The organism is Mesorhizobium sp. M0621 (assembly GCF_040320745.1).
Classification (GTDB): Bacteria; Pseudomonadota; Alphaproteobacteria; order Rhizobiales; family Rhizobiaceae; genus Mesorhizobium.
In genome coordinates, this window is sequence record NZ_JAMYQF010000051.1 from 1 (window position 1) to 50,135 (window position 50,135).

Sequence of the window (50,135 nt, forward strand, 5' to 3'; positions counted from 1 at the left end):
ACTGATCTTCGCTGAGAGCGGGGGGGGGGGGTTGTGTGGTTTGTTGTTTTTTTTTTTTCCGGCCGGGCCGCCCCCCGCCCCGCCCACGGAGAGGGGGCAATCATAGGGCGTCGCCTCCGATCGGCTTGGCTGCGAAAACGAACCTCAGATCTGAAGTGATGACATCCTGGTTGAGCCGTCCTTCCAGCGCCGCAAGAATGGTCCCGCAAACACTCCTAGGGCTTTTCAGCACATCAACATTCCAGAAACGCAATACCGAGAACCCTTCACCGCGCATGAATTCATCGCGTCGTCTGTCGTAAGGGCTTTCGGCATGCTGACTTCCGTCCAACTCTACGACCAGCTTTTCGCTGCGACAGGCGAAATCGGCAAAGTAAGATCCAATCGGCATCTGCCTAACGAATTTGTAGCCGCCTAGCCGTTTGGCCTTCAATTCGTTCCAGAGGGTTGCTTCCGCCTGGTTGTCACCATGGCGAAGCGCACGAGCGCGGGCGATCTTTTCTGGCGAACGCCGGCTCGGAATGTCGGGCGTCCCCCTCTCCGTCTCGGGCTTTGCCCGAGCCACCTCTCCCCCGCTTTGCGGGGGCGAGGAACTCTCGTTTTGAGACGCCATTACATCAAAACCTCGGAATGTCCGGGAACGGCAGTTTGCCGCCGGAAATGTGCATGCGGCCGAGTTCGGCGCAGCGGCGGAGCTGCGGGAAGACCTTGCCGGGGTTGAGCAGATGGTTGGGATCGAAGGCGCATTTGACGCGCATCTGCTGGTCGAGGTCGACCTGGGTGAACATCTCCGGCATCAGGTCGCGTTTTTCAACGCCCACCCCGTGTTCGCCGGTCAAGACGCCGCCGACCTTGACGCAAAGCCGCAATATGTCGGCACCGAAGCTTTCCGCCTTGTCGAGTTCGCCCGGCACGTTGGCATCGTAGAGGATCAGCGGGTGCAGATTGCCGTCGCCGGCGTGAAAGACATTGGCGACGCCGAGGCCGTATTTCTCCGACAGTTCGCGCATGCCGGCGAGCACACGCGGCAGCTCCTTGCGCGGAATGGTGCCGTCCATGCAGTAATAGTCGGGCGAAATGCGGCCGACCGCCGGGAAAGCCGCCTTGCGGCCGGCCCAGAAGCTTAGCCGCTCCTGCTCGGACTGCGAGATGCGGCAGGTGGTCGAGCCGTTCTTGTAGGCGATGGCCTCGACAAGGCCGATCAGATGATCCACCTCGACGCCCGGCCCGTCGAGTTCGACGATCAGCAGCGCCTCGACATCGAGGGGATAGCCGGCATGGACGAAATCTTCCGCCGCGTGGATCGCCGGCCGGTCCATCATCTCCATGCCGCCCGGAATGATGCCGGCGCCGATGATGTCGGCGACGCACTGGCCGCCCTGCTCACTGGTCGGAAAGCCAATCAGCAAAGCGCGCGCCGTCTCCGGCTTCTTCAGAATGCGCACGGTGACCTCGGTGACGACCCCGAGCAGCCCTTCCGAGCCGGTCATGACGCCAAGCAGGTCGTAGCCTTCCGCATCGAGGTGACTGCCGCCCAGCCGCACCACCTCGCCGTTCATCAGCACCATCTCGATGCCGAGCACATTGTTGGCGGTGAGGCCGTATTTCAGGCAGTGCACGCCGCCGGAATTTTCAGCGACGTTGCCGCCGATCGAGCAGGCGATCTGGGAGGATGGATCGGGGGCGTAGTAGAAGCCCTCCTGCTCGACGGCGGTGGTGATGCCGAGATTGGTGACGCCCGGCTGGGCGACAACGACACGATTGGGAAAATCGATCGCAAGGATGCGGTTGAAGCGGCTCATGACCAGCAGCACCGCGTCTTCCAGCGGCAACGCGCCGCCCGACAGCGAGGTGCCGGAGCCGCGCGGTACGACGCGGATGTTGCGGTCGTTGCAGTATTTCAGCACGCGGGAAACCTGCGCCACAGTTTGCGGCAAAACGACAACCAGCGGCAGCTGCCGATAGGCGGTCAGGCCGTCGCTCTCGAAGGCACGCATGGAATTGGCGGCGTCGACAACGCCCTCGCCCGGCACGATGATGCGCATGTCGGCGACGATCTCGTCGCGCCGGCGCATCGTCGCGTCGTCTGGTTTCGGCATGGCCAGGCCGGACATCAACAGCCTCGTTTCGCTTGACTGGTCAAAATCTTTTACCAGTGAAGCGCGCTGGTTGCAAATGCTGCCTAGGTGAGGAATCCAGCCTCAAGGTCGAGACAGGCTTCCGCAGCGGCAATCTGCCGCTGTCTTACCCTCCTCCTTGTGGGGAGGGTCGCGAACGAAGTGAGCGGGGTGGGGGTGCGGCGCAAAGCCAGCACCCTGTGAGCACCCCCACCCCGTTTCGCAGGTTTCGCTTCGCTCAACCTGCTCACCGACCCTCCCCACAAGGGGGAGGGTGAAGGTGCTACTCCCCCGCCAGCTTGCCGGGTTCGGAGTGCATCCGGCGCACACGGCGCACGCCCCACCAGACCAGCAGGATGGCGACCGGCACCGAAGCAGCAGTGATGACCTCCGGAGCGAAGGCATGGCCGAAGATCGAGGCGCCCTTGGCGACATAACCGATGAGGCCGACCACATAATAGGAAACGGCAGCGACCGAGAGGCCTTCGACGGTCTGCTGCAGGCGCAGCTGCAAGCGGGCACGGTTGTTCATCGAGGCGAGCAGGTCGCGGTTCTGCTTCTCGACCTCGACATCGACCCAGGTGCGCAGCAGCGTCGTGGCGCGGGTCAGTTTTCGCGACAGATTGGCCTGCCGCTCCTCGACCGAACGGCAGGTACGCATTGCCGGTGCGACGCGGCGCTGCAGGAACCCGCCCCAGGTGTCGTACCCAGGCACGGCTTCTTCCTCGAGCGCTTCCAGCCGCTCGACGACAATGCCATCATAGGCGCGGCTGGCGCCGAAACGGTAGAGGCTCGACGCCGCGTCGGCTTCCAGTTCCGCGGCGAGCTCGGTGAGATCGGCCAGCAAGGTCTGGCTGTCACGAGTCTGAGCGACCTTCATCTCCAGCGTGGTCTGCGCCAGCCGGTCCTCAATGCGGCGGGCGCGGCCGGACAGGTTCAGCGCCAACGGCAGGCCGAGCATGGCCAACGTGCGATAGGTTTCGATGTCGATCAGCCGTTGCGAAAGCGCGCCGGTGCGTGCCGGGGTCAGGCCGCGGTCGAGCACCAGCATGCGCGTCATGCCGTCACCGTCCTGACGAAAGTCGGTGACGATGGCAGCATTGCCGCGCTCGACCAGCGAGTAGCACAGGCTGGTCGGATCGAAGCCGGCGATCAGTCTTTCACTGACCTGCGTCCATTTGCGGATTTCGAGCCGGATGCCCGAAATGACGGTTCCCGGCGGCGAAAACCCGTTGCCGAACGGCGAATCTTCCTGCGCCCTGCCGCTTTCCGAGAGCGGCCCTTCCCACAGATAGGTCGAGAATTCGGTGTGTCGTTCCCAGCGCAGCGAACCCTTGCCCCACTTCATGGCGTGGTGGCGGGCCTGTCGATCGGGCGCGGCGATGCCGAGGCGTCGCGACAGTTCGGAAAGCACCGCGTGATCGACGCCGGAACCGCCTTCGGTCATGAAGGCGAGTTGTACCAGCACGCGCGGCTTTTCGATCAGCGGATGCGGCCGGGCATGGACCTCGCCGAGCGCGCCGGGCCGGCCCTCATGCGCGGGAAACCCCATGACGCTGCCTTTGGCGCGCGGCTGGAACTCGAGATTGGACGGGTCGTCTGACACGGCTTGTTCCCTGGGCTTCTTTGAACCCTCTTGCACTCGCGTCCCTCTAGACCAATAGCCTGATGACGCAAACAGCAAAGTTTAGCCGAAGACGATATGGCGCCGGGCGGCAAAATCGACACGCTTCGACCAATTGGATAAATAATTTGACCAGTTGACGACGCAGGCTTTATCCTGCGCGACACCGGTTCACCTTCCAGGCATTGAGTTGAGCGACATTTTTTCCAGGATCGAGCATTCGCGCACCGCCGACGAGGTGGTGCAGCAGATCGAAAGCCTCATCCTCGAAGGTGTCCTGCGCACCGGCGACCGGCTGCCGGGCGAGCGCGAGCTTGCACGCCAGTTCGACGTGTCGCGGCCGATCCTGCGTGATGCACTGAAGGCGCTGGAAGGGCGCGGCCTTTTGACGACAAGGCCCGGCGGCGGCACGCATGTCGCCGATGTCATCGGCCAGTTGTTCACCAAGCCGGTGACGGACCTGATCTCGATGCACCGCAAGGCTGTGACCGACTATCTGGAATACCGCCGTGAGATCGAAGGGGTAGCGGCCGAATACGCGGCGCGGCGGGCCACACCAGACGACATGGCGCTGCTCGACAAGATCATGGCACGCATGGACGATGCGCACCGGACCGGCGACTTCGACGACGAGGCTGAAATCGACGTCGAGTTCCACCACGCGATCTGTGAGTGCGCGCACAACATCATCCTTTTGCACACCCTGCGCTCCTGCTACCGGCTGTTGTCGGAAGGCGTTTTCCAGAACCGGCTCCTGGTGTTCACGGTGCCCGGCGCGCGCGAGGCGCTGCTTGCGCAGCATCGGGCGATCCATGCGGCGGTGAAGGCCGGCGACCCGGCTGCTGCCCGGCAAGCAGCGATGGACCACATCACCTATGTCGAACGGTCGATGGCGGAGGCTGAGCGCAGCGGCGACTGGCAGCGCGTGTCGCGGCTGAGGCTGAAGCAGCGTGTCGACGCTACCGACACCGAACCTGCACGCAAACGCTCCTAGCAATCGAAAACGGGAACCCATGAGCCAGATCCTGACCATCGCCGATCTCAAGGACCTCGCGCGCCGGCGCGTGCCGAAGATGTTCTTCGACTATGCAGATTCCGGTTCGTGGACCGAAAGCACGTATCGGGCCAACGAAGAGGATTTCCATAAGATCAAGTTCCGCCAGCGCGTCCTCGTCGACATGGACAACCGTTCGCTGGCATCGACGATGGTGGGCGAGAAGGTATCGATGCCGGTGGCATTGGCGCCAACCGGCATGACCGGCATGCAGCATGCGAATGGTGAGATGCTGGCGGCGCAGGCGGCGGAAGAGTTCGGCGTGCCGTTCACCTTGTCGACGATGAGCATCTGCTCGATCGAAGATGTTGCCTCCGTCACCACCAAGCCGTTCTGGTTCCAGCTCTATGTGCTGCGCGACAAGGATTTCGTGCTCAACCTCATCGACAGGGCGAAGGCAGCGAAATGCTCGGCGCTGGTGCTGACGCTTGACCTGCAGATTCTCGGCCAGCGTCACAAGGACATCCGCAACGGGCTCTCGGCGCCGCCCAAGCTGACGCTGACCAACATCGTCGACATGGCCATCCGCCCGCGCTGGTGCGCCGCCATGGCCGGCACCAAGCGGCGAACCTTCCGCAACATCGTCGGCCACGCCAAGGGCGTCGGCAACATGTCCTCACTGGCATCGTGGACGACGGAGCAGTTCGATCCGCATCTGTCGTGGAAGGACGTCGCCTGGATCAAGGAACGCTGGGGCGGCAAGCTGATCCTCAAAGGCATTCTCGACAAGGAAGATGCGCTGATGGCGGCCAAGACCGGTGCCGACGCGATCATCGTTTCCAACCATGGCGGGCGCCAGCTCGATGGTGCATCGTCGTCGATCGGCGTGCTGGAAGAGATCGCCGATGCGGTCGGCGACACGATCGAAGTGCATATGGACGGCGGCATCCGTTCCGGCCAGGACGTGCTGAAGGCGCTCTGCCTCGGCGCCAAGGGAACCTATATCGGCCGGCCATTTCTTTACGGCCTGGGCGCTCTCGGCAAGGAAGGAGTTACCAAGGCGTTGGAAATCATCCGCAAGGAGATGGACATCACGCTGGCGCTGTGCGGAAAGCGTCTGGTCACCGACATGGGCAAGGACCAGCTCCGGCGCTAGAGTTCCGTGACAGCCTGACCACGGAGACGACGAGACCTTGGCGGAACCCGGTATCCATTTTCTCGACGCGCAGGGGCCGGACGGTGTGCGTCTCTACGCGATTGGCGACGTGCACGGCCGGCTCGACCTGCTGGCCGCCATGCATCAGCGCATCAAGACCGAGATCGAGCAGCAGGCGCCAGCCGACTGGCGTGTCATCCATCTTGGCGACTATGTCGACCGCGGACCGGATTCAAAGGGCGTCATCGACTTCCTGATCGAAGCGCGCGAGCGCGACCCGCGCCATCTGATGCTGGCCGGCAACCACGACATCGGTTTTCTCGATTTTCTCAAGGCCCCCGACCCGGACGGACTTTTCATCCGCTTTGGCGGTATCCAGACGGCGCAGTCCTACGGCGTGACGATCAATGACGGCACAAGCGTGTGGTTCGGCAAGGCCGAGTCCGCCGTGCGCAAAGGACATCAGGCCCTGGTCGAGGCCGTGCCGCAGGACCACATCGATTTCCTGCGGTCGCTGCCGTTTTCGGTGACATTGGGCGATTTCTTCTTCTGCCATGCCGGCATCAGGCCGGGCATCCCCTTGGACAGGCAAAACCCGCAGGATCTGATCTGGATCCGCGACCTCTTCCACAATCACACCGGCCTCTATCCGAAGATCGTGGTGCACGGCCACACGCCGGTACCGGAGGCGGAAGTGATGGCCAACCGCGTCAATGTCGACACGCTTGCCTGGCAATCAGGCATGCTGACGGCGCTCGTCGTCGACGGTCCGGACAAACGCATCCTGACAATGACGATCAAGGAACCTTGGACAATTAAGCAAGCTTGAGCGCTGCGCGTCCGAGGACGCTCCGGCTCGTGGCGCAGCCCCGGCTTTAGTGCAGCGAGGCGGTGACACCGTAACCGTCGACGGCGTTGTGGTTGTTGGCTGCGTCGGCGGCATAGATGCCGAGTCCGCACAGCACGATGGCGGATACCATGGCAAAGGACAGAAGCGCTGCTTTCACGGACGTCATCTCTTGTTGAGCTTTCTGCATCTGTGCACGAGGCGGTTACCAATGCGTTGAAACGGAGAATTCGCTTCAAAGTTTCGACGATTTAGCGCTTCTAGGCATGTTCTGTATCAACGGTGTGTCGCGCGGGTCACACAAAAGGTTCATCGCGGTTGCACGGAAGATGCAGAGCGCGCGCCTTCTAGGATGGCGGGCGGACACAAGCCAAGGATGAAAGGTGTTTTCCCCAGGCGGATTCCCCGCCGCGTGCCAATTATGTCACGCGGCAGCGCATCGAGGGCACGCTTAGATTGTCGCTACCCACGCGCGGGCAATGGCCAGGCCCGCGGCATCCGCATCAGGCCCGTTGCGGGCCATTTCGCCATCGAGCTTGCCGGCCCAATCGGGATGCCGCGCGGCGATGGTCGGGGCGAAGGACGTGCTCCAGTCCTGCACCATCGGCCGGTCGGCCTCGAAATGGAACTGGAAGCCGTAGACGGCGCGGCCGACGCGAAACGCCTGGTTTTCGGCGACATCGTTGCCTGCGAGCCGCACGGCGCTCTCAGGCAGCACGAAGGTGTCATCGTGCCACTGGAAGATCGGAAACTTCTCCGGCAGCGCGCCCAGCACAGGATCGGCCTTGGCATCCGGCGTCAGCGACACGCCGCGCCAGCCGAACTCGTCGGCGCCGCCGATGCGGTTCTCACCACCGAAGGCACGGGCGACGAGCTGGCTGCCGAGGCAGATGCCGAGCACGGCGCGGTCCTTGCCGGCGAAATCGCGGGTCAGTTCGAGCAGTGCCGGGAAATAGGGGTACTCATCGTCGGCCAGTGCATTCTGGCCACCGCCGAGCACCACCATGGCATCATGCCCGGCCGCGTCATCCGGCAGCAGATCGCCCTTGTAAGGAAGGCGTATATCGAGATCGGCGCCCGCCTCCGCAAGAGCGGCGCCAACCTGGCCAAGGCCGGTATTGTCGTAGTTCTGGACCACCAGCACCCGCATGAAAAACCCTGCTGACATGAAAAAGATGCGACGAGCGATACCATGCCGTTTGTATTGCAGCCAATATGCGTATTCCGGGAGAAAACTATGCCACTGCAGAACCGGGTCGATCCGTTCGGCGCCATCCACGCCGTGTCCGAGCGTGGACTGTTCACCGGCAATCGCGGCATCATCCACGATCCCGAGACGAAGACGCTGTTGAAAAAGCGCTGGGCGCTTCAGGTCTGGATCATCTGCGTCTGCCAATTCCGCAATGTGCGGCGCGAGCCGATGGGCCGCAACCGGAAGGGGGGTAAAGCGGGCTGGACCGAGCTGTTCTTCCTCGACGAGGTGACCGCGTTGGCGGCCGGGCATCGCCCCTGCTTCTTTTGCCAGCGCGAACGGGCCAAGGATTTCGTCGGCCGCTTCGGCGAAGCCTTCGGCATTGCCGAGCCGCGCGCGCCGCAAGTCGACAAGCGGCTGCACAAGGAGCGGCTGGCGTCGGGCGGCAAGCCGCCAGCAGTTGCTGTTGAAGAGCTTGCCGGCCTGCCGGACGGTGCCATGGTTGGGGATGGCGGCAACGCTTATGCTTTGCGCGGCGGCAGAGCATTGCGCTGGTCCTTTGCTGGATATGGCCCACCAGCTGATTTCGACCTGCTCGAAGGCAAGACACTCTCGCTGCTGACGCCGGCCACGACGCTCGCCGTGCTGTACCACGGCTTTCGCCCCGTATGGCATCCGTCCGCCCAGACTTGACGCCGGCGGTCGGCTCGCTCATTCCTCGGCAATGCGCGCCAATTACAAGATGCAACGTCTGTTCGTGCCCGACGATCTGCGGCCAGACATCGAGTTCGACGCAGGCCAACAGCAGAGCCACTATCTCCTGCATGTGCTGCGGCTCGGCGAAGGCGCCGAAATCCTGGTGTTCAATGGCCGCGACGGCGAATGGTCGGCGGCCATCACGGCGAAGACAAAAAGGGCGGTGCGGCTGAAGGTGTCGGTGCTGCAACGGCCACAGCCGCCGCTGCCCGACCTTATCTACTGCTTTGCGCCGCTGAAGCAGGGCCGGCTCGACTATCTCGTGCAGAAGGCGGTCGAGATGGGCGCCGGCATCCTGCAGCCGGTCATCACCCAGCACACGCAAGTGGCCAAGCCTAGCATCGATCGCCTGCGCGCCAATGTCGTCGAAGCCGCCGAACAATGCGGCATCCTGGCGGTGCCGGAGGTGCGCGAAGCCGAAAAATTCGACCGCCTGCTGACCGGCTGGGACAAGGAACGACGGCTGATCTTCTGTGACGAGGACGCCTCGACCAACAATCCGCTGCCCGCGCTGCAGGCGGTCAAGGAAAACAGGCTTGGGCTGCTGGTCGGGCCGGAGGGCGGCTTTTCCGACGACGAGCGCAAGATGCTGCGCGCCCTACCCTTCGTCACCGCCATTCCGCTCGGACCGCGCATCCTGCGCGCCGATACGGCAGCAGTGGCCGCGCTCGCGGTGATGCAGGCAACAGTCGGAGACTGGTAAGACGTCATCCCTTGCAAGCGATGACAGGGCGGTAACGTTCAATTCCTGTTGACCTGTGGCTCAGGATTTTTCGCTTGCTCGTCTGCTGACATTTCGTCCATTTAGCGCCGGCGATCATCCGATCGTCCTAGAGCGCCACGCGTCCTTTCGGACACACAAAGGACGCTGTAGCATTTCATTGGGTTCATGGTCCTTTCCGAAAATCGAAAGCAGATTTTCGGGGTCATGTGCTGAGGGCTTACAAATGGCGCGCGATACTACTGATTTCCGCCCGATCGAAGGTGTCGACGAACTCGTCGAGCATCTGGCCGAAGGCAACAAGCCGCGCGACAAGTGGCGCATCGGCACCGAGCACGAGAAGTTCCCCTTCTATGTCGACGGCAACGCGCCTGTGCCCTATGGCGGCGAGCGCGGCATCCGCGCCATCCTCGAAGGCATGCAGTCGAAACTCGGCTGGGATCCGATCATCGATGACGGCCGCATCATTGGCCTGGTCGAACCGACCGGCCAGGGTGCGATTTCTCTGGAACCAGGCGGCCAGTTCGAGCTTTCCGGCGCGCCGCTGGAGACGATCCATCAGACCTGCCGCGAGGGCAATGCCCATCTGGCGCAGGTGCGCGAGATCGCCGAGCCGATGGGCATCCGCTTCCTTGGCCTCGGCGGCAGCCCGAAATGGTCGCTGGCCGAGACGCCGAAAATGCCGAAATCGCGCTACGAGATCATGACGCGCTACATGCCCAAGGTCGGCACCAAGGGCCTCGACATGATGTACCGCACCTGCACGATCCAGGTGAATCTCGACTTCGAGAGCGAGGCCGACATGCGCCGCAAGATGCAGGTGTCACTGAAGCTGCAGCCGCTGTCGACGGCATTGTTCGCCAATTCGCCTTTCACCGAAAGCCACCCGAACGGCTTGCAAAGCTGGCGCGGCGACATCTGGCGCGACACCGACAACCAGCGCTCGGGCCTGCTCGAATTCTGTTTCTCGCCCGATTTCGGTTTCGCCGACTATGTCGAATGGGCGCTCGACGTGCCGATGTATTTCGTCATTCGCGACCGCCACTATCACGACATGACGCACATCACCTTCCGCCAGTTCATGGCGGGCGCCGCACGGCATGAAATTCCCGACGGGCTGCCGACGATGGGCGACTGGGCAAACCATCTGTCGACGCTGTTCCCGGACGTGCGGCTGAAGCGTTTCCTCGAGATGCGCGGCGCCGACGGCGGTCCATGGCGGCGCATCTGCGCGCTGCCGGCCTTCTGGGTCGGATTGCTCTATGATGAGGCAGCGCTCGACGCCGCCGAGGCGCTGACCTCGAGCTGGACGTATGAAGAAACGCTGGCGATGCGCAATGCCGTACCGGAACAAGGCATTTCCGCGCCCTTCCGCAACACCACGCTGCGCGAAATCGCGCGCGATGTGATGGTCATTTCGCGCATGGGCCTGAAGAACCGTGGCCGCAAGAACCGCGACGGCTACGACGAGACCTCCTTCCTCAACACGCTCGACGAGGTCGTGGCACGCGGCACCACCAGCGCCGAGGAGATGCTATCGGCCTACCACACACGCTGGGGCGGCTCGATCGAGCCGGTGTTCATGGAATATGCCTATTAACCCTCGGATTTGACGCGGCCGATTGATCGGCAAAAGCCGCTTCAATCGACGGTGGAAACGAACTAGGCTTCTCCAGCGAGGATTTCCGGAGGAGACACCGATGCCTACCTTGTTCGACATGCTGACGCAGGCCCAGAACGGCAACGGCATGCAGGCCCTTGCCCAACAATACGGGCTATCGATGCAGCAGACGCAGGCGGCGGTTGCCGCTCTGCTGCCGGCCTTTTCGCAGGGGCTGCAACGCAACACTGCCGACCCCTATGGGCTCGGCGCCTTCATAACGGCGATGGCCAGCGGCCAGCACGCCAAGTATTTCGAGGACGCAACCAGAGCCTTCTCGCCGCAGGGCGTCGATGAGGGCAACGGCATTCTCGGACATTTGTTCGGCTCGAAAGATCTATCGCGCGCGGTGGCCAGCCAGGCGGCGCAAGCGAGCGGTGTCAACCAGCATATCCTGCAGCAGATGCTGCCGGCGATCGCCTCGATGGTCATGGGGGGGCTGTTCAAGCAGACTACAAATCAGATGCAAGCCGCCGGCGGCTTTGGCGGTGGCGGCAACAATCCGCTCGGCGAGATCATCGAGCAGATGATGCGGCAAGGTGGCGGCATGCAGGCCCCGGCGCCGCAGCCACGTCAGACGCCGCAGCCCCAGAACCCGATGGACAACCCGCTCGGCAAGGTCTTGCAGGACATGTTCGGCGGCGGCGCGCCTCAGCCGCAAAGCCAGCCGCAGCCGGCACCCAATCCCTATGGCGACAATCCGCTCGGCAAGGTGCTGCAGGACATGTTCGGCGGCGGTACGCCTCAGCCGCAGCCGCAAGGCCGGGCGCAGCCGCAGCAGACGCAGAGCCCCTATGGCGACAATCCGTTGGGAAAGATCTTCGAGGAGATGTTGCGACAAGGCGGCGGTGGCGGCTTCGGCATCCCGGGCGGCCAGCCGGCGCCGCAACAGCCTCAAGCGCCCCCACAGCAACGTCAGGCGCCTCAGCCACAGGCCAATCCGAGCGGCAGGCCAAAGAATCCGTTCGACGACCTGTTCGGCAAGATGTTCGAGATCGGCGCCCAGCAGCGTGACGACTACCAGAAAGGCGTGGAAACGATCTTCGACCAGTTCAAGCGCGACATGGACCGGCGGTAGGTCGATAGCAAGCGCCGTCCCCAACCAAGAAAAGAAAAGCCCGGTCCTGGGAGGACCGGGCAGAGTGCAGGCGGGCCGGCGGGGATCCGGCAGGGAGTGGGGCCTGCATCACTTTTCAGTCGCGCCGAACCTCTAAAAGGTTCAAAGCAACCTTAACAACAAGCAGCCGATCAAGCGACCTTGCGGGCGAAATCCTCGATCGTCTCGATGCGATCGCTGGCGATTTCGCGCAACATCGCCGTCGGGTCTCGGCCGAACGGCACGTCGATGGCGACATGCAGGTCGGCGCGCGTCAGACCGATATCGGCGAGTTCGGCATCCGACATCTCGCCAAGGCGGTAAAAGGCGCGGCGGTTTTTCCAGGCGCGGTAGATGTTGAAGACGGTATTTGCCACGCGCGTCGCAACGGCCGGACGCGAGGTGATGCGCGAGGTCTCGGTGGCGAAATCAAACGTGGTCATGTCGGTCTCCTTCAGACTCGAACGAGCAAGGCCAGCAATCGGCGCTGACAACAGCGACGGTTCCGGTCCCAATTCACATGCTTTCATGTGGACAATGCGAATTTGCCATGATGCGATTGATTAATCCAACGAATGTTTCTAATCTTAAGCATCAACACTAGTGATGGATCAAATCGATGAAATCGCCTCTCGATCTCGATCAGTTGCAGACCTTCATCTCGATTGCCGACACCGGCAGCTTCACGCGAGCAGCCGAAGAGGTGCACCGGACCCAGTCGGCGGTATCCATGCAGATGCGCCGGCTGGAAGAGCGGATCGGCAAGCCGCTGTTCGAAAAGGACGGGCGCACCAACAGGCTGACCGAGGAAGGCGACAAGCTGCTCTCCTACGCGCGGCGGCTGCTCTATCTCAACCGCGAGACGCTGGCCGCCTTCGACGACCGGCGGCTCGAAGGCACGATCCGCATCGGCACGCCTGACGACTATGCCGACCGTTTCCTGCCCGAGATCATGGCGCGGTTCACGCGCTCCAATCCGCGTGTCGAACTGACCGTCATCTGCGAGCCGACACCGGGGCTGGTCGAGCATATCAAACGCGGCAACCTCGACCTGGCGCTGGTGACGCACAACGACGTACGCGGCCAGTCGGAGGTGGTGAGGCGCGAACCGCTGCTGTGGGTCACCTCGGCCAACCACGCCACGCACGAGCAGGAAACGCTGCCGATGGCCTTTGGCCGGCCGAATTGCATCTGGCGGCGCGCCGCCGTCGATGTGCTCGACCAGCAGAACCGCGACTATCGCATCCTGTTCACCAGCTTCTCGGCCACCGTCATCACCGCCGCGGTGCTTTCGGGACTGGCGATCTCGGTGCTGCCGGAATGCGCGCTGCGGCCCGGCATGCGGGTGCTGGGCGAAGCCGACGGCTTCGGCGCCCTGCCCGATTGCCGCATCGGCATCATGCGCGGCCAGACGTCGCGACCGGAGATCGTCGATGCGCTCGCCCGCCATATTTCGGAAAGCCTGGACAATATTTCCGTGCCGATCAGCGAAGACACCGGGAGCTTCGACTTTGCGGCGCTCGCCTTCACCAAGCTGCGGCGAACCAAGCCGAACCAGATCCTGCCCGGCTGGTAGGCAGGGTCAGGCATGCGGGTTATGAACGCCTGGCCTGACTCGGCCACCTTGACGCGGGCGCCCAACCGTCCCCCAATCGGCCGATGAGCGACGCAGCATCCGAATCACGTACCAACGCCACCGAATACACGGTGAGCGAGATTTCCGGCGCGCTGAAGCGCACGGTCGAGGACGTGTTCGGCAATGTGCGGGTGCGCGGCGAAATATCAGGCTATCGCGGGCCGCATTCCTCCGGTCATGCCTATTTCGCGCTGAAGGACGACCGCGCCCGGCTCGACGCCGTGGTGTGGAAAGGCACGATGAGCCGGCTGAAGTTCCGCCCCGAAGAGGGGATGGAGGTGATCGCCACCGGCAAGCTCACCACCTATCCCGGCAAATCCAACTACCAGATCGTCATCGACAATCTGGAGCCGGCCGGCGCCGGCGCGCTGATGGCGCTGCTGGAGGAGCGCAAGCGGCGGCTGCAGGCCGAGGGCCTGTTCGACACCGGTCGCAAGCGGTTGCTGCCGTTCATGCCGCGCGTCATCGGCGTCGTCACCTCGCCGACCGGATCCGTCATCCGCGACATCATCCACCGCATCAAGGACCGGTTTCCACTGCATATCCTGGTCTGGCCGGTGCGTGTGCAGGGCGAAACGTCGGGCGCGGAAGTGACTGCGGCGGTCAACGGCTTCAACGCGCTGGCCTGGGATGGCGCCATCCAGCGCCCCGATCTGCTGATCGTGGCGCGCGGCGGCGGCAGCCTCGAAGACCTCTGGGGGTTCAACGACGAGGCGCTCGCCCGCGCGGTTGCCGCCTCCGGCATTCCGGTGATCTCGGCTGTCGGTCACGAGACGGACTGGACGCTGATCGACCTCGTCGCGGATGTGCGGGCGCCGACGCCGACGGGTGCGGCTGAGATTGCAGTGCCGGTGAAGGCGGACCTTGAAGCCACGCTTGCCAGCCTCGGCGCGCGACTCAAGGCGGCGGTCCTGCGCAATTTCGAACGCAAGCGGCAGGCCGCCCGTGCGGCCGCCCGTGCTCTCCCCTCGCCCGATCAGTTGCTGGCACTGCCGCGGCGACGCCTCGATGATGCGACATCTAGGCTCGGCCGTGGCCTGCTGGTCTCCACCGAACGAAAGCGGGCACGGTTCTTCGCTGTAAAACTGACACCGGCAATGCTGTCACAGCGGATTGCCGAGGCGCGGCGCACCAACGAACGCAATCTTTTGCGCGCGCAAGGCGCGCTACGCGCGCTGGCAAGAGCCCGGCGTGCAGAATTAAATCGTGCGGCGGACCAGTTGCCGAAATGCGCCAGGGCATCGCTGCAGCGGCACAGGCAGCAACTGGCTCTGCTGCAAGGCCGCATCACGATCGAGCCCACAGCGCGGCGGCAACGCGTGCAGAGGGATTTGCTGACAGCATTAACCAGACGCAGCACGCAAGCGGTGGTGCTCAGGCTGGAGCGTTTGCGCGGCCGCGTTGTCCAAGCCGAAAGGCTGATGGCGACACTGTCGCACAAGGCGGTGCTGGCGCGCGGCTTTGCCTTGGTGAAGGACGCCGATGGCGCGGTAATCAAGCAGGCGGCCGATGTGTCATCGGGAATGGCGCTTTCGCTGGAATTCGCCGACGGCACCGCCGATGCCATTGCAACCAGCGGCACGGCAAAACCGAAAGCGGTGACCAAGCCGGCGGCCAAGACCAAAGAGCCCGGCAACCAGGGATCCCTGTTCTGAGATCATGACCGACAATCCGAACCATCTGGCAACGCCTTCCGGCAAGCCGCGTGCGCGAAGTTTTGGCATCGGCTTCGACGGGACACCCGGGCCATTCAACGCAATCACCGATGTGTCCGGTGTAGCGGTCGGTTATGCGACGCTGATTTCGGGCGATGGCGCGCTCGTCGTCGGCCAGGGACCGGTGGGACCGGCGTGACCGCGATCCTGCCCAGGCCGCGCGCCGATCTTGCCACGCCGGTCTTCGCCGGCATCTTCAGCCAGAACGGCAATGGCGAACTGACCGGCTCGCACATCGTCGAGGAAACCGGCGCTTTCAACTTCCCGATCACCATCACCAACACGCATTCCTGCGGTGTCTCACGCGACGGCACGCTGCGCTGGATGCAAAGCGTGCTGCCGGCGGCGCTCGACAGCGCCTGGGGGCTGCCGGTAGCGGCGGAAACCTATGACGGCTTTCTCAACGACATCAACGGCCACCATTTGACTTTTGAGCACGTCGCCCAGGCCCTTGACGGTGCGACCAGCGGACCGATCGAGGAAGGCAGCGTCGGCGGCGGCACCGGCATGATCACTTTCGGCTTCAAAGCAGGATCAGGGACGGCGTCGCGCGTCGTTGAACGACACGAGCGCAGCTACACGGTCGGTGCCCTCGTGCAGTCGAATTTCGGCAAGCGACACAATTTTACGGTTCGCGGTCTGCGCGCCGGGCCGGAACTCATCGAACCGGCGGTCCGCGAAGGCACGCGGCGCGCCGAAAAGGGTTCGATCATCGCCGCCATCGCCACCGATGCCCCGTTCCTGCCGCACCAGATGAAACGGCTGGCACGCCGCGTGCCGCTTGGCGTCGCCATGACCGGCGGCTTCGGCTATCACAGCTCAGGCGACATTTTTATCGCCTTCTCGACCGCCAACGTGAGCGCGGCGCTGGCGCCGTCCGGCAGCATCGCCAGTGCCGACTTCATTCCTGACACCGACATCGATCCGTTTTTCGACGCGGTGATCCAGGCCGTGGAGGAAGCGATCCTCAACGCGCTCGTCGCCAATGACGACATGATCGGGCGCGACGGCAATTTCGTGCCGGCGCTGCCGAAGGCCTGGCTGAAAGAAAAATTTGGCTGAAAGCGATCATTGAAACGAAAACGCGGGCCAAACAAGCCCGCGTGTTTCAGATGGAGTCCGCCCCCTATGCGGTCATTCCGCGGCTTTGTTGGACGCCTGCTGCTGCTCGTCGGCCTCGGCCGCTTCCTCTAGCCTGGAGGCGATGAGTTCCTTGATATCGCCGACTTCCTCCTGGATATCCTCCAGGGGTATGCCGACTTCGGCTGCCTTGGCAGCGCATTCCTTGGCCAGTGTCTCGGCCTGCTTCTCGATCCGGGCCTCTGAAGGCTGGCAGTGGACCTTTTCGCCGATCCATCCCCGCAAGAACTCGATCGCGTGTTCACTCATACTGCTGTTCCCTTGCGGCAAAGCCGGTTGGTAATCATAAACGTCGGCACCCCGCAAAGGATGCATGCCCCTATTCCAGCCGAGTCGCGGCCACTCGGCAAGCCGATGCCGTCCAAGGTCCACAGAGCCATAGGAAATCGAAGGGTCAAGAACATTTTCTGATTCTGGAGGAGTCGGTACCGTTGGCTGGGTCACACCCAGCGTTGCGCATTTGTTTCTATTTGCTTTTTCCGGTTTTCGGGCCGATTTTCGTCACAATAGATGGCGCAACACACAACACATTTACAGTTGCTTCGAGGTCGCTGCCCTCAGGCACGCGGGTCGAAGCCGCCGCTATATAGTGACATCCTCATGCAATGTCGACTCCGCTCGCCATGCTGCTTCTTTCCGCCGCGCCGAAGCGCTCCGCGAAGAACGCAGAGCAGGTTATGGACGGTGCGGGCGGTCCCTGGCGGAACCGCTCAGACGTGCACAGCCACGACCGCCGCGCAGTCGCCGGCCTTGGCCAGGCCGGGGAAATGCCGCGCCGCCAGCATGCCCGACATTTTTGCCCGGATTTCCTGGGGGGCGATGCCGGTGCGACCGGTGGAATGAATGCGGGCAAGCACCGCGCCTTCTTCGACCGGCTCGCCAAGATCGACCATGGTTTCGATCATGCCGTCTTCCTCGGCGAACGAAAAACAATCGCCCGATGGCATGTCGAGCCACTGCGTCGGGCTCTTCTCGACCGCTCCGGCAACGATGCCGGTATGGCGCAGCACATTGAGAATACCGCGTCGCGCGATCCGTACGGTTTGCGCACGCGAGGTCCCGCCGCCACCAAGTTCGGTGCTGACAAAAACCTTGCCCATCTCTTCGGCTGCCGTGTCGTACATGCCGACTGAATCAATCTCGATCATGCGCATCGAAAACGGCGCGGAAAATGCCGCAACCGCCTCGAAGGCTTTCTGCTCCAGTGCCTTGTCCGGCAAAGTATGCGCGGCGCAGAACGGCACGAAGTCCAACGTCCTGCCGCCGGAATGGAAGTCGAACACGATGTCCGCGCGGGGAAGTAGCTCACGCTGGAAATAATCGGCGATCTTCTCGGTCACCGTGCCGTCCGGCCGACCGGGAAAGCTGCGGTTCATGTTGCCCTTGTCGATCGGCGACGTCCGCGTGCCGGCGCGGAAGGCCGGATAATTCATTGCCGGCACGATGATCACGGTGCCGCTGACATGCTTCGGATCGAGCGTCCTGGCGAGGTCGTAGAGCGCCAGCGGCCCCTCATACTCGTCGCCATGGTTGCCGCCGGTCAGCAGTGCTGCCGGCCCTTTGCCGTTGCGGATGACGCAGATCGGGATCATCACCGAGCCCCACGCCGAATCGTCGCGGCTGTAGGGCAAGCGCAGGAAACCGTGCTGGACGCCGTCGCGGTCGAAATCGACGGTCGGCGAGATCGGGGAGGGGCGTAGACTGGACATCGGTTTCAATCCTTCACCACCAGCTTGCGCGGCACATTGGCCAGGCACTCTACACCGGTTTCGGTGATCAGGATGGACTCGGTGATCTCCAGTCCCATCGTTTCCAGCCACAGTCCGGTCATGAAATGGAAGGTCATGCCGGGCTTGAGCTCGGTGCGGTCGCCCGGTCGCAGGCTCATCGTGCGTTCGCCCCAGTCCGGCGGATAGGACAGGCCGATCGGGTAGCCGGTGCGGTTATCTTTGACGATGCCGTATTTCTTCAGCACGCCGAAGAAGCCATTGGCGATGTCTTCGCAGGTGTTGCCGGGTTTCGCCGCGGCCAGGCCCGCCTCCATGCCCTCCAGCGTCGCCTTCTCGGCATCGAGAAATTCTTGCGTCGGCTTGCCGAGGAAAACGGTTCGCGACAGTGGGCAATGGTACCTGTTGTAGCAACCGGCGATTTCGAAGAAGGTGCCCTCGCCGCGCTGCATCGGCCTGTCGTCCCAGGTCAGATGCGGCGCCGAAGCGTCGGCGCCCGATGGCAGCAGCGGCACGATCGCCGGATAGTCGCCGCCAATTCGCCCCTCTGGGCCGTCGACGCCGCGCGTGCCGGCATCATAGATCTCGGCAACGAGATCGCATTTGCGCATCCCGACTTCGATCTTGTCGACGATGCGCTGGTGCATCGCCTCGACGATGCGGGCAGCCTTGCGCATATAGTCGATCTCGGTCGGGCTCTTCACCGCGCGCTGCCAGTTGACCAGCGCGGTGGCGTCGACGAAGCGGGCATTGGGCAGATGCTTCTGTAGCGATGCGAAGGCAGCAGCCGAGAACCAGTAATTGTCCATCTCGACGCCAATGGTAAGCTTGCCCCAGCCGCGATCGGCAAGCACGCTGGACAGGAAGTCCATCGGATGGCGCTCGGTCGATTGCACATAGTGGTCGGCGTAGCCGACAATGTTGTCATGCGCGAGATAGGCGGTGCGTTTGGCGCCGTTGGCGTCCTGGCCGCGCCCATACCAGACCGGCTCGCCCGACGGCGGCACGATGACGGCTTGATGTACATAGAACGACCAGCCGTCATAGCCGGTCAGCCAGGCCATGTTGGAGGGATCGCTGACAATGAGGAGATCGACGCCCCTTGCTTCCATGGCTTTGCGCGTCTTGGCGAGGCGATCCGCATATTCGCCGCGCGAGAATTTCAGGTTCGGTTGCATTGTTCTTGGTCCTCGTTTTGTTGGGCCTCGCGGCCAGCATCAGCTTTCGAAAATGGTCCCGGAATTGACTGCCCGCGCCCGGTCACGGGCGAGTGTGGCTATCGCCGTATCCTGCACGCCGGTGCCGGTCAGGTCGGCGATGGTGATGTCGCCAGCCGAACGCCGGCCGTGTTTTGCGCCGGCGATGATCTGGCCGAGTTCGGTCACCTCTGCATCTCCAGCCATCACACCCGCCGCAATGGCATGATGCAGTTCACCCAGTCGCCGCGTCTGGCGGGCACTATCGGCGACATAGAGATCGGCCATGCGCAAGATTGCCGGCGCGATCTCATTCTTGTGCTCGGCGTCAGAGCCCATCGCGGTGATGTGCTGGCCCGCAGAAACGAACCCCGCCTTGATCAGCGGCTCGGTCGACGGCGTGGTGGTGACGATGATATCGGCGCCGGCAACCGCGTTTGCCGAGTCGGGTTCGGCGCGTACGGCGATGCCGAGCTTTTCGCGCAAGGCAGCGGCGGTCATCTCTGCCTTGACGGCATCGCGGGCCCAGATGCGCGCCTCGGCGATTGGCCGCACCAGCATGAGTGCTTCGAGTTGCAGCCCGGCCTGGACGCCGGCACCAAAGATCGCGGCGACAGCGGAGTCGGGTCGCGACAGATGTTTGGCCGCGACCGCTCCGGCAGCAGCCGTGCGGACATCGGTGAGATAGCCATTGTCGAGCAGCAGCGCTTCGACCAGACCTGTTTTAGCCGACAACAGCACCATCATACCGTTGACGCTGGGCAGACCGAGCTTCGGATTGTCGAAGAAGCCGGGGCTGATCTTGATGGCGAAGCCGTCAATGCCCGGCACATAGGCGGTCTTCACGTCGACCTCGCCGCGATGCTCGGGAATGTCGAGCCGCAGGATCGGCGGCATCGCCACCGGCAGAGTGGCGAGCGCGCGGAAGGCGTTTTCGACGCAGGCTACGGCATCGAGATCGAGCGTCACGATCCCGCGCAATTCAGCTTCGGTGAGAATTGTCATCCGGCTCATGCTGCGCGCTCCTTGAGCGACGGTGCCTCGCCGCAAACGATCTTGCGGTGCAGGCCCATGTCGATGTTGCGGCCGGAAAGCAGAACAATCACCGGCCCGTCCGACCTGACCTTGCCGGCGAGCAGTGCGGCGATGCCGACCGCGCCGGCGCCCTCGACGATCTCGCGCTCCTGCGCATAGGCGTGGCGGATGCCGGCGGCGATCTCGTCTTCGCTTAGCAGAATAACATCGTCGAGCAGGTCGCGGCACATGGCGAAGGTCAGCCGGTTGTCGAGGCCGATGCCGCCGCCGAGCGAATCCGCCAGCGTCGGCAATTCTTCCACCAGCACCGGGTGGCCGGCATCGAGACTGGCCTTCATCGCCGCACCACGCGCCATCGAGACACCGATGATTTTTGTCCCGGGGCTGACGCCTTTGATGGCTGCGGCAACGCCGGAGGCGAGCCCGCCACCGGAGAGCTGGACCAGAACGAGAGCAGCATCCGGGACCTGCTCGATCATCTCCAGCCCAAGCGTGCCTTGCCCCGCGATGATGGACGGATGATCGAAGGGGGGCAGCATGACCAGTCCCTCCTGCGCCACCAGCCGTTCAACCTCCTGCTGGGCATCGTCCTGGCTGTTGCCGACGATGCGGACCTCCGCGCCAAGCCGGCGGATTTCGTCGAGCTTGTTTCCCGGCACCAGCCGCGACATGCAGATCACCACGCGCAGGCCTTCGAGCTTTGCCGCGTGCGCCAGCGCCCGACCATGGTTGCCGGTCGACGCCGCGACCACGCCGCGCGCCTTCTCGTCAGCGCTCAGCGAAGCGACAGCATTCGAGGCGCCGCGCAGCTTGAAGCTGCCGGTGATCTGGCGATGTTCGAGCTTGAGGTGAACCTGTGCGCCCAACTGCTCGGAAAGACTCGGGGATAGCGCGGTCGGCGTGCGCTCGATCTTGTTGGCGATACGCTCATGGGCGATACGGATGTCCGCTAGGGCGATGGCGCGCGTCATGGGGCGACCCCCTCTGGCCTGCCGGCCATCTCCCCCTCAAGGGGGGAGATCAGCAGCATCGACGCTGCCGCTCTTTCTGCAACGTCGATGATTGAGGACGGCGTAGCAGCAGCTAATCTCCCCCCTTGAGGGGGAGATGGCCGGCAGGCCAGAGGGGGTCGCTCGTGAATGTGGGACATTGTCTTACTGTCCGAGTGGCAGCGTCATCAGACGGCCGAATTCAGGACGCTGCGTGTCATCTCCGCAAAGCCGCAAACAATTCCAGGCGGTCGCCTGGTTGCTGGTCACTACGGGACGGCCGATTGCCTTTTCCATGCCGGTGACCGCGAGGGCACCACGCAGCGCCGTGCAGGAGACGAACAGGGCATCGGCGCTCGCGTCGGTCGCCTCACGCGCCAGATCGACAAGCGCTGCCGGGGCGATGCGGGCCATCTCACGGTCGTCCTCGAAGCCGAGACAGGTGAAGCTGGCGATGTCGAAACCCCGCTCCGCGAAATAGGCCGCCATCGGCCTGGATGTCTCGACCGTGTAGGGCGTGAGAATGCTGATCCTGTTTGCACCCAGCGCACGCAGCCCGCGCACGCCCGCCATCGGCGGCGTGACGACGGGGACGCCGGGCTTGGCGGCCTGGATTGCCGCCTCGATCTCGGCATCGCCAATCACCACCGACGCCGAAGTGCAGGAATAGCAGATCGCATCGAGCGGCTCGTCGGGCAGGATCAGGGCCGCGCCCGCCGTCAGCGCCGGCTGCATCTTGCGCAGATTATCCGGTGTCGTCGGGTTGGCGTAGGGAATGCGGGCGACGTAGACGCCGATCCGCTCGCTCGCCACCATGCGGCGGAAATCCGGCTCGCTGGTGTGGTCGGTAGCCAGGATGATCAGGCCGACGCGCCGCTCCAGCGGGCGCGCCTCCAGTGGCGGCCGTTTCGGATAGACCTTTATCTCGGGCAAGGGTTTCATCGGTTACCTCTCGATCTTGCCGTAGCGGCGTTCCAGCCAGCGCAGCAGAATGACCGAAAACAGACTGATGACGAGGAAGAAAGCACCGACCAGCGTGATCGGCTCGATATAGCGATAATAGGTGTTGGCAACGCTTTTCGCCTGGTTCATCAATTCCAGCACGGTGATCGCCGACAGCAGCGGCGTTTCCTTGAACATGGCGATGAAATAGTTGGCCAGTGCCGGGATCATCGGCGGAATGGCCTGCGGAATGATGATGTGGGTCCAGGTTTGCCTGGCGCTGAGATTGCACGCCTTGGCGGCCTCCCATTGGCCGCGCGGCACATTGTCGATGCCGGCGCGGTAGACTTCCGCCGTGTAGGTGCCGTAGTGCAGCCCGAGTCCGATGACACCGGCGACCAGCGGCGGCAACAGGATACCGATGTCGGGCAGCACGTAGAAGATGAAATAGAGCTGCACCAGCAACGGCGTGCCGCGAATGAACTCGGCCAGGAAGCCGACCGTGCGCGACACGGTCTTGTTGGGCGAGCGGCGCGCCAGCGCGATGCCCAGACCGACGAATGCCGCCAGCACCGAGCCGAGCAGCGTCGCCAGGATGGTGATCTTCACCCCCTGGATCAGCGTGGGCATGATTTCCCAGACGAAATTCCAATCCCATTCCATCAGCAGGCCCAATTTATCAGAAGGGCATTGGCCATCAGACGCGCACCCCATCGAGGCCACGCGCCATGCGGCGTTCCAGCGAGCGCACGCCCCATGAGATGAGCAGTGCCAGAATGAAATAGATGACGAGGATGGTGGTGAATGGCACCATGGTGTTACCGGTCTGCGAGCGCACCACCTGCGCCTGGAAGGTCAGGTCGGTGAGCGAGATCAGCGACACCACGGCGGTCGCCTTGAGCAGTTCGATGGCGTTGTTGCCGAAGGTGGGCAGCATCACCAGCAGCGCCTGAGGCAGGATGATGTGACGCATGGCTTGCCAGCGGCCGAGATTGAGCGCGATGCACGCCTCGTATTGCTCGCGGCCGATCGACTGGATGGCGCCGCGCACCACTTCGGCGGCGTAGGCGCCGACATTGAAGCCCAGTGCCAGCACGCCGGCCTGCAATGGGGTCAGCGATATGCCGATGAAGGGCAGCACGAAATAGGCCCAGAACAACTGCACGAAGATCGAGGTGCCGCGGAAGAATTCGATATAGGCGGTGGCCAGAGCGCGCAGCACGAAGAAACGCGACAACCGTCCCATTCCGGCGAGAAAGGCCATGAACAGGGCAAGCACCGACCCCATCAGCGTCAGCTCGATGGTGACAAGCGCTCCCTGCAATATCAGGCCGAAATAGCCGGACCACTGGATCATGAAATTCGAAGTTTCCAACGTTGGTATTAGCGTCCTTCTCCCCGTTCACGGGGAGAAGATGCCGGCAGGCAGATGAGGGGCGGCACTGAACTCTCAGAGGTAGGCGCCGCCCCTCATCCGTCACTTCGTGACACCTTCTCCCCGTAAACGGGGAGAAGGGCAAAAAAGGGCGCCTACTTCGCCGTGCAGAGCTTGTCGCGGGTCGTCGACATCGCGGCCGCGGCCGAGAAGCCATAGGGCTCGATGATCTTGGCGAACTCGCCCGATGTCTTCAGCTTGGCCAGTTCGACGTCGAAGGCATCGCGTAGCGCCTCGTCGCCTTTCTTGAAGGCGGCGCCGTCGCAATAGACCGGCGCGCCCTGCACCGGAGCGATGACTTCGAGGTTCGGATCGGCGGCCTTCTTGACCAGGTCGTTGATCGACAGAACGGGCAGCGAATAGGCATCGATGCGGCCATCCTGCAGCATCTTCACGCCGCTCTGGCCATCTGGCACAACGATGACACGCTCGCGCGGCACGCCGGCGTTGAGCGCCAGCTTCTCTTCGGTGCCGCCGCCGGGTGCGCCAATCGTCGCGGTCGTATCCTTGGCGATATCCTCGTAGCTCTTGAAGCCTTTCGGATTGCCCTTCTTCACCAGCATCGCCTCGGCATCGCACAGCACCGGTTCCGAATAGGCAACGGCGGCACAACGCTCGGGCTTCATGAACAGGCCGGCGGTGACGACATCGAACCGCCCGGCCTGCAGGCCGGGGATCATCGCGCCATATTCGGAGATCGAGGCGACGATGTCCGCGACGCCGAGGCGCTTGAAGATCTCGCGCGCCACATCGGGTGCAGCGCCGGAAACCTTGCCGTCAGCGGCGACCGCCGTATAGGGCGGCTCGTTGGCGATGGCGACGCGGGCAAAGCCTTGCGCCTTCAGTTGCTCGAGCTTGCTGTCGTCGGCCGAACCGGCGGTCGAGACGGCCAGCACTGCCGTCAATGCAAGACCGGCGACGCCGGCCAGGATGCCAAGTTTCTTCATTGTTCCCAACTCCTTTGTTTCTTGTCTTGCTTTCGTTACGGGCGGCGTTGCCGCCTCGGGCATAGCGGTCAGACACGATGTCCGGCCGCGATGATCTTCTTCAGGAAGCCTTGCGTGCGCTCCTGTTTGGGATTGCGAAAAATCTCGTCCGGCTTTCCTTCCTCGACGATCTTGCCACGGTCGAAGAACAGCACCCGGTCAGCGAAATCATGGGCGAAACCCATCTCGTGGGTGACCAGCAGCATGGTCATGTCGGTCTCGGCGGCGAGCCTGCGCATGACGTTCATCACCTCTTCGACCAGTTCCGGGTCGAGCGCCGACGTCACCTCGTCGAACAGCATGATCTTCGGCGACAGGGCGAGTGCCCGGGCGATCGCCACACGCTGCTTCTGCCCGCCGGAAAGCTGTGCCGGCATGCTTTTCGCCTTGTCGGCCATGCCGACCATCTCAAGCAGTTCCATCGCCCGCTTTTCGGCGGCAGCACGCGGTGTGCCCTTGGTCAGCATCGGCGCCAGCGTGACATTGTCCATGACGCATTTGTGCGGAAACAGGTTGAACAACTGGAAGACCATGCCGATCTTCTGGCGCATCCTTGTCAGGTGTCGCTCATCGGCGGGCAGCAACTGGCCGTTGCGCTCCATGTGATAGAGCTGCTCACCGTCGATCTGGATATGACCGCCATCGATGCGCTCCAGCGTCATCAGGATTCGCAGGATTGTCGTCTTGCCCGAGCCCGACGGGCCGATCAGCGCCAGCTTCTCGCCAGGCATGACCTGCATCGACAGGCCGTCCAGCACTTTGAAAGTGCCGAAGCTCTTCGAGATGCCGTCAATCTTGATGATGGGCGCTGATGCGGACAAATGAATTTCCCCGTCCTGGAGAAGCCTGTGCCCTTAACGATGCGGAACGCGCCAAATCATGTCAATCTGGAAAATAATATCATGACAATTATTCTGATTGCGCACATTTTCCGGTCAATCCGAGCCTAGATAGCGAGCAGCAAATGCTCGGGATCTCCAAGCAGCAGCTTGGTAACAACGCCGAGGCCGGCGCGCAGTTCCCCCTCGGTGGTAGAACCCAGCGAGATGCGCACCGCCGGATGCCAGGGCGCATCCGAGATACGGAAGGACGTGCCGGGCGCAATCGCCACGCCCTGAAGACGGGCCTGGGCGACAAAACTTTCCTCGGCGCGGTCGGCGGGCAGTTGCAGCCAGACATGCAGCCCGTCGCGCCGGGCGCGATAGTCGACCCCGGCCAGCACCTCCGCCGCGATATCCAGCCGCCGCCGCAGCGCTGCGCGCTGCCAGTGGACAAGCTCCATCGCGGTGCCGTCGGTCACCCATTTGGTGGCGATCTCGGCCACCAGCGGGGTCGCCATCCAGTTCGAGACCAGATGCCGGTTGGCGACGGCGGCGACATAGCGGTCCGGCGCGGCGAGATAGCCGATGCGCAGGCCAGGCACCACGATCTTGGTAAAGGAGGTGACATAGAGCGTACGCTCGGGCGCAAACGCAGCGACCGGCGGCGGCCGGTCCTCGACCAAGGGACCGAGCACATCGTTCTCGATGATGGCGATGTCGTGCTTGCGTGCGACTGCGGCGATTTCTTCGCGCCGCCGCGCGTCCATCAGCGTCGCCGTCGGATTGATTACAGAGGGCTGCACGAAGACGGCCCGGATGTCGGAAAGCCGGCAGGCCTCGTCAAGCGCCTCCGGGATCAGGCCATTGTCATCGATCGGCAGCCCCTCGAGGTTGAAGCCGAGATAGCGGGCGAGCGGCACCAGCGTGTGATGGCCGATCGCCTCGGTGGCGACCGTCGATCCCGGCGGCGCCACACTCATCAGCGCCACCGTCATGCCGGCTGTGGCGCCGTTGGTCAGGCTGATGTTCTGCGCGGAGGTGTCGAGATCGCACAGTTTCAGCCATTCGACCGCAACCGCGCGATGGCGCGGAAACACCATGTTGGGCCGGAACGAAAGCGCTGAACTCGATGGCAGGTTCTCGGCCAGCCAGCCCAAGGCCTGCCTCAACCGCTCCAGATGCATCGGCTCGCAGACCGGCTTCAGGATCGAGAGGTCGATGACTTCGCCGAGCCGCTCCGGCAAATAGGGCGGCTCCGGCTCGCGACGCTGCGTCTGGACAAAGCTGCCGCGGCCGATCTCGCCCGAAATCAGCCCGCGGCGGATCAATTCCTCATAGGCGCGGCTGACCGTCTGCACAGAAAGCTTGAGGTCGTCGGCCAGACGTCGATGCGTCGGCAACCGTGCGCCATTGACCAGGCGCCCGTCATGGATGGCGCGCGCGAACTGGTCGGCAAGCGACTGATAGGCAGGCCGTCGGATCAGCGTGGGATCGGGTTGCCACAATGTCATGACTTATTAGAGATCGAAATCAGTGCAATTGACAATCGAAATAATGCGCCGTCATGGTGCAGTCGACGAAAAAGTGGATGCTGATGACTGCCGCGAAACTCGACCCGATCGACCTGAAAATCCTCGACGCCATCCAGCGCGACGGACGCATCACCAAGCTGGCGCTGGCCGAGCAGGTCGGCCTGTCGCCGACGCCGTGCTGGATGCGGCTGCGCAAGTTGGAAAAGGCCGGCATCGTCTCTGGCTATCACGCCAGGGTCGCCATGCGTGTCGTCGCGCCAGTCGCCACCGTGCTGATGGAGGTGACGCTGGCCAACCACCGCCAGGCCGATTTCGACCGCTTCGAGCGCGTCATCCGCGACATTCCCGAGATCGTCGCCTGCTGGTCGGTCGGCGGCGGCGTCGACTATGTGCTGAAGGTGATGGCGCGCGACATCGACGCCTACCAGCGCCTGGTGGATGGCTTGCTCGAGCGTGAAATCGGCATCGATCGCTACTTCACCTACATCGTCATCAAGACGGTGAAGGACGAGATTGCGCTGCCCATAGCGGACCTGTTGCCGGCGTCGTCGTAGGGTCGGAGAAATCGCCTGCCGCGGCGACGCAATAGAGAGAAACTCTCTACATCAAGGCATCCAAACAGCCTCTTTGTCCGCATGGGACAGATAGTCTTGCCCTATCAGTCCGAACCGGGAGGCCTCGACCATGTCCGCGCATTTCGCCCGCTCGCATCGCCATGAAGCGCTCGATCGCCTGGCCGACCGCCGGCTGCTGCGAGAACTCGCCTATGTCGATGGCCACTGGACGGCAAGCGAAGCCGCTGAAAGCTTCGAGGTCACCGATCCGGCCACCGACATGACTGTCGCTTTCGTCGCCGCGCTAGATGCACGGCAGACGACAAAGGCGATCGATGCCGCCGCGCGCGCCTTTCCGGCCTGGCGGTCGCTGTTGCCGCAGGAGCGTTCTAAAATCTTGCGAAAATGGTTCGAGCTGATCATTGCCGCCAAGCAAGACCTCGCTTTGCTGATGACGCTGGAACAGGGCAAGCCGCTGCAGGAGTCGCTGGGCGAAATCGACTATGCCGCCTCCTTCGTCGAGTGGTATGCCGAAGAAGCAAAACGTCTGAACGCCGAGAGCGTCACCAGCCATCTGCCGAACACCGAAATGATGGTGCGGCGTGAGCCGCTCGGTGTCGTCGGGGTCGTCACGCCGTGGAATTTTCCGTCGGCGATGCTGACCCGCAAGGCGGCGGCAGCCCTTGCCGCCGGTTGCACCATCGTCGCGCATCCCTCCTCGGAGACGCCGCTGTCGGCGCTGGCATTAGCCGAACTCGGCGAGCGTGCCGGCCTGCCCGCCGGCGTCTTCAACATCATCACCGGCAAGGCTTCGACCATCGTCGGACGGATGTGCGAAGATCCACGCGTTCGCGCCATGAGCTTCACCGGCTCAACCGAGATCGGCCGGCTGATCGCCGCCCAGAGCGCACCGACGATGAAGCGGCTGGTGATGGAGCTTGGCGGCCATGCGCCGCTGATCGTCTTTGCCGATGCCGATCTCGACAAAGCCGTGAACATCGCCATCGAAGCCAAATTCGCCACGTCGGGCCAGGACTGCCTCGCCGCCAACCGCATCTATGTCCAGCGTCCGATTTACGATCGCTTCTGCGCCGCCTTCGCCAGGCGCATCGAGACGTTGCGGACCGGCAACGGCCTTGCACAGGGAACCGACATCGGGCCGCTGATGCATGAGCGCGCCGTCAAGAAGGTCGAGGAGCAGGTCGCCGACGCGCTGACGCACGGTGCCCGCTGCCTCGCCGGCGGCGCGCGGCATCAAGCCGGGCCGTTGTTCTACCAGCCGACGCTGCTGGTCGATGTCAGCGATGAAGCGCTGATCATGCGCGAAGAAACGTTTGGACCGGTTGCCGCCGTAACGCCGTTCGACAGCGAGGACGAAGTGATCGCCCGTGCCAATGCCACCGAATATGGCCTCGTCGCTTATGTCGTGACCGAAAACGGCGCCCGCCAGCAGCGCATGGGCCGCGCGCTCGACTACGGCATGGTCGCCATCAAGCGCGTCAAGATCACCGGCGCGCCGATACCCTTCGGCGGCGTCAAGCAATCCGGCATCGGCCGCGAAGGCTCGCGCCACGGGCTCGAAGCCTTCACCGATCTGAAGTATCTCTGCCTGGACATCTCGTAAATCGTCCGGCCATCCCTCAAGGAGTCAAAAATGCTCGACCAGTCCAACGAACTCGCCGCCTGGGATCGCGACCACTTGTTCCATCCCTCGACCCATATGGGCACGCACGCGCGCGGCGAGAGCCCGACGCGCATCATGGCCGGCGGTGAAGGCGTCACCGTGTGGGACAACAATGGCAAGAAGAGCCTCGACGCCTTCGCCGGCCTCTATTGTGTCAATGTCGGCTACGGCCGGCAGAAGATCGCCGACGCCATCGCCGCCCAGGCGAAAAACCTCGCCTACTACCACGCCTATGTCGGGCACGGCACCGAGGCCTCGATCACGCTCGCCAAGATGATCATCGACCGCGCGCCGAAGGGCATGTCGAGGGTCTATTTCGGCCTCTCCGGCTCGGATGCCAACGAAACCAACATCAAGCTGATCTGGTACTACAACAACGTGCTCGGCCGGCCGGAGAAGAAGAAGATCATCTCGCGCTGGCGCGGCTATCACGGCTCGGGCGTGATGACGGGATCGCTGACCGGGCTCGACCTGTTCCACAACGCCTTCGACCTGCCGCGCGCGCCGATCCTGCATACCGAGGCGCCGTATTATTTCCGCCGCGCCGACCGTTCGATGAGCGAGGAGCAGTTTTCGCAGCATTGCGCCGACAAGCTCGAGGAGATGATCCTGGCGGAGGGGCCGGAGACCGTCGCCGCCTTTATCGGCGAGCCGATCCTCGGAACCGGCGGCATCGTGCCGCCGCCGGCTGGCTACTGGGAAAAGATCCAGGCGGTGCTGAAGAAATATGACGTACTGCTGGTCGCCGACGAGGTGGTGACGGGCTTCGGCCGGCTGGGCACCATGTTCGGCTCCGACCACTACGGCATCAAACCGGACCTGATCACCATCGCCAAAGGCCTGACCTCGGCCTATGCGCCGCTGTCGGGCGTCATCGTCGCCGACAAGATGTGGCAGGTGCTGGTGCAGGGTTCCGACAAGCTCGGCTCGCTCGGCCATGGCTGGACCTATTCGGCGCATCCGATCTGCGTTGCCGCCGGCGTCGCCAATCTCGAACTGATCGACGAGATGGATCTGGTGACCAATGCCCGTGAGACCGGCGCCTATTTCCGCGCCGAGCTGGCCAAGGCGGTCGGCGGTCACAAACATGTCGGTGACGTGCGCGGCGACGGCATGCTGGCGGCGGTCGAGTTCGTTGCCGACAAGGACGACCGGGTGTTCTTCGATGCTTCGCTCAAGATCGGACCGCAGGTTGCGACAGCGCTTGCCGCAAGCGGGGTCATCGGCCGCGCCATGCCGCAGGGCGACATTCTCGGCTTTGCGCCGCCGCTCTGCCTGACCCGCGAAGAAGCCGACATCGTCGTTTCGAAGACCGCCGACGCGGTCAAGAGCGTGTTTGCCAATCTCTGAGATCGATCCATGAATGCCATGACCAAAACTGTCCCCGCCACCATGGCCGCCGTGCTGCTTACCGGGCACGGCGGACCGGAAAAGCTCGTCTACCGCAGCGATGTAAAAGTTCCTGCGCCTGCGCCAGGTGAAGTGCTGGTGAAAGTCAGCGCCTGCGGGATGAACAATACCGATGTCTGGGTGCGCCAGGGCGCCTATGGCACGGAAGAGGACGCGGCTGCGGTGTCGACCTGGCGGCGCCAGGGCAACACGCTTGTTTTCCCGCGCATCCAGGGTACCGACACTGTCGGCACCATCGCCGCCGTTGGCGAGGGCGTTTCGCCTGGCCGTATCGGCGAACGGGTGATGGTCGATTTCTCCATCTACAACCGCGACGACGATTCGCTCGCCGACATCGACTATATGGGCCACGGCCGCGACGGCGGTTATGCCGAATACCAGGCCGTGCCGGCCGAGAATGCTCATGTCGTCGATACCGACATGAGCGACGTCGAACTCGCCACCTTCTGCTGCGCCTATCTGACCGGCGAACAGATGCTGGAACGGGCCGCGCTCAAGGCCGGCGAGCGCGTGCTGGTCACCGGCGCCTCGGGCGGCGTCGGCTCCGGCATCGTGCAGCTGGCACGGGCGCGCGGCGCCATTCCCTACGCCATCGTCGGCAAGGGCAAGGAACAGGCGGTGCGCGACATCGGCGCAGAGGCTGTCATCACGCGTGGCGTTGCCGACCTGCCGCAAGCCGTGAACGAGGCGACCGGCGGCCAGCCGATCGACGTGGTCGCAGACCTCGTTGGTGGCGCCATCTTCAACGACCTCCTGCGCATCCTTCGACCCGAGGGGCGCTACACCACGGCTGGCGCAATCGCCGGCCCGGTCGTCCAGCTCGATCTCAGGACCATGTACCTGAAGCAATTGCAGTTGCATGGCTCAAGCCAGGGCACGCGCGCGGATTTCCGCCGCATCGTTGGATACATCGAGGCGAAAAAGATCCGGCCGCTGGTCGGCGGCGTCTACAAGCTCTCCGATTTCCACCATGCGCAAGCGGACTTCATCGCCAAGGATTTCGTCGGCAAGCTGGTGGTGGTGCCGGATGCGATGTGGGGTTCGGCTGGCTGAATAACCCGACTATGCCTCAACCGTGCTGGGCTGCTCGCAGCAGCATGCCGAACAGGTCGCGCGGCTCGTCGGGGTCGGCCAGCATGTCGAGTTCCTGGTAGAGGCCGGTCGACTTCAGCTGATCTCTGACATAACGCAGTGCCGAAAAATCCTCGATGGCGAAGCCGACCGAATCGAACAGCGTGATCTGCGTGGCATCGCGCCGGCCTTGCACAGCGCCGGCAATGACTTGCCACAGCTCGGTCACCTTGTGATCCGGCGCAAGTTGCTGGATCTCGCCCTCGATACGGGTCTGCGGCGGGTATTCGACGAAGATATCGGAGCGCAGCAGGATGTCGCGGTGCAGTTCGGTCTTGCCGGGACAGTCGCCACCGACCGCGTTGATGTGGACACCGGAGCCGACCATGTTGTCGGTAAGGATGGTGGCGTACTGCTTGTCGGCGGTGACGGTGGTGATGATGTCAGCCTCTTCGACCGCCTCTTGCGCGGTGCCGCAGGCGACCATGTCGAAGCCGAGGCCGACCAGATTGCGAATGCATTTTTGCGTGGCTGCACGGTCGATGTCGTAGAAGCGCAGCCTGTCGACGCCGAGCAGCGCCTTGAAGGCCACCGCCTGGAATTCGGCCTGGGCGCCGTTGCCGATCAGCGCCATGCAGCTGGAGCCGGTTGGCGCCAGGTATTTGGCGGCCAGAGCTGACATCGCCGCCGTGCGCAGCGCGGTCAGGATGGTCATTTCGGATAGCAGGACAGGGTAGCCATTGTGGACATCGGCGAGCATGCCGAAGGCGGTGACCGTCTGGCGACCTTCGCGCATGTTCTTGGGGTGACCGTTGACATATTTGAAGCCGTAGACCTCGCCGTCGCTGGTCGGCATCAATTCTATGACGCCCTCGGCGCTGTGCGAGGCGACGCGCGGTGTCTTGTCGAACAGCTCCCAGCGGCGGAAATCATCCTCGATGTAGCCGGCGAGTTCGATCAGGAAGCGCTCCACGCCGATCTTCAGCACCAGCTTCATCATGTGGTCGACGCTGACGAAGGGGACGATGTTGAGATTGGGGATCATTTTTTTCTTATCCTTGCCGCATGCAGGCGGTCAGTCCTGGCGATGCGCGTTGTGCGCCTTCATCATTGCCGCCAGCGCCGGATCGTCTTGCTCAAGCGCCTTGATGGCTTCGCTCGTGTCGTAGAGGCGCTCATCCTGCCCCATCTTGAACTTGGCCTCGAGCCGCTCGATCGGCAGATCGAAGCCGATGATAGCAGGTATACGCCGCTCCATGCCGCCGGGCCCCAGCTCGCGCATGCGCCAGCGATCGTCGCGATCTTTTTCCAGCACGTCGACAAGCCGAAGCAGATGTCTTGCGGTGCCGTGATCGTCGAGCGGCACCGGCCGGCCATGACAATGCACAACAGCAAAATTCCACGTCGGCGCGCTGTCGCGCACCGGATTGCGCGGATACCAGGACGGCGAGATGTAGCCATGCGGGCCGTGAAAGATGGCAGCCGTCTCCCTGCCCTTGGCAATCAGCGCGCTGTGCGGATTGGCCCTGGCGAGATGCGAGACCAGCGTTCCGTTTTCACCGCGCATGCGATCAAGCACGAAGGGCAGATGCGATACGGCGAGGCCCTGCGGTCCTGACGTCACCACCGTGGCGAAGGCAGCAGCTTCTATCAGGCCGAACACTTCATCCGACGACAGCGGCGCAAATTCAGGCTTCGTATACATGAGTCAGCTTCGCTGGGCGCGAACAGCCGGAATCAAGCCTTGCGGGCGAACCAGCAGCACGGCGATGACCCCCGACAGCACGATGGCGTCGCGATAGGGCGCGATCGCTCCCGGAAGCGTCGCCTGCAATAAAACCTCGATGATGCCGAGCAGGAAGCCGCCGGCGACAGCACCGGGCAGGCTGCCGAGGCCACCGACGACGGCCGCGATGAACGCCTTCAGCACCGGCGTGAAACCCATCAGCGGATCGACCGAGGCACGCTGCGCCACCCACAGCATGGCCGCCAGCCCGGCCAGCAGGCCGGAGAGCAGGAAGGCGGTGGCGATGATGCGGCTGGCCGGAATGCCCATCAAGCGCACGACGTCGAAATCTTCCGCCGCGGCGCGCATTGCCGTACCGGTCACCGAGCGGCGCAGGAAGATTTCGAGCGCAATCAGCGCCAGTGCGGAGACGACGATGGAGATGCTTGGCCCAACGCCGATGGTGAAATCGCCAAAGGAGAAGGCGCCGGTCATCCAACCGGGCATGGCGACAGCCTGCGGCCGCGCCGAAATGCCGTTCTGGAAGACGACTTTCAATAGGCTGGAAACGGCGAAGCTGGTTAGCAACAGGCTGGTGACGCTGGCGCCGCGCATCGGCCGGAAGGCGATGCGCTCCATGGCGACAGCGGCGAGCGCGCCGCAGGAAACCGCGACAAGCACCGCCACCGGGAAGGGAAAGCCGAGCACCAGGGAGGCCAGCAGCGCATAGCCCGACAGCGTCATCAGCTCGCCATGGGCGAAATTGATCAGGCCCACGATGAAAAGGCGATCGCCAGCCCGAGCGCCAGCAGCGCATAGACGCCGCCGAGGCTCACCGCATTGATGATCTGCTGCGCGATCATGCTTCTCAAGCTCCCAAATAGGCCTGGCGGACGAGGTCCGACGAGGCAAGTTCTTTTGCCGTACCCGACAGCACGACCTCGCCATTGGCGAGCACGACAGCGCGATCAGCGATTTCAAGCGCCAGCGCCACATTCTGTTCGACCAGAAGGATGGTCAGGCCCTTGCGGCGCAGTTCGGCGATCAGGTCGAAGACGGTGTCGATCAGTTGCGGGGCAAGGCCGAGCGAGGGCTCGTCGAGCAGGATCATGCGCGGCTTGCCCATCAGCGCGCGGGCGATGGCCAGCATCTGCTGTTCGCCGCCCGACAGATTGCCGCTCTTGACGCGATGGTAACGGCGCAGGATCGGGAACAGCTCCAGCATCTCCTCCTCGCGCAACCGCGCCTCGGCCGCCGGCTGATGCACCGCGCCGCCGAGACGCAGATTGTCGGCCACCGTCAGGCTGGCGAAGATGCGGCGGCCTTCGGGAACCAGCGCGACGCCCTTGCGGGCGATCGCCTCCGGCGCCAGGCCGGTGATGTCGACACCGTCGAACACAACCTTGCCGAATGCTGCCGGCACCAACCCAGCGACGGCGCCGAGCGTCGAGCTCTTGCCGGCGCCGTTGGCGCCAACCAGCGCGATGATCTCGCCGCTGTCGACGGTGAGGTCGACGCGACGCACCGCCTCGACCTCACCATACCGGATTTTCAGGGCTTCGACGCTCAGCATGACATCACGGCGCGGGAACGTCGGCAGCGTCGGGGATCAGGGTCTGGACATGCTTGCCCTCGCCGCCCTCGTAGCGCATCAGCGCCACTGGCCGCAGTGGCATGCGATCGGTGCCGGCATAGGTGATCTTGCCGGTGATGCCTTCGAAATCCTTGAGGCCGGCGATGGCGTCGCGGATCGCCTTCGGGTCGTCGTTGCCGGCCGTCTTGACCGCCTGATCGAGGATCAGGCCGATCTCGTAGCCATTGACCTCGTAGGTCGATTCCGGTGCGTGGCCGGCATATTTGGTGAAGGCGGCGTTGAAGGCCTCCAGCTTGCTGCCCGGTTCGGCATAGCCGGCCGCGGTGTAGACGACGCCGTCGACCAGCTTGCCGAGCGCCTTGATGGTCGGCGTGCCGATGGCATCGGCACCATAGACCGGGATGGTGACGCCGGCGCCGCGCAACTGCTGGATGAAGGCCGGGAAATCCGGCTCGTAGGCCGCCGTCATGATCAGGTCCGGCTTGTCGGCCAGGCCCTTGATGTTGGTGATCTCGGCGGAAAAGTCGGGCTGGCCCATGCTGAAGGTGCCGCGACCGACAATGGCGCCACCCTTCTTCTCGAACACCTTGCCGAAATATTCCGGCAGATTCGCGGTGTAGGTGGAATCCGGCGAGGTCAGCAGGAACACCTTCTTCTTGCCTTCGGAAACGGCGAAGTCGGCGACCGCAGTCGCTTGCACATTGTCGGCCGGATAAGTGCCGAACATGACGTCGCCGACCGCGCCGGTGAGCACCGGAGCCGAGCCGCACAGCGTCAGCGTCGGAATGCCGAGCGGCTGGGTGAGCTGGCCGGCGGAAATCGAGGGATCGGCATCGCACGGCGTGATCATGATCTTGGCGCCGGCGTCGATCAGCTCCTGCGCGACGGTAGCGGTCTGCGCGGTGTCGGAGCGAGTGTCCTTGATCAGCAGCTTGACGGTATATTTGCCGCCGAGCCCGCCCTTGGCGTTGAGTTCGTCGAGCGACATACGCAGGCCGGCAAGTGCCGGCTGGTCATAAGGCGCAAGGCCACCGGTCTGCGCGGTCGCGGCGCCGATGATGATCTCCTCGGCGCTGGCCGTCGAAATGGCGGCGATGCCGAATACGGCAGCGCACAGGGCGGCGCGATGCAGGCGATAGAGGCTTGGCATGTCGGTTCTCCTTCTGGATTTCTTATGGTTGGCTGAATTGGTGTCGTAGCGGTCTATGCGGTCTGGTCTGCGGTGGTTTGATCTGCGGTCTTGGCACGCGCGGTACGGCTGCCGAGATAGGCGGCAATCACGGCGGGGTTTTTCTGGACGTCGCCCGGCGTGCCGTCGGCGATGACGCGGCCATGATCGATGACGACGATGCGTTCGCACAAATTCATCACCAGCCGCATGTCGTGTTCGATCAGGACGACACCGATGCGGCGCTCGGCGCGAACCGTCGACAGGATGGAGACCAGTTCGGCGGTCTCGACAGCGTTCATGCCGGCAGCCGGTTCGTCGAGCAGCAGGAAGCGTGGCTTCAACGCCAGGGCGCGCGCCACTTCCAGCCGGCGCCGCTGGCCATAGGCGAGCCTGGCGGCTGGCTGATCGGCGAATCTCTCCAGCCCCATGCGCGCAAGCTCACCCATCGCCGCCGCCTCGGCGCGGCCAAGATCGGGCTCCACCTGGCGCGCGGCGACGACGACATTCTCCAGCACCGTCATGTGCGGGAAAACGCGGATGTTCTGGAAGGTGCGGGCAACGCCTGAGCGGGCGAAGCGGAAAGCCGAAGCCTGCCGCACCGCGCCACCCACCGACACAGTGCCGGCACTTGGCTGGACATCGCCAGCCAGCATGTTGAGCAGCGTCGTCTTGCCGGCACCATTGGGGCCGATGATGCCGGTGATGCTGTCGGTTTCGAAATTCAGGCTGACGTCATCGACGGCGACGACGCCGGCATAGCGGCGCGACAGATGGTCGGCGGTGAGCCGGTCACTTTCGACATGCCGCGGTGGCGCCGCCGAAGCTGTCACGGCCTGACGTCCGGGCCGGCGCAGGAGGTTGAGCTCACGCTCGCCGAACAGGCCGGTCGGGCGTCGCCAGATGACCAGGATCATGGCGATGGCCAGCACGCCCTGGGTCAGGCCGAACAGGACAGGCAGATGCAGGCCGAGCACTTCGCCACCGCCTTCGAAGCGGCGTACCACTTCGATCAAAACGATGGTCACGATGACGCCGGCGAAGGCGCCGAGCGACGAGGTCATGCCGCCGACGATCAGCATGGCGAGCACGGTGAAGCCGAGGTCGAAATAGAAATCGCGCGGCGAGAACGCACCGAGGAATTGCGCCATCATGGCGCCGGCGGCCATGGCGGCAACGACGCCCACCACCCAGGCGGCCAGACGAGCCGTGCGCTGGTCGACGCCAACGGCCGCCGCGCCGCGCTCGTCATTGGCGGCGGCGCGGGTGGCAAGGCCGAAGGAGGTTTCGCGAAACAGCCTCGCCGCCACCAGCGCCACCGAAGCGACCGCTGCGGCGGTCCACAGCCCTACCTCGCGCGGCACACCATAGAAGGGCTGGCTGCCGCGGGTGATCTCGCGCCCGGCGACCAGCAGCGTGTAGACGATGATCAGCATGGCCAGCGTGGCGATCGAGGCGCTCGACCCGGAAAGCCTGAGCAGGGGAGTGCCGGTCAACAGGCCGATGACGACTGCCAGAACCAGGACAACGGCCAACGCCGCGAAGAAGGAGAGTTGATGGCCGGCGAGGAACTGCGGCAGGTCGCGCAGTGCCGTTCGCTGCAGTGCGGTCGGCATGGTAAGAATGCCGGTGGCGTAGGCGCCGAGGCCGACAAAGGCCGCCTGGCCGAACGAGACGATGCCGCTGTTGCCTGAGAATATCTGAAGGCCAAGCACCGCCGTCAGCATGATCGCGGCATAGGTGACCACTCGTTGCATGGCGGCGCCGCCGAAGATGAAGGCGGCAAGCGCCACCAGCAGCAGCACTGCCACCATGCACAAGGCATCGGCTGTGGCATTGCGTAACGCGCCCGGCATGAGGCGGCTGGGCTTGCTCTCGCTCATCGTCACCGACGCCATCACGCGGCCTTGAAGCGGCTGGGCGAAAACGGCGCCAGGATCGGCTGCGCGCCCTCGGTGGCCAGCCTGGCGATCGCCTCGCCGACGGCCGGCCCGGTCTTGAAGCCGTGGCCTGAGGATCCCGCCGAGACGACCAGCCCTTCAACCCCAGGCATTGCACCGATGACCGGCAGATCGTCGGGGCTCATGTCGTAGAGACCGGCATAGCCGGGCCGGATGCCAAGTTCGGCCATGGCCGGCACACGGGTGGCGAAGGTCTCCAGGATCTCGACCGATTCCTGCTCCTCGACACCTTCCATGTAGTCATCCGGATTTTCGACGAAGCGAGGGCGGCCCGCGTGTTCGTGGCGCAGGCCCGTGCCGCCGCCGGCCCAGGTACCGGCCAGGATGACGCCATCATTGTCGGGCCGCGCATAGTTGCAGGAAATGTCGTCGCACCAGGCGAAAGGCATGACCTGCCTTGCCTTGCCGGCAGCGTCGAGCACGGCCATCGGATGACGCTCGACATGCAGCGGCAGATCGAGGCCAACTGTCGCCAGCAGGCGGCGCGTCCACGGCCCGGCGGCCAGGAGGACCGTATCGGCCTCCAGCACCGTTCCGTCGGTCAGGATGACGCCGATGATGCGGTCGCCCTGCCGTTGGAGGCTCTCGACCAACGTGTTCTGCAGGATTTTCGCACCATTTGCGCGGGCGGCGCGGGCGATGGCATTGGTGGCGCCGAAGGCATCGGCATAGCCATATTCCGGCTCCCACAGCGCCAGCGCGACATTGTCCAGCGCAAAGCCGGGTGCTGCGTCGGCGAAGGCCTGCGGCGACAAGGTCTCGATGCGCGCGCCCTCGCCGCGAATGCGTTCGGCTGCGGCCGTCCAGCTCGCCTTGTTGTCGTTGCCGCAGACCCACATCATGCCGATTTCGGTGACGAAAGAGCCTTCGCCGGCGATCTCCGGCAGCGATACAAGGATCTCGCGGCCACGGATGGAAAGCTGCGACAGTTCCGGCATCAGGTAGAAGGCATGCAGCAGCGCCGACAATTTACCCGACGGGCCGCCCGCGGGATGGGTCTGCTCGATAAGGCTGACCTTCACACCGGCCTTGGCCAGGTGATAGGCGGTGCTCGATCCGACAATTCCCGCGCCGACGACGATGACGTCGCTTCCATTTCGCATGGCTGTTCCCCACAGTCTCTTGGCTGCTTTTCAACAAGGTAGGGCCAGCGGTCACGCAATGTCAACATCTCTTCATTGTTGACCGAGATTTAAATCTCTGTAATAAACTCGACAAACCAAGAGAACGCGGATTTCGGGGGAGGCCCATGGCGATACGCGATGTTCTGATGCGCGGCGATCTCGCGCTGACGCCGTCGGAAGAGAAGATCGTCCGGCTGCTGTTGACGGACTATCCGACCTCCGGTCTCGGCACCGCTTCGTCGCTGGCGCGGCGCGCCGGCGTCAGCGATCCGACCGTGGTGCGGCTGGTGATGAAGCTCGGCTATGAGGGCTTCCCGGACTTCCAGGCAAAGCTCCTGGCCGAAGTCGAGGCGCGGCTGCATTCGCCGCTGCTGATGATGGAGGCCAAGCGACAGAGCGGTTCCAACGACAGCGCCGTGCTGGCCTATCTCGATAGCGTCACCACGGCCTTGCAGAAAGCCACGGCCGCAACACCGGTGCAGACCTATGAGCGGGCGGCCCGTCTGCTGATGGAGGCCAAGGGCGAAGTCGTGATGGTCGGCGGCCGGTTCAGCCGTCACATCGCCGGCATGCTTGCCGGCTACCTCGTGCAGTTTCGCTCCGGGGTTCGCGATCTCGGTGTGCTCTCTCCGCAGACTTTCGACACGCTGGCCGACCTCGACCGCCGCGACGTGCTCGTCGTCTTCGACTATCGCCGCTACCAGCTCGATGTGATGGCCTATGCAAAACAGGCGGCGGCGCTCGATGTGCGCATCGTTCTGTTCACCGACCAATGGCTGTCGCCGATATCAGACCTCGCCGAAGTCACCATCGTCAGCCCGCTCGAAGTCGCTTCGCCCTACGACACGCTGGCGCCGGCGATCGCACAGATGGAAGCGCTGGTCGCCCATATCGTTTCGGTGCTGAGTGACGACGCCCGTAACCGCATCGAGCGGCTCGAAAAGGTGCGGCATGCCAATGCGGTAACGCTCGACAGCGACCCGCAAGAGAACGGCGTTCGCAAAACACCCGGACCCAAATCAGCAAAGCAGGACGACAAAGCATGACCCAAGCCCTACCCAAGCGAAACGAGGCCTTTCGCGCCGGCGAAACGGCGCTGCTGCTCGTCGACATGCAGCGCATCTGGCTGGAGCCGGGCGCCGACCCGTCGCATCCGGAGCGTGGGCCGGATCACTATTTCTACCGGCAGACATCGTCGCAGACGATCCCCAACCAGGAGCGCCTGCTGGCCGCCGCGCGGGCCAACGGCGTCGAGGTGCTGCACACCATCATTCAGAGCCTGACCGAAGACGGTCGCGACCGCTCGCTCGACCACAAGCTGACACCGATCCATGTTGCGCCCAGCCTTCCCGAGGGGCTGCCGGTGGCGCCGCTGGCGCCGGTCGGCGACGAGATCATGCTGCCGAAGACGTCGTCCGGCATCTTCAACTCGACCAATGTCGACTATCTCCTGAAGAACCTTGGCATTCGCTACCTCGTCGTGGTCGGCGTGCTGACCGATCAGTGCGTCGACATGACGGTGCGCGACGGTGCCGACCGCGGCTATCTCGTCACCTGCGTATCCGATGCCTGCGCCACCATCACCCAGGAACGCCATGACATCGCGCTCAAGGCCTTCGGCGGATATTGCTGGGTCACCGACACCGACACGGTCGTCAGCCGCTTCAACGCTTTGGGAAAAACGGCATGACATCGAGTGTCGAGCCTCTGGTTGCCGTCGTCACCACGGATCTCTCCGCCGTTACGCGGGGCCGCTTCGTTGCCGAAAGCAAGTTGCAAAAGACCGCCACGACCGGCGTCGGCTGGCTGCAGGCCAATCTGTCGCTGACGCCGTTCAACTCGATCGTCGATCCCAACCCCTGGGGCTCGTCGGGCGACCTGCGGCTGATACCCGATCTCAAGGCGCGCTTTCGCACGACAAGCACCGGATCGGCGACGCCGTTCGACATGGTTGCCGGCGACATTGTCGAACTCGACGGCAGCCCGTGGCTCGGCTGCACCCGGACGATGCTCAAAGACGCGCTGATCGACTTGAAGGACGCAACCGGCCTGTCGGTTATTGCCGCCTTCGAGCATGAATTCAATGTCGCCGACGGCGGCTTTGCTCCGGCGCATTCGATGTCTTTCGCCGCACTGCGCCGCGCCGACCCCTTCGCGCCCAACCTGATGGCGGCGCTGGAGGAGGCAGGCGTCGCGCCCGAAGTGGTCATCGCCGAGTTCGGCAACGAGCAATTCGAGGTGACGCACGAGCCGGCGGACGCGCTTACGGCAGCCGACCGCGCCGTCGCCATCCGCGAAATCACGCGCGAGTTGGCGCGCAATGCCGGCTGGCGTGCGAGCTTCGCGCCCAAGACAGCGCCGACTGCCGTCGGCAACGGCGTCCATATCCATTTCAGCTTCGTCGATGAGGCCGGCAAGCCGGCAACTTACGATCCGGCGCAGCCCGGCGGTCTTTCCGTCAAAGCCGGCGCTTTCTGCGCCGGCGTGCTGCGTCACCTGCCTGGGATGACCGCCATGACGGCGTCGAGCGTGTCGTCTTACTACCGGCTGAAGCCGCACAGCTGGAGTTCGTCCTACACCTGGCTTGCCGACCGCGACCGCGAGGCGTCGTTGCGCATCTGCCCGACGGTGACGATCGGCGGGCGCGATCCGGCGCGGCAATACAACATCGAGTATCGGGCCGCCGACGCCACCGGCAATCCCTATCTGTCGCTGGCAGCGATCATCCGCGCCGGGATGGAAGGGCTGAAGGCGAACCTGCCCTCGCCGCCGCTGGTCACCGGCGACCCGACACTGATGAGCGACGCAGAACGGGCAAAGCTCGGTCTCGTGCGCCTGCCCGAAACCCTGCCGGCGGCGCTGGACGCGCTTGTGGCCGACAACACCGTCACGGGATGGTTCGCGCCTGTCTTCATCGAAACCTTCGTCGGGCTCAAGCGACACGAGGCCGAGCGCCTTGCCGGTCTCGATCCGGTTGCCATCTGCGATCTCTACCGGACGCTTTATTGATGACTGCACAGACTGAAAAAGATTGGCCCGACGCCGTCGAGGTTCTCAACGAGCACGGCCGTTCCGATATCGTGCTGTTGTGCGAGCATGCGTCCAACCACATGCCGGCCGAATATCGACAGCTCGGCCTCGATGCGAGCCATCTGCAGCGCCACATCGCCTGGGATATCGGCGCCGCCGAGGTGGCCCGCCTGCTGTCGTCGAAGCTCGATGCTTCGGCCTTCCTCAGCGGCTACTCCCGGCTGTTGATCGACCTCAATCGGCCGCTTCATAGCCAAGGCAGCATTCCGGTGCTGTCGGAAGATACCGACATTCCCGGCAATGTCGGCATCGATGCGACGGAGCGAACCCGGCGTGCCGAGATCATGTTTTTGCCGTTTCATGATCGGGTGGCCGCATATCTCGACCGCCGGGCGCAAGCAGGCCGGCAAACGCAGATTGTGACGATCCATTCGTTCACGCCGGTCTTCCTCGGTGTTGGCAGGCCCTGGCATGCTGGCGTGCTGCACGGCAATGCAAGCGATCTCGCCGAAGCGATCCTTTCAGGCCTGCGCACCGATGCCGCGCTCAATGTCGCGGCCAACGTGCCCTATGTGATCAGCCGTGAGGCCGACTACGCCGTGCCCATCCATGGCGACGATCGCGGTATCCCCGCCGTCCTCATCGAGATCCGGCAGGATCTGTTGTCGACACGGTCCGGCGTCGAGGAATGGGCGAACCGCCTGGCGGCGGCACTGCCGGCACAGCAGGCGGAGACAATCCCGTGAGCAATCTCAGCCTGCGCGAACGCGACGCCGTGACCATCGCCCAGATCGGCAAGCTGCGGTTCTCGCCGCTCAGCGTCATCGGCGGCCGGGGCAACCGGCTGATCGAGGAGGGCGGCCGTTCGCTTCTGGACCTGTCGGGATCGGCCGGCCCGGCGGTGCTCGGCTACGGCCATCCGGCTGTTGTCGAGGCGGTCGAGGGGTCGATCCGCAACATGGCGGGCGCCAGTCTGCTGCTCTACCCCAACGAGCCCGCCGTATCGCTGGCCGAACGACTGCTGGCAATCACGCCCGGAGAAGGCGAACGGCGCGTCTGGTTCGGCCATTCCGGGTCCGACGCCAATGACTGCGCGGTGCGCGTGCTGCAGGCGGCCACCGGCCGCTCGCGCTTCATCTCTTTCATCGGCTCCTATCATGGCAATCTTTCGGGCTCGATGGGCATCAGCGGCCATACCGCCATGACCCACACGCTGCCGCGGCCGGGCGTGCTTCTGCTGCCCTACCCAGATCCGTTTCGGCCGAACTTCAGCGGCGAGGACGTGCTTGCCCTGCTCGACTACCAGTTCGAGACCACCTGCCCGCCGCATCAGGTCGCGGCGGTGTTCATCGAGCCGTTGATGTCGGATGGCGGACTGATCGTGCCGCCACCCGGCTTCCTCAAGGCCTTGCAGGAGCGTTGCCGCAAGCACGGCATCAAGATCGTCGTCGACGAGGTCAAGGTCGGGCTCGCCCGCAGCGGCAAGATGCACTGCTTCCAACATGAAGGATTGACGCCGGACCTCGTCGTCTTCGGCAAAGGCATCGGCGGTGGCTTGCCGCTGTCGGCCGTGATCGGCCCGAAGGAAATCATGGATCATGCGCCGGCCTTCGCTTTGCAGACGACCGCAGGCAACCCGGTCGCGACATCGGCCGGCAACGCTGTGCTGAAGACGATCGCAAGGGAAGGCCTAATCGAGCGCTCGGCGCGGATCGGGGCATTGTTTTCCGATGCGCTGCGGGCGCTTGGCGCCAAGCACGAGATCATCGGTGACGTGCGCGGGCGCGGCCTTGCCATCGGCGTCGACCTGGTCAAGGACCGCACGACGCGCGAGCCCGTTGCGGCAACGACCACGGCCAAGATCATCTATCGCGGCTACGAGCTGGGCGCGGCCTTCACCTATGTCGGGCTCAAGGCTAATGTGCTGGAGTTCATGCCGCCGCTGACGCTGACGGAAGACGAGGTGACCGAGGGCGTGGCAATTGTCGACCAAGCGATCATCGACGTGGCTGCCGGCAAGGTCTCCGATGCAGACGTCGCCTCCTTCATGATGTGGTGAAGGGGGAAGTGCCTTGCCGCGCGCGGCAGCACGATGCGGGTCGGTCGGGATCGGCATTCGAGACCTCCCTACGAAGAGCGCTCTATTCGAAGAACCGATTGGGCGGCCGCTTCAGGCCGAGATTTTCGCGCAGCGTTGATCCCTCATATTGCCGCCTGAAGATACCTCGCCGCTGCAGTTCGGGCACGACCTTCTCGGCAAAATCATCGAGCCCGGCAGGCAAGTAGGGAAACATGATGTTGAACCCGTCGGAGCCTTCGGCGACCAGCCATTCCTCCATCTCGTCGGCGATTGTTTCAGGCGTACCGACAAAGGCAAGGCCGGAATAGCCGCCCAGCCTCTGCGCAAGCTGCCTGACGGTCAGGTTCTCCTCGCGCGCCAGTTCGATGACGCGCTCGCGGCCGCTCTTGCTGGCATTTGTTTCGGGGATTTCCGGCAAGGGCGCGTCGGGATCAAAACCGGACGCGTCATGGCCAATCGCAATCGAAAGCGAGGCGATGCCGCTTTCGTAATAGACGAGGCTGTCGAGCTTCGCCCGTTTGGCCTGCGCGTCCTCGACGCTGTCGCCGACAACGACAAAGGCACCGGGCAGGATCTTGATGTCGTCGCGCGACCGGCCGAGTTTTTGCGCGCGATCCTTCACGTCGGCAAAGAAACGCTGCCCCGAGGCGAGATCGGCATGGGCGGCGAAAATGACTTCCGCCGTTTCGGCAGCCAGCTGTCGCCCCGCCTCCGAGGCGCCGGCCTGGACGATGACCGGCCAGCCCTGCACCGGCCGCGCGATGTTGAGCGGACCGCGCACCGAAAGATGCTCGCCCTTATGGTCAAGCACATGCAGCTTTGCGGGGTCGAAATAGAGCCCGCTTTCGGCGTCGCGGATAAAGGCATCGTCGGCGAAGCTGTCCCACAGGCCGGTGACGACATCGTAGAATTCCCGTGCCCGCCGATAGCGCTCGTCATGCTCGACATGCTCGTCCAGGCCGAAGTTCAGCGCCGCGTCAGGGTTGGACGTGGTGACAATGTTCCAGCCGGCGCGTCCGCCACTGATATGGTCCAGCGAGGCGAAGCGGCGGGCAACATGATAGGGCGCGTCGAACGTCGTCGATGCGGTAGCGACTAGCCCGATATGGTCGGTGACGGCGGCGAGCGCCGACAGCAGCGTGAATGGCTCGAACGACGTGACAGTGTGGCTGCGCCGCAGCGCCTCGATCGGCATGTTGAGAACGGCCAGATGGTCGGCCATGAAGAAGGCGTCGAATTTCGCCGCCTCCAGGGTCTGGGCGAAGCGTTTCAGATGCGCGAAATTGAAATTGGCATCGGGATAGGCGCCCGGATAGCGCCAGGCGCCGGTATGCAGGCTGACAGGACGCATGAAGGCGCCAAGGCGCAATTGTTTCTGTGTCATTTGACGGATATCTCGAACGTTGGAGATTGAACAAATCTGGGCGAGGATCGGCCTCCGACAAGGCGCGGGGAAGGTATTGTGTTCCACTGCCACGCGCTTCCGCAGCATTCGCTTCCCCGCCGTCAGCGCAAAATGGCACAGCGCTCCGCCGGCTGGCCGCCCGCGAGCTTTATGGGCTCAGTGACGCAGCGACCGGCGCAGATATGTCTCCAGCCAGAGGCTGTAGCGTGAGCCGCCGAAGCACAGCACGAAATAGATCAGCGCAGCGAACAGATAGGCCTCGTCATAGTAGCCGAGCCACTGCGGATCGGTCGCCGAGGATCGGGCCGCATTGAGCAGGTCGAAAATGCCGATGACGGCAAGCAGCGATGTCGCCAGCAGGAAGCCGATCGCCAGATTGACCATGCCGGGAATAACCAGGCGCAGCGCCTGCGGCAGGACGACGAGCTGCATTGTTCGCCAGTAGCCGAGCCCAAGCGCCGTGGCGGCCTCATACTGGCCCGCCGGGATCGCCTGGAGGCCGGCACGAACGACCTCGGCGACATAGGCCGACCAGAACAGCGTGATCATGATCATCGCCCTAACATTCTTGTCGATTATCTGGCCATTCGGGACGGCCATTGGCAGGATGAGCATCGCCACATAGAGGATGGCCACCATCGGCGTGCCACGCATAAGTTCGATAAAGGCAATCGCAAGCGTGCGCAGGCCGCCCATGCTGGAGCGCCGCGCCAGTGCCAGCAGGATCGCCAGCGGCGTCGCCAGGCCGAAGCAGACCGACCATACGAACAGCGTTACGGCCAGTCCGCCCCACTGGTTCGAAGGGACGGCAGGAGGCACCAGCGTGCCGGACATCAGGATCCAACTGGCGGCGATCACGACAAACCAGGCTACGAGCAGTCCCTTGCGCCAGTATCGCGGTTGCGCGGTGATGACGAGAAGCCCCAGCAACAGCACCATGACGACCAGTGGCCGCCATTGCAGCGCCGGCGGGTAGAAGGCGAACAGGATGAAGCGGAACTTCGCCGCCACGAACGCCCAGCAGGCGCCGGTGGCGAGCGCACAGTCGGCCGACGTTCCCGTCCATGTCGCGTCGAATATGCCCCAGCGCAGCAGCGGCGGTACGATCCAGCCCAGCATCGCCACCGTGACGACGGTGATGATCGAATTGAGCGGCGTGCCGAAAAGCCCGATCTTCAACGTCTGCAGCGTTGCCGAAGATCGCCATGCCCGCACATCGAGAGCCTCGGAGATGCTCATACCCTTGCACCCCTTAGAGCGACACGCTTGTTGTATAAGTTCATCGCCGCCGAGACCGACAGGTTGATCGCCAGATAGATGGCAATCAGCAGCGTCAGCGCTTCGAGCGACTGTCCCGTCGTGTTGGCCGTGGTGTTGATGATGCTGACAAGGTCAGGGTAGCCGATGGCGACGGCAAGGCTGGAATCCTTGGTCAGGTCCAGATAGCTGGACGTCGTCAGCGGCGTGATGACGCGCAATGCCTGCGGCAGCACGATGAGGCGCATGATCTGACCATTGTGCAGACCGAGCGCCCTCGATGCCTCCCATTGACCGCGGTCGACCGACTGGATGCCCGCTCGCACGATCTCGGCAATGGCGGCCGAGAACTTGACCACCAGGCCGGTCAGCAGGGCCGCGAATTCCGGAGTCAGATTGTGGCCGCCGCGAATGTTGAAGCCGGCCAATGCCGGTATCTCCCAGGTCGCGCCGGCGCCGGTCAGTGGAAAGGCCAGCAGAATGCCACCCAGCAGTCCTGCGGTTGCCAGGCCTAGCCGCCTGACAGGCAAACTGCCCTTGCGCCGCGACCATGCAAGAAAAGCCAGGTAGCTTGTGACGAGGCCGACAAGCAGCCAGAGCGTCGACACCGACATCCCATGAAAGCCAAGCCCTGGAACGAACACGCCCCGGTTGGTGAGGAAGAAACTGTCGAAGACCGAGAGCGCCTGGCGCGGCGACGGAAACGATTTCGCCAGCGAAATCCAGAAGAACAGCTGAAGCAGAAGCGGCGTGTTGCGGATGATCTCGACATACCAGCGCACAAGCGCCGCCAGCAACAGATTGCCCGAGAGGCCGGCAACACCGAGAGCGACGCCGAGAATGGTGGCAAGCACACAACCAAGCGTGGCCGCTTTCAGCGTGTTGAGAAGGCCAGCCAGGATTGCGCGCGCATACGGATCGCCCGCCTTGAAGGCGATCGGCGCTTCGCCGATCTCGAAATTCGCCGGCCGGCTGAGGAATTCGAAGCCTGGCGTGATGCCGATACGAGCCATCGTCCCGGCCGTGTTGTGGCCAAGCAGCCAGAATAGGGCGATGACCGCCGCGATCACAGCGACCTGCGTCAGCGGCCAGTTACCCCACCACAGGGACATCTTGCGCAAAATGCCGGGTCCGTCTGGACCCGGCACGGTTTCGTCAGTCAATGACATGGATCGAAGGGGCTTAGCGGAACGGCGGCGAATAGAGCAGACCGCCATTGGTCCACAGGCTGTTGTAGCCACGCTCCCAACCGAGCGGCTTCAAATTGCGGTCGTAGATTTCGCCATAATTGCCGACAGTCTTGATGATGTTGTAGGCCCATTTCGGATCGAGGCCGATTGCCTGGGCGAGCGACGGGTCGACGCCGAGAAAGCGCTGGATGGCCGGGTCTGGCGATTTGAGGAATTCATCGACATTCTTGCTGGTGATGCCCCATTCCTCGGCCTGGATGGTGGCGTTGACCGTCCAGTTGACGATCTCGAGCCAGCGGTCATCGCCGCCGGCGATCGCCGGTGCAAGCGGTTCCTTCGACAGTCGCTCGGGCAGGATGATATAATCGTCGGGCTTCTTCAGCTGGGTGCGCTTGCCGACGAGATCGGACGAATCTTGCGTGATGGCATCGACGCGACCTGTCTCCAGCGCGTTGATGAACTCGCCGGTGTCCTCGATCGTCACCGGCGTGAACTTCTTGCCGGTCTTGCGGAAGAAGTCGGCGATGTTCAATTCGCCCGTCGTGCCGCTCTGAACGCCGATGGTGGCGCCATCGAGGTCGGCTGCCTTGGTCACATTGAGATCCTTGCGCACAAGGATGCCCTGGCCATCATAGAAAACCGTCGGGCCGAAATGGAAGCCGAGCTGGAAGGCACGCGTGATCGTCACCGTCACGCCCGACAGCAGAACGTCGAATTCGCCGGCCTGGAGCGCCGGCAGACGCTGCTGCGGCGAAGAGTTGGTGAACTCCACCTTTTCCGGATCGCCGAAGACGGTGATCGCCAGGGCACGGCCGTAGTCGGCGAAGAAACCTTGCCAGCGACCGTTGCTATCCGGCGAGAAGAAGCCGGGTGTCGTGCCGACACCGACCTTGATGGAGCCGCGCTCCTTGATCTTGTCAAGCGTCGGGCCTGCATAGGTCGCGGTCGAAAACAGTCCTGCCGCCACCACCAGCGTCGTCGCCAGAGCCGTCCTCCAACCGGCGCCAGGCCGCATTGCAATCGTCATGTCAGTCAACTCCTGAGGTTCATTGTTGCCAGCCGACCGCGGAATGTCCCCCGCTCTGTTCGACTGTCTCGAAGTTAACTCTATAATTTTTGTAGACTAAGGAACGGCAATCCAATTTTCTGCCTGTCCGGAAAGCAGATTGCTTCGAAAATGCCCATTGGCGGCGAATGCGAACCTGCACCGTTTCCGAATGTGTTTCCCTCGCGAGAGACACGCTCCAGCGCGGCTGAAGAAGAAGAATATCCCGGGACAAAAAATGGCCGGGCTCGAATACGGCCCGGCCAAAAGAAGGTTAAAACCTTCAGAGGGGAACACCGTCCAGCGGAATGGGAGGAAACCGCCGAACGATTTTACCTGTTTGAGCCTATTTCGGTGAGTTGGCGACGAATGGAATTCCAAAAATTTACAAATGAGCAAAAATTCGTGCTCAGCAGCCGTTACGGATCGTGTCCCGCGGCGTGGTGTAGCTGGCGGCATTGGTCGCCGTGCTCTCCGGCATGGGCCGGGCTGATCAGCGCGCCACTGCTGGCAGGCTGA

Annotated in this window: 46 protein-coding genes and 1 pseudogene; 19 read left to right on the forward strand and 28 right to left on the reverse strand. The window is 63.7% G+C overall.

Going from position 1 to position 50,135, the window contains the following annotated elements; all coding sequences use genetic code 11:
- Positions 1–100: 100 nt before the first annotated feature.
- From NKI38_RS26430 to NKI38_RS26440, 3 genes are all read right to left on the reverse strand, one after another.
- Positions 101–565 (reverse strand): endonuclease domain-containing protein, encoded by a 465-nt coding sequence (locus NKI38_RS26430; protein ID WP_352662755.1) that lies wholly within the window; start codon positions 563–565, stop codon positions 101–103.
- 52 nt (positions 566–617) lie between these two features.
- Positions 618–2,114 carry an FAD-linked oxidase C-terminal domain-containing protein gene (locus NKI38_RS26435; protein WP_136617366.1) on the reverse strand — a complete coding sequence of 499 codons (1,497 nt, stop codon included), beginning with the start codon at positions 2,112–2,114 and terminating at the stop codon, positions 618–620.
- 286 nt (positions 2,115–2,400) lie between these two features.
- Positions 2,401–3,723: a DUF3422 family protein gene (locus tag NKI38_RS26440; protein WP_352662758.1), complete on the reverse strand. Its 1,323-nt coding sequence runs from the start codon at positions 3,721–3,723 to the stop codon at positions 2,401–2,403.
- A 208-nt stretch (positions 3,724–3,931) separates the two neighbouring features.
- Between NKI38_RS26440 and NKI38_RS26445 the strand changes: the two genes are divergently transcribed.
- Genes NKI38_RS26445 through NKI38_RS26455 form a run of 3 tightly spaced genes read left to right on the forward strand, consistent with a single transcriptional unit; the run spans position 3,932 to position 6,720 of the window.
- Complete coding sequence (locus NKI38_RS26445; protein WP_183445146.1) at positions 3,932–4,735, forward strand: FCD domain-containing protein; 804 nt, start codon at positions 3,932–3,934, stop codon at positions 4,733–4,735.
- A 19-nt stretch (positions 4,736–4,754) separates the two neighbouring features.
- Positions 4,755–5,891 carry an alpha-hydroxy acid oxidase gene (locus NKI38_RS26450; protein WP_352629411.1) on the forward strand — a complete coding sequence of 379 codons (1,137 nt, stop codon included), beginning with the start codon at positions 4,755–4,757 and terminating at the stop codon, positions 5,889–5,891.
- A 37-nt stretch (positions 5,892–5,928) separates the two neighbouring features.
- Positions 5,929–6,720: a metallophosphoesterase family protein gene (locus NKI38_RS26455; protein ID WP_352662762.1), complete on the forward strand. Its 792-nt coding sequence runs from the start codon at positions 5,929–5,931 to the stop codon at positions 6,718–6,720.
- A gap of 46 nt (positions 6,721–6,766) precedes the next feature.
- Here NKI38_RS26455 and NKI38_RS26460 read toward each other — a convergent pair whose 3' ends face one another.
- Positions 6,767–6,898 (reverse strand): hypothetical protein, encoded by a 132-nt coding sequence (locus NKI38_RS26460; RefSeq protein WP_352662871.1) that lies wholly within the window; start codon positions 6,896–6,898, stop codon positions 6,767–6,769.
- A 291-nt stretch (positions 6,899–7,189) separates the two neighbouring features.
- Positions 7,190–7,888 (reverse strand): type 1 glutamine amidotransferase, encoded by a 699-nt coding sequence (locus NKI38_RS26465; RefSeq protein ID WP_352662868.1) that lies wholly within the window; start codon positions 7,886–7,888, stop codon positions 7,190–7,192.
- A gap of 87 nt (positions 7,889–7,975) precedes the next feature.
- Here NKI38_RS26465 and NKI38_RS26470 point away from each other — a divergent pair, with 87 nt between their 5' ends.
- The 4 genes from NKI38_RS26470 (at position 7,976) to NKI38_RS26485 (ending at position 12,145) form a co-directional block, all read left to right on the forward strand.
- The gene (locus tag NKI38_RS26470; RefSeq protein ID WP_352662765.1) at positions 7,976–8,623 is read left to right on the forward strand and encodes a hypothetical protein; all 648 of its coding nucleotides are present in this window, start codon (positions 7,976–7,978) and stop codon (positions 8,621–8,623) included.
- A gap of 31 nt (positions 8,624–8,654) precedes the next feature.
- The gene (locus NKI38_RS26475) at positions 8,655–9,389 is read left to right on the forward strand and encodes a 16S rRNA (uracil(1498)-N(3))-methyltransferase (protein WP_352662767.1); all 735 of its coding nucleotides are present in this window, start codon (positions 8,655–8,657) and stop codon (positions 9,387–9,389) included.
- A 244-nt stretch (positions 9,390–9,633) separates the two neighbouring features.
- A complete protein-coding gene (locus tag NKI38_RS26480; RefSeq protein WP_352662770.1) occupies positions 9,634–11,007 on the forward strand; it encodes a glutamate--cysteine ligase in 1,374 nt (457 codons plus the stop codon).
- A gap of 100 nt (positions 11,008–11,107) precedes the next feature.
- Positions 11,108–12,145, forward strand: coding sequence for a DUF937 domain-containing protein (locus NKI38_RS26485; RefSeq protein WP_352662773.1), 1,038 nt, complete (start codon positions 11,108–11,110; stop codon positions 12,143–12,145).
- Between the two features lie 170 nt (positions 12,146–12,315).
- Here the strand turns inward: NKI38_RS26485 and NKI38_RS26490 are convergent, their stop codons facing one another.
- A complete protein-coding gene (locus NKI38_RS26490) occupies positions 12,316–12,606 on the reverse strand; it encodes a DUF1127 domain-containing protein (protein WP_352662776.1) in 291 nt (96 codons plus the stop codon).
- 176 nt (positions 12,607–12,782) lie between these two features.
- On the opposite strand from NKI38_RS26490, the gene NKI38_RS26495 reads away from it, so the two are divergent.
- From NKI38_RS26495 to NKI38_RS26505, 3 genes and pseudogenes are all read left to right on the forward strand, one after another.
- Positions 12,783–13,739 carry a LysR substrate-binding domain-containing protein gene (locus NKI38_RS26495; RefSeq protein WP_352662779.1) on the forward strand — a complete coding sequence of 319 codons (957 nt, stop codon included), beginning with the start codon at positions 12,783–12,785 and terminating at the stop codon, positions 13,737–13,739.
- Positions 13,740–13,822: 83 nt separating this feature from the next.
- Complete coding sequence (gene xseA, locus NKI38_RS26500) at positions 13,823–15,454, forward strand: exodeoxyribonuclease VII large subunit (RefSeq protein WP_352662782.1); 1,632 nt, start codon at positions 13,823–13,825, stop codon at positions 15,452–15,454.
- Positions 15,455–15,458: 4 nt separating this feature from the next.
- A pseudogene (locus NKI38_RS26505) lies at positions 15,459–16,576 on the forward strand (DmpA family aminopeptidase).
- Positions 16,577–16,648: 72 nt separating this feature from the next.
- On the opposite strand, the gene NKI38_RS26510 reads toward NKI38_RS26505, so the two are convergent.
- The 11 genes from NKI38_RS26510 to ehuR all read right to left on the reverse strand — a co-directional run bounded on the left by NKI38_RS26510 (position 16,649) and on the right by ehuR (position 27,296).
- Entirely contained in the window at positions 16,649–16,903 is a 255-nt protein-coding gene (locus NKI38_RS26510) for a hypothetical protein (protein ID WP_352629431.1), read from the reverse strand.
- 461 nt (positions 16,904–17,364) lie between these two features.
- Positions 17,365–18,363 carry a N(2)-acetyl-L-2,4-diaminobutanoate deacetylase DoeB gene (doeB, locus tag NKI38_RS26515; RefSeq protein ID WP_352662785.1) on the reverse strand — a complete coding sequence of 333 codons (999 nt, stop codon included), beginning with the start codon at positions 18,361–18,363 and terminating at the stop codon, positions 17,365–17,367.
- A gap of 5 nt (positions 18,364–18,368) precedes the next feature.
- The gene (doeA, locus tag NKI38_RS26520) at positions 18,369–19,559 is read right to left on the reverse strand and encodes an ectoine hydrolase DoeA (protein WP_352662788.1); all 1,191 of its coding nucleotides are present in this window, start codon (positions 19,557–19,559) and stop codon (positions 18,369–18,371) included.
- Positions 19,560–19,598: 39 nt separating this feature from the next.
- The gene (eutC, locus tag NKI38_RS26525) at positions 19,599–20,591 is read right to left on the reverse strand and encodes an ectoine utilization protein EutC (protein WP_352662790.1); all 993 of its coding nucleotides are present in this window, start codon (positions 20,589–20,591) and stop codon (positions 19,599–19,601) included.
- The gene (eutB, locus tag NKI38_RS26530) at positions 20,588–21,583 is read right to left on the reverse strand and encodes a hydroxyectoine utilization dehydratase EutB (RefSeq protein ID WP_352662793.1); all 996 of its coding nucleotides are present in this window, start codon (positions 21,581–21,583) and stop codon (positions 20,588–20,590) included. Before eutB ends, eutC begins: the two co-directional genes overlap by 4 nt.
- 183 nt (positions 21,584–21,766) lie before the next feature.
- Positions 21,767–22,543, reverse strand: a complete 777-nt coding sequence (eutA, locus tag NKI38_RS26535; RefSeq protein ID WP_352662796.1) for an ectoine utilization protein EutA — start codon at positions 22,541–22,543, stop codon at positions 21,767–21,769.
- Between the two features lie 3 nt (positions 22,544–22,546).
- Positions 22,547–23,206 (reverse strand): ectoine/hydroxyectoine ABC transporter permease subunit EhuD, encoded by a 660-nt coding sequence (ehuD, locus tag NKI38_RS26540; protein WP_352662799.1) that lies wholly within the window; start codon positions 23,204–23,206, stop codon positions 22,547–22,549.
- Positions 23,207–23,240: 34 nt separating this feature from the next.
- Complete coding sequence (gene ehuC, locus NKI38_RS26545) at positions 23,241–23,900, reverse strand: ectoine/hydroxyectoine ABC transporter permease subunit EhuC (protein WP_352662802.1); 660 nt, start codon at positions 23,898–23,900, stop codon at positions 23,241–23,243.
- Positions 23,901–24,073: 173 nt separating this feature from the next.
- Positions 24,074–24,925, reverse strand: a complete 852-nt coding sequence (gene ehuB, locus NKI38_RS26550) for an ectoine/hydroxyectoine ABC transporter substrate-binding protein EhuB (protein WP_352662805.1) — start codon at positions 24,923–24,925, stop codon at positions 24,074–24,076.
- A 68-nt stretch (positions 24,926–24,993) separates the two neighbouring features.
- Positions 24,994–25,785, reverse strand: coding sequence for an ectoine/hydroxyectoine ABC transporter ATP-binding protein EhuA (ehuA, locus tag NKI38_RS26555; RefSeq protein WP_352629449.1), 792 nt, complete (start codon positions 25,783–25,785; stop codon positions 24,994–24,996).
- Positions 25,786–25,910: 125 nt separating this feature from the next.
- Positions 25,911–27,296 carry a MocR-like ectoine utilization transcription factor EhuR gene (gene ehuR / locus NKI38_RS26560; protein WP_352662807.1) on the reverse strand — a complete coding sequence of 462 codons (1,386 nt, stop codon included), beginning with the start codon at positions 27,294–27,296 and terminating at the stop codon, positions 25,911–25,913.
- Positions 27,297–27,379: 83 nt separating this feature from the next.
- Between ehuR and NKI38_RS26565 the strand changes: the two genes are divergently transcribed.
- The 4 genes from NKI38_RS26565 to NKI38_RS26580 all read left to right on the forward strand — a co-directional run bounded on the left by NKI38_RS26565 (position 27,380) and on the right by NKI38_RS26580 (position 32,018).
- Entirely contained in the window at positions 27,380–27,871 is a 492-nt protein-coding gene (locus NKI38_RS26565; RefSeq protein WP_352629666.1) for an Lrp/AsnC family transcriptional regulator, read from the forward strand.
- Positions 27,872–28,001: 130 nt separating this feature from the next.
- Complete coding sequence (locus tag NKI38_RS26570; protein ID WP_352662810.1) at positions 28,002–29,495, forward strand: NAD-dependent succinate-semialdehyde dehydrogenase; 1,494 nt, start codon at positions 28,002–28,004, stop codon at positions 29,493–29,495.
- Positions 29,496–29,525: 30 nt separating this feature from the next.
- Complete coding sequence (locus NKI38_RS26575; protein WP_352662813.1) at positions 29,526–30,905, forward strand: aspartate aminotransferase family protein; 1,380 nt, start codon at positions 29,526–29,528, stop codon at positions 30,903–30,905.
- A 9-nt stretch (positions 30,906–30,914) separates the two neighbouring features.
- Positions 30,915–32,018 (forward strand): alcohol dehydrogenase family protein, encoded by a 1,104-nt coding sequence (locus NKI38_RS26580; RefSeq protein WP_352662816.1) that lies wholly within the window; start codon positions 30,915–30,917, stop codon positions 32,016–32,018.
- 16 nt (positions 32,019–32,034) lie between these two features.
- On the opposite strand, the gene ocd is transcribed toward NKI38_RS26580, so the two are convergent.
- The 7 genes from ocd to NKI38_RS26615 form a co-directional block, all read right to left on the reverse strand.
- Positions 32,035–33,081, reverse strand: coding sequence for an ornithine cyclodeaminase (gene ocd, locus NKI38_RS26585; protein WP_352662819.1), 1,047 nt, complete (start codon positions 33,079–33,081; stop codon positions 32,035–32,037).
- 30 nt (positions 33,082–33,111) lie between these two features.
- Positions 33,112–33,741 carry an FMN-binding negative transcriptional regulator gene (locus NKI38_RS26590; RefSeq protein WP_352662822.1) on the reverse strand — a complete coding sequence of 210 codons (630 nt, stop codon included), beginning with the start codon at positions 33,739–33,741 and terminating at the stop codon, positions 33,112–33,114.
- Positions 33,742–33,744: 3 nt separating this feature from the next.
- Positions 33,745–34,539: a branched-chain amino acid ABC transporter permease gene (locus NKI38_RS26595; RefSeq protein WP_352662825.1), complete on the reverse strand. Its 795-nt coding sequence runs from the start codon at positions 34,537–34,539 to the stop codon at positions 33,745–33,747.
- A gap of 91 nt (positions 34,540–34,630) precedes the next feature.
- A complete protein-coding gene (locus NKI38_RS26600; RefSeq protein ID WP_352662828.1) occupies positions 34,631–35,335 on the reverse strand; it encodes an ABC transporter ATP-binding protein in 705 nt (234 codons plus the stop codon).
- Between the two features lie 4 nt (positions 35,336–35,339).
- A complete protein-coding gene (locus tag NKI38_RS26605; protein WP_352662831.1) occupies positions 35,340–36,506 on the reverse strand; it encodes an ABC transporter substrate-binding protein in 1,167 nt (388 codons plus the stop codon).
- Between the two features lie 53 nt (positions 36,507–36,559).
- A complete protein-coding gene (locus NKI38_RS26610) occupies positions 36,560–38,407 on the reverse strand; it encodes a branched-chain amino acid ABC transporter ATP-binding protein/permease (protein WP_352662834.1) in 1,848 nt (615 codons plus the stop codon).
- A 14-nt stretch (positions 38,408–38,421) separates the two neighbouring features.
- Positions 38,422–39,588 carry an NAD(P)/FAD-dependent oxidoreductase gene (locus NKI38_RS26615; protein WP_352662837.1) on the reverse strand — a complete coding sequence of 389 codons (1,167 nt, stop codon included), beginning with the start codon at positions 39,586–39,588 and terminating at the stop codon, positions 38,422–38,424.
- Positions 39,589–39,734: 146 nt separating this feature from the next.
- On the opposite strand from NKI38_RS26615, the gene NKI38_RS26620 reads away from it, so the two are divergent.
- From NKI38_RS26620 to NKI38_RS26640, 5 genes are read left to right on the forward strand one after another with little or no spacing between them, the layout of a single operon-like run.
- The gene (locus tag NKI38_RS26620; RefSeq protein WP_352662840.1) at positions 39,735–40,655 is read left to right on the forward strand and encodes a MurR/RpiR family transcriptional regulator; all 921 of its coding nucleotides are present in this window, start codon (positions 39,735–39,737) and stop codon (positions 40,653–40,655) included.
- On the forward strand, positions 40,652–41,299 hold the full coding sequence (locus NKI38_RS26625; RefSeq protein WP_352662843.1) for a cysteine hydrolase family protein: 648 nt from the start codon (positions 40,652–40,654) through the stop codon (positions 41,297–41,299). Before NKI38_RS26620 ends, NKI38_RS26625 begins: the two co-directional genes overlap by 4 nt.
- Positions 41,296–42,618 (forward strand): type I glutamate--ammonia ligase, encoded by a 1,323-nt coding sequence (locus tag NKI38_RS26630; RefSeq protein ID WP_352662846.1) that lies wholly within the window; start codon positions 41,296–41,298, stop codon positions 42,616–42,618. The genes NKI38_RS26625 and NKI38_RS26630 overlap by 4 nt, the downstream gene beginning before the upstream one ends.
- The gene (locus NKI38_RS26635) at positions 42,618–43,385 is read left to right on the forward strand and encodes an N-formylglutamate amidohydrolase (protein WP_352662849.1); all 768 of its coding nucleotides are present in this window, start codon (positions 42,618–42,620) and stop codon (positions 43,383–43,385) included. Before NKI38_RS26630 ends, NKI38_RS26635 begins: the two co-directional genes overlap by 1 nt.
- Positions 43,382–44,698: an aspartate aminotransferase family protein gene (locus NKI38_RS26640; RefSeq protein ID WP_352662852.1), complete on the forward strand. Its 1,317-nt coding sequence runs from the start codon at positions 43,382–43,384 to the stop codon at positions 44,696–44,698. Before NKI38_RS26635 ends, NKI38_RS26640 begins: the two co-directional genes overlap by 4 nt.
- Before the next feature lie 82 nt (positions 44,699–44,780).
- Here the strand turns inward: NKI38_RS26640 and NKI38_RS26645 are convergent, their stop codons facing one another.
- The 4 genes from NKI38_RS26645 to NKI38_RS26660 all read right to left on the reverse strand — a co-directional run bounded on the left by NKI38_RS26645 (position 44,781) and on the right by NKI38_RS26660 (position 49,586).
- Positions 44,781–46,103, reverse strand: a complete 1,323-nt coding sequence (locus NKI38_RS26645) for an LLM class flavin-dependent oxidoreductase (RefSeq protein ID WP_352662855.1) — start codon at positions 46,101–46,103, stop codon at positions 44,781–44,783.
- 177 nt (positions 46,104–46,280) lie between these two features.
- Entirely contained in the window at positions 46,281–47,363 is a 1,083-nt protein-coding gene (locus NKI38_RS26650) for an amino acid ABC transporter permease (protein ID WP_352662859.1), read from the reverse strand.
- A complete protein-coding gene (locus tag NKI38_RS26655; RefSeq protein ID WP_502899389.1) occupies positions 47,360–48,550 on the reverse strand; it encodes an amino acid ABC transporter permease in 1,191 nt (396 codons plus the stop codon). Before NKI38_RS26655 ends, NKI38_RS26650 begins: the two co-directional genes overlap by 4 nt.
- Positions 48,551–48,563: 13 nt before the next feature.
- Positions 48,564–49,586 (reverse strand): amino acid ABC transporter substrate-binding protein, encoded by a 1,023-nt coding sequence (locus NKI38_RS26660; RefSeq protein ID WP_502899390.1) that lies wholly within the window; start codon positions 49,584–49,586, stop codon positions 48,564–48,566.
- Between the last annotated feature and the right edge of the window lie 549 nt (positions 49,587–50,135).

Bases quoted from the DNA above. Each gene is read 5' to 3' on its own strand.
- NKI38_RS26435 (WP_136617366.1), bottom strand. From the start codon at position 2,114: ATGTCCGGCCTGGCCATGCCGAAACCAGACGACGCGACGATGCGCCGG.
- NKI38_RS26450 (WP_352629411.1), top strand. From the start codon at position 4,755: ATGAGCCAGATCCTGACCATCGCCGATCTCAAGGACCTCGCGCGCCGG.
- NKI38_RS26465 (WP_352662868.1), bottom strand. From the start codon at position 7,888: ATGCGGGTGCTGGTGGTCCAGAACTACGACAATACCGGCCTTGGCCAG.
- NKI38_RS26470 (WP_352662765.1), top strand. From the start codon at position 7,976: ATGCCACTGCAGAACCGGGTCGATCCGTTCGGCGCCATCCACGCCGTG.
- NKI38_RS26475 (WP_352662767.1), top strand. From the start codon at position 8,655: ATGCGCGCCAATTACAAGATGCAACGTCTGTTCGTGCCCGACGATCTG.
- NKI38_RS26480 (WP_352662770.1), top strand. From the start codon at position 9,634: ATGGCGCGCGATACTACTGATTTCCGCCCGATCGAAGGTGTCGACGAA.
- NKI38_RS26485 (WP_352662773.1), top strand. From the start codon at position 11,108: ATGCCTACCTTGTTCGACATGCTGACGCAGGCCCAGAACGGCAACGGC.
- NKI38_RS26490 (WP_352662776.1), bottom strand. From the start codon at position 12,606: ATGACCACGTTTGATTTCGCCACCGAGACCTCGCGCATCACCTCGCGT.
- NKI38_RS26495 (WP_352662779.1), top strand. From the start codon at position 12,783: ATGAAATCGCCTCTCGATCTCGATCAGTTGCAGACCTTCATCTCGATT.
- xseA (WP_352662782.1), top strand. From the start codon at position 13,823: ATGAGCGACGCAGCATCCGAATCACGTACCAACGCCACCGAATACACG.
- NKI38_RS26510 (WP_352629431.1), bottom strand. From the start codon at position 16,903: ATGAGTGAACACGCGATCGAGTTCTTGCGGGGATGGATCGGCGAAAAG.
- doeB (WP_352662785.1), bottom strand. From the start codon at position 18,363: ATGTCCAGTCTACGCCCCTCCCCGATCTCGCCGACCGTCGATTTCGAC.
- doeA (WP_352662788.1), bottom strand. From the start codon at position 19,559: ATGCAACCGAACCTGAAATTCTCGCGCGGCGAATATGCGGATCGCCTC.
- eutC (WP_352662790.1), bottom strand. From the start codon at position 20,591: ATGAGCCGGATGACAATTCTCACCGAAGCTGAATTGCGCGGGATCGTG.
- eutB (WP_352662793.1), bottom strand. From the start codon at position 21,583: ATGACGCGCGCCATCGCCCTAGCGGACATCCGTATCGCCCATGAGCGT.
- eutA (WP_352662796.1), bottom strand. From the start codon at position 22,543: ATGAAACCCTTGCCCGAGATAAAGGTCTATCCGAAACGGCCGCCACTG.
- ehuD (WP_352662799.1), bottom strand. From the start codon at position 23,206: ATGGAATGGGATTGGAATTTCGTCTGGGAAATCATGCCCACGCTGATC.
- ehuC (WP_352662802.1), bottom strand. From the start codon at position 23,900: ATGATCCAGTGGTCCGGCTATTTCGGCCTGATATTGCAGGGAGCGCTT.
- ehuB (WP_352662805.1), bottom strand. From the start codon at position 24,925: ATGAAGAAACTTGGCATCCTGGCCGGCGTCGCCGGTCTTGCATTGACG.
- ehuR (WP_352662807.1), bottom strand. From the start codon at position 27,296: ATGACATTGTGGCAACCCGATCCCACGCTGATCCGACGGCCTGCCTAT.
- NKI38_RS26565 (WP_352629666.1), top strand. From the start codon at position 27,380: ATGACTGCCGCGAAACTCGACCCGATCGACCTGAAAATCCTCGACGCC.
- NKI38_RS26570 (WP_352662810.1), top strand. From the start codon at position 28,002: ATGTCCGCGCATTTCGCCCGCTCGCATCGCCATGAAGCGCTCGATCGC.
- NKI38_RS26575 (WP_352662813.1), top strand. From the start codon at position 29,526: ATGCTCGACCAGTCCAACGAACTCGCCGCCTGGGATCGCGACCACTTG.
- NKI38_RS26580 (WP_352662816.1), top strand. From the start codon at position 30,915: ATGAATGCCATGACCAAAACTGTCCCCGCCACCATGGCCGCCGTGCTG.
- ocd (WP_352662819.1), bottom strand. From the start codon at position 33,081: ATGATCCCCAATCTCAACATCGTCCCCTTCGTCAGCGTCGACCACATG.
- NKI38_RS26590 (WP_352662822.1), bottom strand. From the start codon at position 33,741: ATGTATACGAAGCCTGAATTTGCGCCGCTGTCGTCGGATGAAGTGTTC.
- NKI38_RS26600 (WP_352662828.1), bottom strand. From the start codon at position 35,335: ATGCTGAGCGTCGAAGCCCTGAAAATCCGGTATGGTGAGGTCGAGGCG.
- NKI38_RS26605 (WP_352662831.1), bottom strand. From the start codon at position 36,506: ATGCCAAGCCTCTATCGCCTGCATCGCGCCGCCCTGTGCGCTGCCGTA.
- NKI38_RS26610 (WP_352662834.1), bottom strand. From the start codon at position 38,407: ATGAGCGAGAGCAAGCCCAGCCGCCTCATGCCGGGCGCGTTACGCAAT.
- NKI38_RS26615 (WP_352662837.1), bottom strand. From the start codon at position 39,588: ATGCGAAATGGAAGCGACGTCATCGTCGTCGGCGCGGGAATTGTCGGA.
- NKI38_RS26620 (WP_352662840.1), top strand. From the start codon at position 39,735: ATGGCGATACGCGATGTTCTGATGCGCGGCGATCTCGCGCTGACGCCG.
- NKI38_RS26625 (WP_352662843.1), top strand. From the start codon at position 40,652: ATGACCCAAGCCCTACCCAAGCGAAACGAGGCCTTTCGCGCCGGCGAA.
- NKI38_RS26630 (WP_352662846.1), top strand. From the start codon at position 41,296: ATGACATCGAGTGTCGAGCCTCTGGTTGCCGTCGTCACCACGGATCTC.
- NKI38_RS26635 (WP_352662849.1), top strand. From the start codon at position 42,618: ATGACTGCACAGACTGAAAAAGATTGGCCCGACGCCGTCGAGGTTCTC.
- NKI38_RS26645 (WP_352662855.1), bottom strand. From the start codon at position 46,103: ATGACACAGAAACAATTGCGCCTTGGCGCCTTCATGCGTCCTGTCAGC.
- NKI38_RS26650 (WP_352662859.1), bottom strand. From the start codon at position 47,363: ATGAGCATCTCCGAGGCTCTCGATGTGCGGGCATGGCGATCTTCGGCA.
- NKI38_RS26655 (WP_502899389.1), bottom strand. From the start codon at position 48,550: ATGTCATTGACTGACGAAACCGTGCCGGGTCCAGACGGACCCGGCATT.
- NKI38_RS26660 (WP_502899390.1), bottom strand. From the start codon at position 49,586: ATGCGGCCTGGCGCCGGTTGGAGGACGGCTCTGGCGACGACGCTGGTG.